The following is a 57,671-nucleotide window of genomic DNA, read 5'->3' as shown; positions in this document are numbered from 1 at the left end:
CGCAGTTTTACTGGCAGCAGAGAAGCGGAAGCAAGGAAGCTGCAGTCCTTGGTAAAGCAGTCGCATTCACTTCGCTTGAAGATGCTCAGAAATTTATTCGTCAGTATCCGGATGAAGACTTACGTGTGTGGGGACTGAATGAATTTGATCCGTCCCGATCAAGCCTGATTCTGCCTCGTCTGGAGTGGAGACGAAACGGAGAAGATGCAGCTTTACGGCTGACGCTTTTCAGCGAAAATTCTCTGCGCTCTGACAGCGAATTCGCTAAGGCTTATATCGCAGCCCTCAAGTGCGCAAAACCTTTGCCGCCGCTTCAATCTAAGATGATCCGTGAGGAGCATCGACCGGATAAAGAAGAATGGTGCCGTTTAATCAAGCTTGCCACCGACACGATCAGTAACGGCAAACTTAATAAAACCGTACTTGCAAGAGCGACCGACCTGCACTTTGAAAAGCCGATCAACCCGGCATCCATGCTGAACGAGAGCAGAAAGCAGAACCTTCACTGCTATCACTTCTACATGGCCTTTGACCCTGACAGCGCCTTTCTCGGTTCTTCCCCGGAAAGACTTTGGCGGCGCATCGGCAAATCACTGCAAACGGAAGCTTTAGCCGGCACCGTCGCAAACCATAATGATGATCAGGAAGCGCTCAGACTTGGCAGATGGCTCATGTCAGATGATAAGAATCAGCGTGAGAACATGCTGGTAGTCAAAGACATCTGTCAGCGCCTTGAAGCTGAATGCGAAAAGCTCGAGGTCCTGCCGGAGCACATTCTCCGCCTGCGCAAGGTGCAGCATTTGCGCAGACAAATTCAAACATCTCTGCATAAAGCCGATGACACGATATGTCTCTATCAGCTCCAGCCGACTGCGGCTGTGGCGGGACTGCCGCGAAATGCAGCACGAGAATTCATTGCTGAGTACGAGCCTTTTACCCGTGAATGGTATGCGGGTTCCGCAGGCTACCTTTCCTTAAAGCAAAGCGAATTCTGCGTTTCTCTGAGATCCGCAAAGATCAGCGGCAATGTCGTTCGTCTCTATGCAGGCGCGGGCATTGTTCCGGGGTCGGATCCGGAAGCTGAATGGATCGAAATCAATAACAAGGCTGCGGGTCTCAAAACCCTGCTTCAGCCTGAACACAAGTAAACAATAATCTGTCATGTCGCTAAGTTCATTTAACCGCCGCTGGGCGTCCGTTATTCTTGAAGCCGTCAGACGTCACGGCGTCAAACATGTCTGTATTGCGCCGGGTTCCCGTTCCACTCCGCTAACTTTGTCTGCGGCAGAAAATCCGGGTTTTACTCTGCACACACATTTTGATGAACGCGGACTCGGACATCTTGCGCTCGGCCTTGCCAAAGCCGGCAAAGATCCGGTCGCTGTCATTGTTACCTCCGGCACCGCGGTCGCAAACTTGTACCCGGCTCTTATTGAAGCCGGGCTCACCGGAGAAAAACTCGTCCTGTTAACCGCGGATCGCCCGCAGGAATTGATTGACTGCGGCGCAAATCAGGCTATCCGACAGATAGGAATATTTGCGTCGCACCCGGCTCGTTCTCTTTTTCTTCCGAGCCCGACTGAGCGGATTTCAGCTCGATGGCTCGTCTCTTCCATTGATGACGCGATGGGAACGCTGCATGCGGGAGCTGTACACATCAATTGCCCGTTTACGGAGCCCCTTTACGGAGAAATGGACGACACCGGTCTTAGCTGGCAGCAAAGCCTCGGAGATTGGTGGACCGATGACAAGCCTTGGCTTCAGGAAGCTACTCCGATCGAAGTTTTCAAGGAGCGTGACTGGCCGCTCATTCGTCAGCAACGCGGCGTGGTCATCGCCGGCCGCATGAACGCAAAAGACGGTGTAAAGGCGGCGCAGTGGGCACAGACTCTTGGCTGGCCCTTGATTGGCGATGTGCTCTCTCAAACGGGCCAGCCCCTGCCTTGCGCAGACCTTTGGCTCAGCAACCCAAAAGCCGTAGAAGAACTCAACCAAGCCGAAATTGTGATTCAGCTCGGAAGCGGACTCACCGGAAAACGCCTGCTGCAGTGGCAGACTAAATGCGCGCCGAAAGAATATTGGATCGTTGATCCAAACTGCGGCAGACTTGATCCTGCACAGCATCGGGGGCGCCGAATCATCGCAGATATCAGCCGCTGGCTGGATCTGCATGAGGCTGAACCCGGAGCGCCTTGGTATAAAGAATGCGTCCAATTATCCAAAGAAACCGCAAAAATTGTGGAATCAAAGTGCGTCGGTTTCGGAGAAGCTCAGCTTGCGCACCGAATCGGCAAATATCTGCCGGAAAACGGACAGTTCTTTGTTGGCAACAGCCTTATCGTGCGGCTCATTGACGCGCTTGGGCAGCTCCCCGCCGGATATCCGGTGTACAGCAATCGCGGCGCAAGCGGCATCGACGGCTTGATTTCCACGGCGGCTGGCGTTCAGCTCGACACGGGCAAGCCGACGCTTTCGATCGTCGGTGATCTCTCCGCGCTCTATGACGTAAACTCTTTGGCGCTGCTGCGGCACGCAACCGCACCGTTTGTTCAGATCATCGTGAACAACAACGGCGGACAGATATTCTCGCTTCTTCCGACGCCTCAGGCAGAAAGAACCCGCTTTTATCAAATGCCTCAGGATGCGGATTTCGCGCACGCTGCCGGCATGTTCTCTCTTAGATACTGCGCCCCTAAATGCCGGGAAGATTTAGAAACCGCGCTCGCTGAAGCTTGGAAAATTCCGGCCGCAACAGTTATAGAACTTAAAGTCAATGAAACCGAAGGCGCTCAGATGCTGAGAAGCCTTCTTAAAGAAGTCAGCCGCTTATGATTCTCAGCGCTCAGATTAAAGAGGGACAGTCGGGTCGACCCTGGCTTGTCTTTCTGCACGGTTTCTCGGGAGACCGTCGCGAATGGCAGCCGATCGGAGCGTCTTTTTGCGAACATCCGCAAATGTATATCGATCTGCCGGGCCATGGCGGTTCTTCAGGAATACACGTGAACGGGTTTGAGGACACCGCCCTGCTCATACGTCAGACTTTGGCGCACTATGGTGTGCGGGAATTTTTTCTCATCGGATATTCTCTTGGCGGGCGCATCGCGATGTTTACTGCCTGCAAAGGATTGGTTGGTCTTAAAGGACTAATTGTAGAAGGCGGCCACCCCGGCCTGCAGGACCAAGAAGCAAAAGAGCAGCGGCGCCTATCCGACCAAGCTTGGGCTAAGCGGTTCCGTTCGGAGCCCCTGCCGAAAGTTTTTACCGACTGGTACCAACAGCCGGTTTTCAGCTCTCTGACTCAAAAAGAGCGAAGCGCGCTTATCGCTTTGAGAAGCCGCAATAACGGAGAAACTTTAGCAGCGATGCTTGAATCCGCATCGTTATCAGCTCAGCCGGATCTGCGGCAGGAGCTGAAAAACAGAACTTTCGCCTTCCATTACCTTTGCGGCGAGAAAGACGCAAAGTTCCGAGCGCTTGCTAAAGAGCTCTGTTCTGATGTCAGAGTCATCGAGAACGCAGGACACAATGCTCATCGAGAAAATCCCGAAGCCGTCGCAAAAGCGCTTGCCGACATTCTTCGTTCGTAACGGACCGCTCATCATGAATTCTCCAAAAACAAATCGTACAGCGCGCGTTTATAAATGGCAGATACCTATGGATGTGGGTGTTGCACTGCGCGCCAAACGAATCAGCTGCCGAGAGGGCCTTTATATTGAGCTTCGGTCTGAAGATCGCTGCGGATGGGGAGAAATCAGTCCGCTTCCCGGATTCAGCGCCGAATCCCTTGAAGAGGCTCAGGACGCTCTGCTTTGCTGGACAAAGCTGTGGCTGAGCGGCGAAGAAGAACTGCCGAAGCTCCCATCTGCGGCTTTCGGAATCAGCTGTGCGCTCGCAGAACTCAACGGCACGCTTCCCATGAAAGCAGACTACCGTACGGTTCCGCTTGGAGGCTGCGAGACAGAAAAGCTGGTTAACAAACTTGCCGGCGCCAAAGGAGAAAAAAACGCGAAAGTCAAAGTCGGTTTCTCTGGCGCCGCCAATGACGGGATCACTGTCGATACAGTACTTCACGCTGTTTCGGACGTACGCCTGAGGCTTGACGCCAATCGATCATGGACGCTTAGTCAGGCGCTTGACTTCGCTCAGAACATACGGCCGCATTATCGGGAGCGAATCGCCTTTATAGAAGAGCCTTGTCAGAGCCGGGAAGAATCGCGCATCTTCGCGAGACAGACCGGGGTTGCGATTGCCTGGGACGAAAGCCTGCGTGAGTCGGACTTTACATTCGATTCGAGCGATATCGCCAAAGCGGTCGTCATCAAGCCGACTCTGACCGGCAGTTTAGAAAAAATTAAAAGTCAGACCGAAGCCGCCCGAAGGCTTGGCATGACGGCTGTGATCAGCTCTTCACTCGAATCAAGTCTCGGACTCACTCAACTCGCCCGCATCGCAGCGTGGCTCACGCCAAATACTATCCCCGGGCTCGACACGCTTAACCTTATGCAGTACCAGCAGATTCGTCCGTGGCCGCAAAGCACTCTTGAATTAGTTCCCGCAGAATCGCTGCAGCGGCTGCTTTAAAGACAGAAAGCAAAACCGCCGTTCTTCGCATTCAGCGGAGCAAACGGCGGCAGTCAACAGCCGGAAGAAACCCGGCTGTCAAAATTTACGGCGTTATTTACTGATCAGAATCTTTGTAATCTTGTCGTCCATTGTGTCCAGGGAGCCGGTAATCGAGTTACTGAGATCTTTATTTGCGTTCGAGATTTGATCCTGAGTGTCTTTAAAAGCGCTCAGAATCTTATTCTGGTTCTCTGTCAGACGCTGCTCTGTCTGAGCCAGTACATCTCTCTGCTCCTGAGTCCATTTCTGCCACTTAGCCTCGAAATCCGCTTTAACGTCGGAAAGACGGGAGTCTTCACTGTCGGAAGCGAGTTTGCGCTGAGATTCCAGCTCTTTTGTGAGTCTGCGCATGGTCGCAAAAGCTCCGGTCTGCTGTGCAAACAGACAATAGAGAACGATTAGGAACAAAATCGCAAACCAGAACAGCAGCATCAGCGTCAAAGGAGCCTTCGCTGTAGTGACTATTAAATCGACATCAACCGGTGCGTTCACTGCGGTCCAATTGAGAAAAGTGAATCCGGCACCGAGCAGAAATACAATGAGCAGAACGATATAACGCATGTGAAATCCTTCAGATCAGCTATCTATTTGTAACTAGTCTAATCCATTCCTCAATGGCACATGTAAACGCGATGCCTAAATGAGTGCAATAATTAAAAAAAGATTTTTTGGAGAAATATAGATGAAAACTGATCCGCGTTTTCCTAAGCTTCACATCGTCGATCATCCTTTGGTCACCCACAAACTCAGCACGATGCGTGAAAAGAAAACTCCTTCTAATTCTTTCCGCCAGCTTCTGAGAGAACTTACTTATTTAATCGGCTACGAAGTCACACGCAACCTGCCGATGGAAGTCCGTACGATTGATACACCGCTCGGAAAATGCAAGGCGAGTTTCCTTGCCGGGAAAAAGCTGGTCATTGTTCCGATTCTGCGTGCCGGTCTCGGCATGTCTGACGGTCTCCTTGATTTAATGCCTTCCGCACGCGTCGGCCACATCGGCCTCTATCGCGGTCCCGATCATATGCCGGTTGAATACTTGGTTAAGCTGCCGTCCAAACTGGACAAGCGTCAGATTATTCTTTGCGACCCGATGCTCGCGACAGGCAACTCCGCTGTCGCTGCGGTTGACACACTGCTCAAACGCGGTGTCTGCCCGGAAGACATTAAATTTGTCGCCTTAGTTGCCGCACCTGAAGGTGTTGAAACCTTCCAGAAGGCACATCCGGAAATTGAGGTTTTTGTGGCCTCTCTTGATGAAAAATTAAATAAGAACGCCTACATTGTTCCGGGCTTAGGCGATGCCGGCGATAGAATCTTTGGCACCAAATAAGTGCATAAATATTAGTTTCTAGGTAAAAACCCTTAATTTAAGAACGAATTAAGGGTTTTATTTTGTCTTTTATCAGTTTTAGGCAAAAATTTAGGCGACTTTTAACGTGCTCTGGCGCATGATACGTTCAGTCGTTGAGACAATAATTTCACCCAAATATTAAGGTTTATCATGTCCGATGAATTTAAAGACGTATCTCACCTCTACAAGGTGACACCTTCTGCTAAGACCGTGATTGACGGCGAAGACTTAGTAGAGACAAAACAGAAATCTAAGGCTTATGCCTGGTGCGACGTTCTCCAGTCTGTCACAGGCCTTATCCTTGGTCTGTTCCTGTTCTGCCACATGGCTTTCACCAGCTCCATCCTGCTGGGCAAAGACACCTTCTGGTCTCTGGTTTCTTTCACCGGCGGCTACTTCATTGACGGTGTTGACCACCTCTGGATGCACGTTGTATTCGTAGGATTCATTTTCATCCTCGTTATCATTCACGCCATTCTGGCTCTTCGTAAGTTCCCGAGCAACTACAAAGCCTTCCGCATTATGCGCGGCCACTACAAGCTGCTCCGTCACACTGACACCACAATGTGGTGGGTTCAGTTCATCACCGGTGTGATCCTTACAGCTCTTGTTTTCCCGCATCTGCTTCCGATGCTCATGAACCCGGGCGCTATCGGCCCTTATGGCAGCGGTCTTGAGGTTTATCACTCCTGGCTGTGGGTCATCTTCCTGTTCCTCATCGTTACAGAACTTCACGGCATGATCGGTCTCTATCGTCTGTGCATGAAGTGGTGCGGTCCGTCCAACGCTACACGCAGCTTCCTGCGCAAGCTTCTCTACGTTGTCATCGTTCTCATGATCGCTATGGGCTCCTGCACAATCATGGGCTTCTACAACGCCGGCGAAGAAGCTTCCAAGCTTGATCCGGAAACACACTATGTTCCGGGCTGGCTCCAGACTCCTCAGACTCAGCCGTATCCGAGCTGGTGGCCTGACCGTCTGAAGAAATAATCAGATATAGGTTCATCTCCTATAAGGGCGTCGCAAGGCGCCCTTTTCTTATGCCTGCTGTCTATCTTGTCTCACAAGCAACTAACGCACCTTCAAGCTAATGCTACGATCTACATCTCGAGACGACCTCAACCATCTCAAATCTGCTCACTAGTTTTCCTTCAAACAAAATAAAAGTGGACGGCAGTGACGGTACGAATTGAAAGGAGACGATTGCATCAAACAACGTTTTAGAACTTGTAGCTCTATCCATAACACAATCCGCTTTTCAATACTCCTTTACCACAAAAAATAATTTTCAAATGCTTATAAATGCACGCTTAAAAAACGCGTCGTACAGATGTTTGTGATTTCTTGCGATTCTAAGTAGGGCTTTGTTTTTTTAATTTATCCTGCCGTTTATTTTTTATCATTCAATAAGAAGCCAACCTCTTCTTTAGGTATTAATCCGTACTTATAACGATTACACCGGGATCGCATTTCCCCTTATATCCCTTACCCGGACAATTCACTAAAGCACATCCCGAGGGTTGTATTTATTTAAGTCCCTTCGATTCAGAATTTACCCATCGAGGAAAGAGTTAGGAGGCGTCCTATTTAATTTCAATTGCAGCAAGGAAGTTCAGCAGAAACCTTTCACATCAATGGAGTAAATAATGCTTAGAAGAAATTTATTTAAAACAGCAGCAACAGTCGCAGGATCAAGCTTGTTATCTACAGTCCCTGCAGCGCTCGCCATGGAAGCGGGGAAACGGCCTTTACAGGCAATCGCCTTGTGCGCCATCGAGCTTCCTCCGGAGGAGTTCGCTAGTCAGGCTAAAAAAGCCGGCTATGAAATGATGGGACTTAGAATTCATCCCATTGTTCCCGGAGCCCTTGCTCCCGAGTTTTACAGTTTACGATTGAATAAAATCCCTGGAAGCCCCGTATAGCAGGGCTTCTCCGATCTTACGATTTCCACGCCGTGGTAGCTACAACTTTCAGCCCCGGTAAATGAAGTTTCTTTTTTAGGCCTACGGGCTTCTCTACGCGACTTAGGACCTTCAGACCAAAGTGCTTACTCATTTCATCAAACAGCCCCGGTTCGTATAACCTTAGAAATAACGGCAGCTGTGGATTGATATCATCGTAGACGACTTGGGACTGACGTAAGGCAGAGCACATCTTCCCATGAGTGACTTGATCTCCGAGTTCCTGCTTGAGGCTGTAAAGCATATATTTTTCCAGCACCAAGCTTATGAAGCAGCTCAAGAAATGGCCATATATGTGAGAATCTGTCCATACAAAGCATGGCCGAGTCTCCAATTGAGATTTGCTGACCCGGAAACAATCTTCAATTTGCCAGAGCTTTCGATAAATCTCAGTGGCTCTCTCAGGTGATATTTCAAGATTCGTGCAAATAACGTAATACCCATCCCATTGAGATTGTTCTTCTATTTTTTCGGTATCTAATTGCGGTGCACCGTCTTTTCTTGGCATTTTAACCAATGACTTATAGCCGGTTAGACGTAGTTTGCCCGGATTCTTAATTGCATCAAGCGCCTTATCAATCGCTCTATCTCTGTCTGCCCTATCTTTTTTTGCTCTGCGCGGACTGTAAGAGACGATCCAATGCAAATTCATAGTGTCAATTACTTTTTTTGTCTTGTAGTTGAGTTTTGTCGTAGGGCTGGTTCTGGTTTCGTATAGCGGTTTATTAACCTCTATCGTCTTATAGCGGCAAAATATCTCTCCGTTTTCGTCGCATGTACTCTTCTGCCAATTGTTTTGGTCTAGGATTGCCTTTTTCTCATCGGCTGAGGCATTCTTAAACTTTTGTGCAATTACGAAATCACAGCCTATTTGTCTGAGCGCAAATAGGTTCTCACTTGAATTTAACCCTCGGTCAGCAACTACTATCAATTGATCGATCCCGTAAGTCGTTTTGATCTTCTTAATCAACGGCACCATGGTTCCGAATTCATTAGTGCTTCCGTTGAAGAGCTCATAATCAATGGGAATGCCATTCTCATCCATAACCAGTCCAAGCACCACTTGGACCTCATTGACCTTATGATCCTTGCTCAGACCAAAGTCTTTGTAATCAGAAATGTTGCGGCTTTCAAAACTGTAGGTGGTTACATCGTAGAAGGCGGCAGTGATCTTCCTTTTTGTCCTCTTTTGAATTTCTCGGTTGAGGTGTTTGACGACGCTCTCTTTGTCCTCTTTCAATAGATCAAGAACTCGATACAAATCCTGAAGATGATCAATCTCGGAGTGATCAATAATGCTTGAGTCCTTATTCTTGAAATTCTGAAGCTTGCTGGCCGGAGCCAACAACCGCTGCTCGGTGAGTAGATAGGCAGCTTTGTCATACGAATAGCCAATGTTACGATCCTTTTGAAGATACCGAAAAAACTCCGGCATCTTTAAGTCGCACCAAACTTTACGGATAATCGCGGCTCCAACGTTGTAGAGATGGAAACAACCCGGCAAATCATTGTTTGATCGAGCCAATTCAGAAAGTTTGTCCATCCTTTTACGAGCCTGCAATTCGAGCTCCCGGTCTTTAGCCAATTGTTCCAGACGGTTCTCTTCAGCAATACGAGCCTTGAGCTTGTCAAGAAACTCCGGGTCTTTTTCTAAAGCAGTTTCGAGCCTGCCGTGGTTTTCAATTACCCGAGTCCGTGGTTTGCCTTCGGCATTGCGGTAACTGGAGCACACGCGAATGTACTTGTGATTCTTAACAGACACTATGGACACATGCATTGGCATAAGGAACTCCTCATAAGGTTCTCAATTATACCATAATGTACTACATTAGTGTTACTTAGGCGTTAAAAAAATTTGGCTGTTAAGCCAATGTGGGCCGAGCTTTATTCAAAATTTAACTGTAAAACTCGGGAAAAAGCCGGCTATGAAATGATGGGACTTAGAATTCATCCCATTGTTCCCGGAGCCCTTGCTCATGAATTTAAAGCCGGTACAAAAGAAATCAAAGCATTCAAACAGTACCTTGCTAATACGGGCATCACATTGCACGGCGTCGATGGGTTTGCCATCAACTCTGATACTAACCCTGCTGAATTCCACTCTGTGATGGACGCCTGTGCGGAGCTGGGTGTTAAAAATTTGACACTCTGCGGAGATGCCCCCAATAAAGAAAAGTTCGCTCGTGTTCTGCAGGATATGGCTGATTATGCTGCACCAAGAGGATTCAATATCGACGTTGAATTCATGATCTGGAGAACTGTAGGTACTTTGGAACAGGCTTATGAACTTGTGAAATTGGCCGACCGTAAAAACTGCACCATCGCTGTTGACGCTCTGCATCTTTATAGATCAGGTGGTTCACACAACGACCTTGATAAAATTCCGCAGCAGTATTTAGGCGAAATTCATCTTTGCGACGCGGTTATCAATGGTCCGATTGACAAGAAGCTTGTTGCTGCACAGCGCGCCGGACAGCTTAAAGTCGAATCGACATCCGGAACCCCAAAAGGTTTTGAAGGAGTTGTAAGAGAAGCTCGCGAAGGCCGACTCATCCCCGGTGTTGGCGAACTTCCGCTGGTTGAATTCCTGCGCCATATGCCGGAAAGACCGATAGGTGTCGAAGTACCGTTACCTGGTTATCAGACACAAAGAGTATTCGACTTAACCTATAAATACAGTCAGGACCTGCTCCGGCAGCTTTAAAAGTTAGTCCTCATCTGGGATAGGTATTATGGAAAATAAGCCTCGCACAAAAACGGCGAGGCTTATTATTCTGCAAGCGACATAGCTGAAATTCTCTACGTAAAAGTCCTTTTTCTGCCATTGAAAAGAGCTGCCAATCAACCGACGGCAGCTCCCTTTCTTATTAGCTCAGGAAATTAAATTCCGTTCACTTTCTTAGCAATACCAACATACATGCCTAACGCAGTCTTCAAAGCGTTTTCGTCAATGTCGAATGTGCTCTGATGATGACCTGCGGCTCTGTCCGCACCACAAATGAAGAATGCGGCTTTACCGCCGTGCTGCTGGACTCTTCTGCCGAGAATCGAAATGTCTTCAGAGCCGCCAAAGTTTCCGTCGGGAATAATCTTCTCAACACCTTCAGTTTCTTTAGCAACTTCAGCAATAAGCTCGCTCAGCTCAGGATCGTTTGTAAAGTCAACAGCGGCACCCATCTGGGAAATTTCATAAGAAACGCCGAAACCCTTGGAAATGCCTTCCAAAATGTTCATAACCTGCTCGGACATATAGTCGTTGATCGAACTGGTTTCACCGCGAACTTCAAGCGCCATGTGGGCGGAGCTCGGAATCACGTTGCGGCCTTCGCCGGCACGAAGCGTACCGATGTTAATGCGAGTCATGCCGCCGCCGTGACGAGGAATACCAAGCATCTGAACAACGGCATTGCAGGCTGCAGCCAGTGCGTTATGGCCGGCATTCGGCTCTTTGCCTGCGTGAGCGGGCTGACCTTTGAATGTCACGTCATACTTGGAAGTGCAGAGCAGACCATACGGAGCGGCAACAATTTCACCGGAATCGGCCATGAACGAAATATGGCTTCCAAAGAAAAAGTCTGCATCATCAACAATACCGGAGGCGGCAACGGCTGAAGCGCCGCGAACGCCTTCTTCAGCAGGCTGGAAAACGAATTTAAATTTGCCTTTGAGCTGGTCCTTGTGGTCAGCAATCCAGTGAGCAAGCGTCAGGCCGATGGAAGCATGCGTATCGTGGCCGCAGGCATGCATATAACCGTCATGCTGGCTTCTGAAGCCTTCTTTATTCGGTTTGTGTGCGGGATCGTCCGTTTCACGAACGCATACACAGTCAATGTCAAAACGGAAGGCGGTCGTAGGACCTTCGCGGCCTGTGTCAAGCACACCGACGCAGCCGGTATAACCGCCCATTTCTTCAATCAGCTTGGGATCAGCGCCTCTTTCGAGCGCGTTCTTGATACCGAGATCAACCAGCTTCTGATTGCGGCCGAAAACCTGTTCAGGGTTAATTACCTTGGTTCCGACGAGAACTTCATAACCGTAAGCCTGGAGCTTCTTCACAATGTAGGAAGTTGTCCAAAACTCAGTCCAGCCTTCTTCGGGCCACTGGTGAAGTTCTCTGCGCTGCTCGATAAGCTGTGTGTTGTAATCGGTCATGGTGTAGGTATCTCCTCTATTCGTTGATGCGCAGCCGATATGAGTCAGATGCGCAGGTAAAATGCGCTTGCAGACGACTGATTTTTAATGGTTTTATCAAACCAATACGGGATGTCATAATAAATCATCCCTAATCACAGAAACGTCCGTAATTTGAACCCGCTGCGGCTCTTGCCGAAGCGTCGCATTGAAGGTTTATTCTATAAGCGGGATACCTATATTGCAATAAAAAATTAATACCAAAAGGCGCCGAACCACGAGGTTCGGCGCCTTTTTGTTAACTATTCAGCGGGTCCTGATTAAACCATGATCAGAGCGAGGGTGAAAACACCGACGATCATCGGAATCGCTGTACGTTTAACCAGCTGCATCGGCTGAACCATAGCAAGACCGGAGATCAGAATCACAACGCCGGCAATCGGGGACATTGTACGTCCGAGAGAACCGGAGATGAGAGCCAGAGCACCGAGGTTCGGAACCTGCATGCCGAAGTCAGCAGCGTGCGGTGTAACCGCTTCGTTGAACGCGAAAGTTGCAGCGTCGCCGGAACCGGTAATAACAGCAAGGACGAACGGGCCGATAGAACCACCCCAGCGAGCGAGTTCGTTGGAAGCCTTGAGCGCTGTAACGAAGGCGTCAATCAGGCCGGCAGTACGCAGACCGGCAGCGAAGACACCGGCGGCAATGATGATGCCCATCACAGAGCCATAACCGTCGCCCATACCGCGGAAGAATTCTTTGGAGAACTTCTGAGGATCGGTCCAGGAAACAACCAGTGTGAAGATGGCGCCAAGGACCATAGCCTGAGCAACACCCATCTTAAGAGCGGGAACCCAAGAGTTGCCGACAACAAGAATAATAAGCGGAACCAGCGGAGCCAGAGCCTTGAGCGGATTGATCTTGGTAATTTCAGAACCGCCTTCCTTGGCTTCATAAGCAGTAAGCTCTTCAGCTGTAGGTTTGTTGTCGCGGAGAACCAGGCAGACGATCGTAATACCGACAAGACCGATACCCATCATGATGAGGGAGAACGGTGTGTGCAGAGCGATAAAGTCCATAACACCCATGTTCGAAATCTTCGAAACGAAGTTGTTATGAGACATACCCGGAGAGAGAATAGATCCGTAAGTACCCATCAGAACGGCAGCGCCTGCGGCGGCTGGACGAATACCGGAACGAATCATAACCGGAATGAATGTCGCGCCTACAGCAGCGGCACAGCCGGCAGCGGAAGGAATCGCGATATTAACGAAGAAAGTAACCGCAGTACAGGCCGGGATCAAGAGAATTCCAAGCTTCTTGAGCGGAGCGGCCAGCAGAGAGACTAAATGACGGTCGCAGGAAGTGTGTGTAACCACAAAAGCAAATCCCATCGCACCGCAGATTGCCATGATCAGACTTGCATTGGTCATGCTCTTTGCGAACTGATCCAGTGCTGCCATCGGCTTCATAGAGATGCAGCAAAGAAGTAAGCCGGCTGTAAAGAGGACCAAGCGTGTTTCATAGCGCTTAATCAGGCAGTAAACCGTTGCGATAACAACGACGACTGCAATCCAGGCAGTAATTGACATTGAAAAACACCTTAAAAATATTAGATTTCCCCTTTTGTCAGCTACCTGACAAAAGGGCCTTCTCCCCGACAGAAATAGGCATTCCTGTCGGTTGCTAGTCTCACACAATACGTTTTTTTACGTAATGAGGTAAACCCTTACAAAAATGTAAATGTCGAGTTTACTCAAATATTGGCTTAATGACATACCTATAGGTCTGCAGGTAAACTTTGCCCCTATACAAAACCATTACCAACCAATCTGATTAAGGAGAATCTTTTCATGTCTACAGATTTCCAGCGTGAAGGCCTTGAATTCGCGCAGAAGTGTTTTGACGATGTTCGTGCAATGTCGCTTGACAGCCAGGGCGTATCCCGCCAGGGCTACAGCGAAGTAGAAACTCAGGTTCTTGAGTACTTCAGAAAAATCGGAGAAGAACTCAGCCTCGAAATTTCTGAAGACAAGGCCGGCAACGTCTGGATGACCGTCCCAGGTAAAAACCGTGATCTGCCCGCCTTGGTCAGCGGCTCTCATGCCGACTCCGTTCCTCAGGGCGGAAACTTCGACGGTCTCGCCGGCATCGTTGCCGCTCTCTGCGTCGCCCGCTGGATGCGCAAAACCAACTATCAGCCCGAAAGAGATTTCACCGTCCTGATGATGCGCATGGAAGAAAGCTCTTGGTTCGGCAAGTGCTATGTCGGCTCGCTCGGCATGACCGGACAGCTCACCGACAAGGACCTCGCTCTGAAACACCGCACAAGCGGCAAGACTCTTGCGGAAACCATCAAAGCCTGCGGCTTTGATCCCGATGCGCTGACAACCGGAAAACCTGTGGTGGACCTCTCCAAGATGGCCGCCTTTATTGAACTTCATATTGAACAGGGCCCAACACTGGACTCTTCCGATACCCTGCGCGCCGGTATCGTGACGGGAATCCGCGGAAACGTCCGTCACAAAAACATTCGATGCGTCGGTCAGACCGCTCACTCCGGCGCCGTTGACAAACAGTTCCGCCATGATGCTGTTCTGGCATTTGCTGAACTGGCCTACCGCATGGACTGTCTCTGGGACGAATGGCTGAAGGCAGGACACGACCTCGTATTCACGATCGGTGTCGTTCACACCGCGGCAACTTCCGCAATCGCGGTTGTTCCGGGCGAAGTCACTTTCTGTGTCGACATCCGTTCTCTCTCTCAGGAAACCCTTGACGGATTCCACGCGGTCCTGGTCAAAGAAGCCGAAGAAGTCGCCAAGAAACGCGGCGTTAAATTTGAGTTCGACGGACTGATCTCGAGTAAACCGCTCGCCATCCATCAGGCGCTCAGAGAGCATCTCTCCAAAGCCGCCGCTGAAGCCGGCCTAAAAACCAAAGAGCTTCCTTCCGGAGCCGGCCACGACACGGTCACATTCGGCGGCCTCGGCATCCCCGCCGCGATGATCTTTGTCGCCAACCAGAACGGCTCGCACAATCCTCATGAAGCCATGAAGACAGAAGACTTCATGCAGGGCTCCGAGGTCCTCTGGCACGCGGTTAAAGACTTCCCGCACGAAGGCTTTAAGTAAGATAAACACTGACAGGAGGCGGAAATCATATGAAAAAAGTGCTCCCTTTTAGAAACTCTCTTTTCACTCAGATTTCCGCCGTCTTGATCGCGATTACCGCGGTCGCTTTTATCGGCCTCTTCTCTTTCCTGCAGGTCACGCAGGACTCCACGGGAAAGGGAAGCGCCATCAATATCTCCGGCTCTCTTCGTATGCAGAGCTATGTCTTATCGCTGACAGCGGCACGCTCAGCGCGCCTGCCCGAAGCTCAGAGAGCTGAAGAAATCGGCGGCGCCCTAAAGGAATTTGAACGGCGCCTCTCGAGTCAGGGTCTCACTGATGCCATCCCGAACGACCCTAAGGACGATCTCAGAAAAACATATGACGCGATCAGCGGTTCATATTTTTCAACCATCAAGCCGCTCGCCGAAGAGGTGATCCATTCGCCTGAAACCGAACTGACCCTATTCCTCGACACCATCCCTTCCTTTGTTTCCAAAATTGATCAATTCGTTTTGGACTTGGAAAAAGATCTCGAAATTAAAACCCGACAGATCCGCATCGGTCTTTCGCTGCTGATGCTCTTCGCTTTGCTGCTCTTTATCTTTGTCCGCGTTTATTTAAGACGAATCCTTTTTGATCCGCTTGAAGAGCTCTCCAATCTTTCCTCCTCCGTACGCGCCGGGGACTTCTCCCGCCGAAGCTCTTACCGTAAAGACAATGAGATCGGCAATCTCTCCGACAGCATGAACTTCATGATCGAGGACCTCTCTCGTCTGTACACAAACTTGGAAGAGGAAGTCAAAGAAAAAACCGCGGATCTGAATCTTCAGAAAGATGCGATCCAGCTTCTCTATGATCTGAAAAACATCCTGTTTACCGCGCAGCTTGAGCGCGAACACCTCGATAAAGCCCTTCTGCTGATCACCAAGCGACTAGACGCGTGTTCAGCCGCTCTCGGCCTGCGCTCCGCGGGCTCCGACACGCTCCGCTTCATTGCAGAGGCCGATCAGACGAACTACCCGCCGGTACAGAGCTTTGATATCAAACTTAATGAAGTGCTTAAAAAAGAATATTCCATACTGCACTTCTTGCGCGACGAACAAAAATACAGCCTTGCCTGCATACCTGCGGACATCAATACCACTCAGCTCACGCTTCTCATACTTTTTAAAGAGGACGCGAACGTTCGCGTCGACCGCGAGTTCACCAAAAACCTCGGTCAGGAATTTGCTCAGGCAATCGATAATTCTCAAAAAAGTGTGGAAAGCCGCCGCCTCGCTCTTTTCGAAGAGCGCTCCACGATTGCGCGTGAACTGCATGATTCCATTGCTCAGTCGCTCGCATTCTCCCGAATTCAAATCGCTCGCCTGAGCACAGAACTTCACAAAGGAACGGTAAGTCCGGAAGTTGAAAGCATTCTTGATGAGCTCAAGCTCGGCGTCCAAACCGCCTATCAGCAGCTGCGCTCCGTGCTGACCACGTTCCGACTGAAACCGAAGTCATCCGATCTGAAACAGAACATCCTCTCCATTCTGGACGAGTTCAAGGAACGCGACGGCTTCCATTACACCACTGATGTCGAGCTTCAAAGCTTTGAGCTTGACGCAAACAAACAAATTCATCTCCTGCAGATTCTTCGTGAAGCCCTGACCAACATAGAAAAACACGCCAGAGCCGACCAAGTCTTCGTCACGCTTCGCCCGATCGCATCAGGAAAGTTCCGCCTCGTTGTTAGGGATAACGGATGCGGTATTAAAGGCGTGAAAAAGGAGGGCCATTACGGATTAGAAATCATGCATGAGCGCACTAGAATATTGGGAGGAGTCATCTCAATCGAGCCTGCCGTGCCAAACGGAACACAGGTGGTTGTAGATTTCACACCATAGTCAATAAAATAATTTCACGATAGGAACGGTATGGCAGAAACTTATCGAGTTGTCGTCGTTGACGACCATCCTCTTTTCCGACGAGGCGTTGTCCAGCTGCTGGGAATGAACCCGATATTTGAAGTGGTCGCCGAAGCCGGCGATTTTGAAAGCGCAATGGCTGCCGTTCGCCAATCCGAACCGGATCTGGTACTCCTTGACCTGAATATGAAAAACACCAGCGGCGTGGAAATCTTAACGGCTGTAAAACAGGAAGACCCGTCCATTCGAGTCATTATGCTGACGGTTTCCGACTCCTCGGCCGATTTGCTGCAGTGTTTCCAGAACGGCGCCGACGGCTACCTCCTTAAAGATCAGGAACCTGATCAAATCTTAGAAGACATCCGACGCGGCCTTAACGGTCAAACGGTCCTCTCCGGACCCATGAATCAGGTGCTGGCCGAATGCCTGAAAGAAGACGGATTCGGAAAAGAAAGAAGAATGTCCGATTTGACCGACCGGGAACTCGAAATTCTGAAACTTATCGCGCATGGTCAAACTAATAAGGAAATTGCGCGAGTCCTTTCCATATCGGACGGAACCGTAAAGGTTCACGTAAAGCACCTGCTTCGCAAACTCTCCTTCCGATCACGAGTCGAAGCGGCGGTCTGGGCCAGCGAAAACAACCTCTAAAAGAAAAATCCGAGCACTCGCCCGGATTTTTCTTTATGCGTTCATGCGATTACTTCTTCGCGGGAAGAACTTCCGCATGGCAAAGCATGCATTCATAGCGATTCGGATTAACTTTATCTCCGGTCACATGACTGGCAGGAAGCGGTGTCGGCTGGCCCTTCTTTGCCTCAACTCCGGGTTTAGCCGGCTGATGGCACATCAGGCAGGCATTTTTCGTCGGTGTAATCGGCAAGAAGTTTGCCACCGGATGAGGAATCATCGGCGGAACAAATTTATCTTCTATCGCGTTATCCGAAGGATTCTGAGCCATTGTCGGCGCGGCAGCCATCAGGAACAATGAGATGAATAAAAGTTTTTTCATAGGAACTCCTATTGAGTTTTCTTTGTATCTTTAATAAATCGAATTCCGAACTTCAAGCTATTTTCCGGACATACACTTACGCATTTTCCGCAGTTTGTGCATTCTCCCGAGCGAATCATTCCGACCTTGGCGGCGTCCTTAAAACTGATCACCTGAGGCTCCGGACACACCTTTAGGCAGTCGCCGCAGCGAGTGCAGGTATCGTTGTCAAACTTAACCTTCGTCGCGCTGAGGCGGCCCCACAACGCCCAAAACGCTCCAAGCGGACAGAGATGGCCGCACCAGCCGCGTTTCGATACCGCTAAGTCCAGAGCAAAGATACCGAATATCACACTCAGCAGACCATAGACTCCGCCAAAAACGATCTCGCGCCAAAGAACTCCCTGCGGGCTAATCGCCTCAAACGCCGCAATGCCAGTGCACAGCGAAAGAATCAATGACACCGCCAAAAGCAAATAACGCAGATTTGAACTGAGGGACAGCACATTGGTTTTGATACCGAGCTTTTCCCGACACCAAAATGCAAAGTCAGTCACGAGATTCATCGGGCATACCCAGGCGCAGAAACTTCTGCCGCCGACAACCCAGTAAAACGCAAGAACCAAACCTGCACCGATCAGCGTTTCCGGAGAAAGCCAGTACTGTGCGCACAGACGCTGAAGCGCGGCAAACGGGTCTGCAAGCGGAATCATGTCCAAGATTCTGGAACTTGATAAATCACCGGATAGGATAAATTTATCCGCGACCTTGAATCCGAATCGAGCAGAACCGAAAAAAAACGCCAGAAGACAAAACTGCACGAATCTTCTCGCGATCGTAAACCGAAGACGATAAATCCATTCGGCTGCCGTTTTCGGCTGAGAAAGGTGGCGTATCTTTTTCTGTTTTTCCGTCATGGCAGCTCCGAATTCAGAAAATCAAGACCGCCGGGCTTTCCTGCGTCCTTCATCGGAGCCTCGGGGACTGCTCGAGCATCCAGCTTCTCTTTCCAGCCAAGACGGTAGTGATCACCAATCTTGCCCAGGAATTTTTCCGGATCGACGATGTTGATAGAGGGCCGATCCGTCGGACAGCTGTGCACGCAGAGACCGCAGCCCGTGCAGCTGTCAGGCATCACAACCGGAACGAACATCGCATGCTTGCTGAGAAGCCTCGGATGGTTCTCAATAATGATGGCCTTATTCTGTTCGGGACAGTCTCGGTAGCAGATCTCGCAGCGAAGCCCCTGCCAGGAAAGACACGAATTATGGTCAATCGCCGCGACGCCCATTTTTGCTTTGGTAATGTCTTCGAAAGTATGAGGAAGCGCCCCGGATGGACACGCTTTCACACAGGGAATGTCCCTGCACATATAACAGGGAATTTCTCGCGGCTCAAAGAACGGAGTTCCCGGAGCAGCGATATCCTTAAAGCCTGCAAGTTTCAGTGTGTCATAGGGGCACGCTTCCACACAGAGCCCGCACTTAGAGCAGGCGGTTTCAAATTCATTCGGCGGCAAAGCTCCGGGAGGACGAGGAACAAAGCCTTGGGCCCGCCCCGTCTTCTGCAGAAAAAGTCCCCACAGAAGACCGGCGCCGACTCCGACTGCTCCGATCTGCACGCCCTTTCTGAGCACATCGCGTCTCGAGTGTGTAGTCATAGAAAATGAGCTTGGGAGGACGCTTTAGAAGCGCCCTCCTCCGTTAAGGAATTAACCTGCTTTGTAAACCTTGACCGCGGACTTCTTGAAATCCGGTTCTTCAGAAATCGGATCCGTCGCGTCGATCACAACCTGGTTGGTCTGAACCTTACGGTCAAAGAACGCAAGCCAGGTGGTTCCCTTCGGCATGAAGTTGCGCTGGTTAGTCTGAACAATCGCGCTGATCTTGCCGCGGCGGCTTTCAACCGTGGCGTAATCGCCGTTCTTGAGGCCGCGCTTAGCCGCATCATCGGGGTTCATATACAGGAACGCGTTCGGCTGAGCTCTTTCCAGTTCCGGTACGCGCATGGTCATTGAACCGGTATGCCAATGCTCAAGAATACGTCCGGTACAGAGCCACAGATCATAGTTCTGGTCAGGCTGCTCAACAGGTGCCGCATACGGACGATAGAAAATCTTCGCCTTATTGGGCAGTGGAACCGGTTTCGGATCGGTCACTCCGTACAGATTGCCTGTCGGAATCGCTTTAAAGAGCTTGCCGTAGAACTGATAACCGTCTTCCTTAACGTACGGATCATAGTCCTGGTTAAAGCGGTACGGTGTTTCCTTGCCGTTGACGACAGGCCACATCAGGCCGCGCGTTGTCGAATTCATGTAGGTATTGAAGTCAGCCAGGTCATGGCCGTCTCCAAGTGTGAACTGACGGTACTCGTTAAAGAGCGCTTTTTCCGGGAACCAGTTCAGTTTGGCAGGAGCAGCTGTACTGTTGATCTTGCTTTCGAGATCGGGATCAGGCCAGGCGACTTTGGTGTAGTCGTCACGAGCGTAAAGAACATCGTAGAGCGTGGCTTCCGGATCGATGCCCATTTCTTTCGCTGCGTCAAGAACGCTCGGCAGCTTGCCGTCTTCATATCCTTCGACCTTAAGGCCCGGGACAGGCTGTTCGCCCCAGCAGTCTTTGATCTTGATGCGTTTGGCAAATTCCATCATGGTCCAAAGGTCGGTTCTTGCCTCTCCCGGAGGATTAGCCATCTGCTGCCAGCCCTGAGTACGTCTTTCGGCATTGCCGTAGAGACCCCATTTTTCAAAGATCATGGCAACCGGAAGAACCAAGTCGGCATACTGGCAGGAGAATGTCGGATAGGCATCCGCTACGACAATGAAATTGTCCGGATGGCGGGCCGCTTTCAGCCAGTGGTTGGAGTTCGGAGCCGCCTGGAAGGGATTCACAACCTGAGTCCAAAGGAAGTTAATGGAATCGTCTTCCAACCCGCGAAGAATTCCCATAAAGGCCTGACCGACTTTCGGGTTAATAGTCTTTTCAGGAACACCCCAAATCTTTTCACTCTTGACGCGCGCCGGTTTTGCGGCAACGAGCAGGTCAGAAGGCAGTCTGTGGCAGAACGTTCCGACTTCGCGTGCAGAACCGCAGGCAGAGGGCTGACCGGTAAGAGAGAACGCGCCGTTGCCCGGGCGAGCATGTTTGGCAAGCAGCAGATGAACCGCATAGATCTGCTCGTTCACCCATACGCCGCGCTGATGCTGGTTGGCGCCCATGCACCAGAAGCTGAGGACATCGTTCTTCTTGTCGATCATTGTGTCGGCAAGGTTAACGAGTTTCTTCTTATATTCTTCCATCGGTTCGTCCGGATCTCCCTTGGAGAGTTCCGCAACGAAGTCAAGGGTATAAGGCTCCAGCCCTTTCTTGAATTCTTCGAAAGTGATGCTCCAGTGGGCACCGGCTTTTCCGCCCTGCTGAGTCTGTTTAACAACCTGACCCTCTTTACGGCCCTGTGCGATGGCTTCCCACTTGTCGAGTTTGATTTCGTTCTGTTTGGCCTGAACATCTTTTTCTGCTGGGAATGCGTACTTGTCGGTCGGACGCATGCCGTAGCCGATATCCATCGCGCCGGCCGCGAAAATGCAGTGCTTATTCACGAAATCGTGATCGACCGCGTCGCGCTTGACGATTTCTCTCAGGATGTAGTTCAGAATCGCAAGGTCGGTATTGGGTTTGAAAATGATGGTTTGGTCAGCGAGGTTGGAACTCATGTTCCTGTACGTCGTGACGTTGATAATCTTCGTATCTTTGTGCGTAAGCTTACGGTCGGCAACACGTGACCAAAGAACCGGATGGGCTTCGGCCATATTGTTGCCCCACAGGATCATGGTGTTGCACTTCTCAATATCGCTGTAGTTGTTTGCAGGCTCATCAATACCGAACACCTGATAGAAACCGACGACCGCGCTCGCCATACAAAGACGAGCATTCGGATCGAGGTTGTTGGAGCGCCAACCGGCCTTAACGAGCTTGCTCGCCGCGTAAGCTTCAGGGATGGTGTACTGACCGCTGCCTGTGATCGCAACACCTGTCGGTCCTTTTTTCTTGTAGACACGCAGGAACTGTTTTGCCATCTCATCGAGCGCTTCGTCCCAGGAGACTGCTTCGAACTTACCGTTCTTATCAAACTTACCGTTTGTGCGTCTCATCAGGGGCTGAGTCAGACGATCTTTGCCGTAGAGAATTTTTGCGTTGAAGTAGCCTTTAATGCAGTTAAGACCGCGGTTGACCGGCGCATCCGGATCGCCCTTTGTTGCGATTACGCGGCCGTCTCTGGTTCCGACCAAAAGACCGCAGCCGGTTCCGCAGAAGCGGCAGACGCCTTTGGTCCATACAACGGTGCCTTCAGTCGACTGTACTGCTGCCTTAGCTATTTCTGATACCGGGATACCGACGGTCATGGCTGCCGAGGCTGCAAGACCGCTCTTCAGTAACTCACGACGTTTAATTTGGGGTGTATTAATCGTCATTTTCGCTCCTGTATTTAACTCTTTGCGAGTTAGATTAAAAATGAACCCTAGTTGAGCCGGGTTAAATCTTGAATGGGAGTAATCTCCGCGCTCTCTTCAAAGTTATGTGCGACAAGGGACGCGTCGACGACCTCGTCTAGTGCGGAAATTTCCTTAAATTTGTCCATTTCAACGCCGATATCTTCGCCTTCAATAATGACAATGCAGCGGCATGTCTTCTCGTCTTTATGGTGGATCTCAACGTTGGAAAGAGACTCAATCGCCTTCAGCATCTCGGGAAATCGACCGGGAGCACTGGAAACAACGAGCGCAGAATAATTCATGAAGCTGTTCCTCTGTTATGTATTCTCCGACTGAGCCTCACGTTATCAACGGGCGGTGAGGATGTCCACGGAATACCACTATAAGATTAATAAAAACTTGGGGGAAGCCCTTACGAGCTTCCCCCAAGTTGAGATATTACCTGAATTCCCAAAATTCTAGGAGCTATTTTTACAAATAGTCTCATCTTCAATTTAACCAATTGATTTTATGCTCCTTTTGAGCAATGTAGGGATGGACTTTTTTAACTTCATAGGCGATAATTATAACCTATGAAAGCAAGCAATCACCCTACAAATATGGATAGCAAAACTCAGGAACAGAGCTTCCTAGAAACAGGTTTCATACATCCTGTGTTTGTAAAGAACAATCATGGGATTCGTTATGCGATTTTCTACAAGAACCGCTGGAGCAACAATAAATGTGAAAAGGTTTTCCAAAAGACTGTTGGAAGACTTTTAGAAGATGATTCAATTGAGTTGGGAAGGAAGTTTCTCGCTGAATATCCAGCCTTAAAAGACTGCAAGGCAAAACTTGTTGGAAGGAAGGTTCGGTTGTCTGGCGGCGCCGCATGTCCTTTGCCGCCTTTGGTTCCAAATGCAGAGCAAAGGAAGGCTTTTCTTGATGAACTTGATCAAAATACACGTTTGTCGGCCGGTGCCTCATATGTTTTATGGGAAATTGCTAAGCAAAACCATCTGCAAGCTGATTTGGAAGCGGTTTTCGGTAAAGACAGGGCTGCTTATCTTCTTTCTTTAGCTATATTTTTTGCAGCAGACCCAGGTGCAGTTGCTTCTGAGTTTGAGATTTACAGCGCCCAAACATGGCTTCCCTGTACGCCGACCGACTCTCAGCATGTTTCTGATCTCTTTGAGCAAGTCTCCAACCCGGAGATAATGTCTTTTCTGAGGAAACGGCTGCTGTACTCGCAGCTTGAGACTAAAGGAGATGTCTATTGGAGCTTTGATACGACATCAATATCGTCTTATTCCGAAACGATCCGCAAAGTCGCTTACGGCTATAGCAAAGAAAACTCGGAATTGCCTCAATTAAATTTAGGGTTGATTGTCTCGGAATATTCTGGAGAACCTCTCTACTACAAAGTGTTGGAGGGTTCTCTGAGTGACCCATTAGCCTTAAGACAAATGCTTGCGGACGCCGCCGATTTAAGAAGCTCTCAGGTGAACTTAGTGATGGATAGAGCCTTCAGTTCTCCTACCTTGCTCGACCGGCTCTACGAGCAGAATTTAGGATTTATTTGTGGCTCTAAAACTAATCTGAATTACTGCAAATCTGTTCTGAGCAGCTTCGAACCCCAGCTCCGATTCGGAAGCGTTGATACATTCTTAGAGGAATTTGGCGTCCAGGCTAAAACTTCGTCAACAACGTGGTCTTACAGAGACCCTGCAACCGGATATTTAGAAACGCGACCTCTTTACATTCATGTCTATTTGGATTCGGAGCGAGCTGCCAGTGAAAATGAGTCTCTTCTCAGACAAATTAAGAAAGTTCAAGACAAACTTGCAGAGAAAATCGCTCTCAAGGACTCAGATAAGGATTTAATCAAACGTTTCTTCATAAAGAGCTCTCAGGGATGGAGTTACAGTCCGAAGAAATGGGAAAACAAGGTACACAGCTTCGGGCTGTTCGTTCTTGTCTCGAACACTGTTGGCTCAGCAAATGAAGCTCTCAGAATATATCGACAGAGAGATATCATCGAAAAAAACTTCAACAATCTCAAAGAACGTTGCTCAGGCCGTCGGATGCGCTGCCAGGAAAGAGCTCTTGAAGGAAAAGTCTTCGTTTTATTTTTAAGCCTGATTCTTCTAATGAATCTGAAGATGAGATTTACCTTAGCAAAGAGAACCGAAGCGAAGCAGGACGCATCGTCAAAGTACTTGCCAAACGATACACCGGACTTCCTAAGAATGATGGGCGCTGTTGACGTAACCAGCAGGAAATCTGACGAAGAAAACTCTTTTTACTGGGACCTAATCCCTAAGAAACTAAGAGCGACGTTGGAAGCTCTGAAGATACCCGTGCCTCCAAGATTTATCACCTAGAAGGCACGGAATTCAGGTTCCATGGAGTCAGAGGCTTTTTTCTTTTAGGGCATCAGCGCAATCTGATCCAGCCCTGTGCTTTCAGGCAGTCCCATGAGCAGATTCATCGCCTGCACAGACTGTCCGGCAGAACCCTTAACGAGATTATCTTCGACCACAAGGATCACGAGCAGATCAGGCTCCTTGCGGTAAAGCGCGATGCGAACCATGTTGGATCCGCGTACCGACCTCGTCTCCGGTAGCGATCCAGTCGGCAGAACGTCCACAAAGGGTTCGTCACGATAGGCGTTTTCATACAGAGACTGGAAATCCACTCCCGTGCCTTTTTCCGTCAGACGCACGTAAATCGTCGAGAAGATGCCTCTGATCGTCGGCAGAAGATGCGGAATGAACGTGAGCGGAACCTTCTCGCCCGCGAATTCGCTCAGCTGCTGAACCATCTCGGGCTCGTGGCGGTGGCCGCCAACGCCATAGGCCTTAAAGTTGTCGGCAGCTTCTGCGCAAATCAAACTCACGTCGGCCTTTCTGCCGGCGCCGCTGATGCCGGACTTGCTGTCGGCAATGATCGAGACATTGAGATTCACAATGTCTTTTTCCGCGCTGTGAAGTTTTAAAAGCGGCATAAGACCGAGCTCAATCGTTGTCGGATAGCAGCCGGCCATACCGAGAATATCCGCTTTCTTCATCTGCTCGCGCATTGTCTCAGGCTGACCGTATACGGCCTTAGCAAGCAGATCAGGGCAGCTGTGCTCCATCTTGTACCATTTGCTAAACACTTCCGTGTCTTTAATACGAAAATCCGCCGCCAGATCGATAACCTTGACGCCCTTGGCGGTCAGCTCCCGCGCCATGGACATCGCTACGCCATGCGGCGTCGCAAAAAATACCACGTCACACTGATCGAGCGGAGCCTCGGAAGGATCACAGAATGTCAGATCCAAACGTCCGCGAAGATTAGGGAACATCTTCGCCACATGCGTACCGGCGTCTTTTCTTCCGGTAATGGTGACGATTTCCGCATTCGGATGCTGCGCAAGAAGACGAAGCAGCTCAATGCCTGTGTAGCCGCTTCCGCCGACAATACCGACTTTAATTTTTTTCATTTCGGACTTCCTGTTAGGTTGAGGATTTTGAAAGTTTGACATCCTTCTCGTCACCAGTGACGAGAAATCCCTGCAGCGGCCGCACAGCATCGCACGACGCTCTTTCTCCGTTCATTTCGAAGACTCACCGGAGCTGCTCGAAAAATTATACTTTGACCGTAAACAAAAAACGGATGTGAAATCCCTGCCGGAAAGCGGCTTCTGACAGATTCTGCCGCTAGACGAACTGAACTGTATGCTCAAGCAATAAAAAAGGCCGCCGAAGCGACCTTTTCTGCGGTATTTCGATCGAAGACCGAAATTTCCAAAAGCGAATTAACGCTTGGAGAACTGTTTACGGCGACGTGCCTTACGCAGACCGACTTTCTTACGTTCAACTTCACGGGCGTCACGTGTAACGAGACCAGCCTGAGACAGAACGGACTTCAGTGTTTCATCATAGTCGATGAGAGCACGAGTGATGCCGTGGCGGATAGCGCCGGCCTGACCAGACTCACCGCCGCCTTTAACGTTGACCTTGATGTCGAATGTTTCGACATTGTCAGTCAGAACGAGAGGCTGACGAACGACCATACGGCCGGTTTCACGGTGGATGTACTCGTCAAGAGTGCGACCGTTGATTTCGATTTTGCCAGTACCGCGCTTAATGAAGACACGAGCAACAGAGCTCTTGCGGCGGCCTGTGCCGTAGTTGTAATTTCCAATCATTTTTAGATCTCGAGCTGTTTAGGTTGCTGTGCGGAATGCTTGTGTTCGGAACCGGCGTAAACGAAGAGTTTCTTGAACATTGCGTAGCCAAGGGGGCCTTTCGGGAGCATACCCTTAACAGCGATTTCCAGAGCACGACCCGGATGCTTTTCCTGCATCTTGCGGAAAGTTGTTTCATAAACACCGCCGGGGTAACCGGAGTGACGGAAATACTTCTTGTCTTCCGTCTTGTTGCCTGTCATCACCAGCTTGTCAGCGTTGACAACGATAATGTAGTCGCCCGTGTCGACGTGCGGTGTGTATTCAGGCTTGTCTTTGCCACGGAGTCTGAGAGCGATTTCAGCGGCAAGGCGGCCGACAACCTTATCGGTTGCATCAACCACGTACCATTCGCGCTTTACTTCAAGCGGCTTGGCCGAGAAGGTTTTCATTACTTTTCACCTATAAATTAAGTGTCCAAAGGACACTCGACATTTTTTCTAATACCCAGAGCCGTCAGGCCCTGAGATGACATTTTTACAACGGACGAGCGATGACGAAAGGACAACGCTCCAACAGAGAGGACAGGATTATACGGAAAAAATCACAGAGATTCAACTTGATAAGATAGGGATGTAAAACTTTGTTATACCTGAGTCTCATTCCTTCCCCGACGACGGCCTTTAAAACAGCCTTTTTTGAATCAGCCGCCGACTTTTCACTCCCGTTCCCATATACCGCCTAAAAGAAGAAAAGCCGGAATTTTTGTCCGGCTCTCTAAAGTTTATTCGGCTTGCTCAAACACCGGTTTGATCTTCGGCAGAAGCTCTTCAGTGCGCTTAGTGCTCATCTGGCCGATTCTCAGGCGGCGATACAAAACATCTTCAGGATAAACCGCAAAGGCGTTGTCTCTGCAGTGACGCGCGAACGCGAGCAGTTTTTCTTCCTCAAGCTCGCCTCTAAACGCCGCCTCTTCAATCGTCTCGGCGTCAAAGGCCTCGTCTCGGTAAATCGACATGTATTTTGTAGGACACGGACGCTTATAGATCAACCCCTGATCCACCGCGACCGACATCGCGTGTTCGGCCATCGCTCGATAAGCCGTCCATTTGCCGCCGGTAACGGTAACCATATTCTTAAATTCCGGGATCACCGAGTGCTCTCGGGAAACCGCTGCGGTGGAACCGCCCGCGGAAGGATTAAAGAGCGGACGAAGTCCGGAGAAGGATGCAAGCACATCCTTGCGCTCAATCGGATAATCCAAATAGCCTCGCGCGGTTTCAAGCATGAACTCAATTTCTGCTTCGGTCGCCTCGGGATGGAAAGTAATATCCTTTTCCTCAACGTCTGTCGTGCCGATTTCCAGCACTCCGTGCCACGGAATACAGAAAAGCACACGGCCGTCCTCCGTCTTCGGAATAAACATGCCGGTCTTTCCGCCAAAACGCTCGAGACTCACAATAATATGAGAGCCGCGGGAAGCGCGAATCAGCGCTCTTGCCTCCGGATTGACCATGCGGCGGATTTCATCGGTCCAAACTCCGGCGGCGTTAAAGACCATGCGGGTCTTCACTTCATACTCATTGCCGCTCAATTTGTCCTGAACACGAACCGTCTGAATCTCACCGCTCTTGCCGCGGCCGAAACCAATCACCGGCGCATAGTTCAGCGCAAGCGCGCCTCTGGCTTCCGCGGTTTTCACGAGCGCGATATTCAGACGCGAATCATCAAACTGCGCGTCCCAGAACTGAACGCCGCCTTTGAGGCCCTGCGGCTTGACACCGGGGAGACGGCGAATCGTCTCCGCCGCCGATAAGTATTCTGTCTTGCCGATCTGATAGCCGCCGCTCGCCATTGCGCTGTACAGGCAGAGGCCTGCCATGTAGTACTCACGCTCAAAGTTCTCGTAGCACGGAAGAATGAACGGTTCCGGATGCACTAAGTGCGGCGCGTTGCCTAAAAGCAGCTTGCGCTCGATCATCGCTTCCCGAACCAGCTTCCAATCACGGGGATTCTTCATATAGCGCACGCCGCCGTGAATGAGTTTCGTCGAACGGCTTGAAGTGCCCTCGGAGAAATCATGCGCGTCCAGCAGCAGTGTCGTAAATCCGCGCGCTGCCGCATCGACCGCTATGCCCGAGCCTGTCGCTCCGCCGCCGATTACGACAACATCCCAGACCTTGTCTTCGCTCAGTCTGTTAAAGCGCGCCGCGCGCTCCGGATTTGCCTTTAATTGTCCTGCCATCACTGCTCCCATCCTCTTGTACGAGCCACTGCTCGATGCCATTGCTTGGTTAAATATTCTCGTCTGTCCTGCGACATCTTCGGTTCAAAAATTCTTTCCCGGCGCCAAAGCGATTCAATCTCAGAGAAATCCTCCCACAGACCGATGCCAAGGCCGGCTAAATAAGCCGCGCCGAGCGCGGTTGTTTCGGTCACGACCGGACGGACTACGGGCACATTGGCTAAGTCGGCCTGAAACTGCATCAGCAGATCGTTCTCCGCCGCTCCGCCGTCAACCCGCAGCTCTTCGACCGGCGCGCCGGTGTCGGCGGCCATGACTTGAAGCACTTCATTGCACTGGAACGCTATCGATTCTAATGCAGCCCGAGCGATATGAGCGCGGCTTGTGCCTCGAGTTATACCGATAATCATGCCTCGCGCAAAAGGATCCCAATACGGCGCGCCTAAACCGACAAACGCGGGCACTAAATAGACTTCCCCGTTATCCTGAACCTGGGAAGCCAGAGTCTCAATTTCTGCGCTGGTTCTGAAAAGTCCGAGCCCGTCTTTCAGCCACTGAACCACCGCGCCTGCAATAAACACACTGCCTTCAAGCGCGTATGAGCGATCGCCTCCGACCTCCCAGCCGACCGTACTCAGCAAATGATCCGACAGCGGCGCGGTTTTTCCGGTGTTCATCAGAAGAAAACCTCCGGTTCCGTATGTATTCTTGGTCATGCCGGGACGGAAACAGGCCTGTCCGATGGCCGCACTCTGCTGATCGCCCGCCGTCCCGCTAATCGGAATGCACGCGCCAAGCACCTCAGGATCGCTCTCGGCAAGCGCGCCGCAGCACGGCGTGATTTCCGGAAGCATCGAGACGGGCACGCCAAACATGCCTAAAAGTTCCTCATCCCAGCGGCCGGTGCGGATATTGGCTAAAAGCGTGCGCGAGGCGTTGGTAATATCCGTCATGTGACGCCTGCCGCCCGTGAGATTCCAAATCAGCCAGCTGTCCACCGTCCCGAAAAGCAGCTCTCCGGCCTGAGCCTTTGCACGGGCGCCGCTCACATGATCCAAAATCCAGCGAATTTTCGTAGCGGAAAAATAAGGATCCAGTTTGAGCCCTGTCCTCTCTCGGATCATGAGACTGTGCGCGCCCAGCGCCTCACACTGCTCCGTTGTTCGATGATCCTGCCAAACGATAGCCGGATAAATCGGCCGCCCCGTCGCTTTCTCCCAAACCACCGTCGTCTCACGCTGATTGGTAATGCCTATGGCGGAAATATCGGAAGGCAAAATATTTAAATCGGAAAGCGCCCCTTTAAAACAGGCAAGCTGCTGCCGAAACATCTCCATGGGGTCCTGCTCGACCCAGCCCTCTTTCGGGAAAATCTGAGTCAGCGGTCTCTGACAGGCAGCCTGCGGACTGCCGTACTCGTCAAAAATAATGACACGCGCGCTAGTCGTGCCTAAGTCAAACGCGGCAACGTACTTAGAGCTTCCCAAAGGCATCTAAAGAGTCCCTCCTAAAGATATAAGCTGATCGGAGCACATTTTTTTGATTGTGACTCAAATTCTCTTTTTTTTCGAGACCCCCTGACATAAATTAAAAAGTATGAAACAATCACCAATAGAAGTTTTAAAAAGAAAGTGAGGTATATATGAAGCTTCCCCTCCAAGTTAGTTTCCACGGTATCGATCGTTCCGAAGCTCTTGAAAACCTGATTGCCAAAGAAGTCGAAGGTCTGCATAAATTTGATGCTGATCTGATCAGCTGCCGCGTCGCGATTGAAAGCGAAGGCCGCCATCAGAATCAGGGCAGAGAATGCAGCGTCAGAGTTGCACTCAACGCCCCCGGTCATGAATTCATCATGAACACAAAGAACGAAGATGCGCACGCAGCAGTCCGTGCCGCTTTTGATTCCCTTGCCCGTCAGGTCAAGGACAATGCAGCAAAACGCAGAGGCAATTAATTTGCTTTCTTCTCTGTAAGAAAAGGGCCCTTCGGGGCCTTTTCTGTTTACCAAACAAAACGATACACATTTACTCTTTTTTCTTTTCCTTCCATAGAGTTATAGTTACGATCACCAAAGTGTCGGTTTTAAAAACGACGTAATTTTTCTCTATAGGACCTCGTGTCCGTTTAGTACGAAACAGATGCAAGCTGAAAAGAAAAACAACGACTCAATCCGCATCCGCGGTGCGCGTCAGAACAACTTAAAAAATGTCAATGTCGACTTCGAACACGGAAAACTCACCGTGGTCACCGGCGTCTCCGGCTCCGGTAAATCGTCTCTGGTTTTCGACACCCTTTACGCCGAAGGCCAACGCCGCTATGTAGAGACGTTCAGCCCCTACGTGCGCCAGTTCATGGACCGCATGGACCGCCCGAAAATCGACAGCATCGAAGGCGTGCCGCCCGCGATCGCTATCGACCAGACCAATCCCGTTCGTACCTCAAGATCAACCGTGGGCACGATGACCGAACTCAACGATCATCTGAAAATGCTCTTTGCACAGGCCGCGAAACTCTACTGCCGAGGCTGCGGAAAAGAAGTGCGCGAGCAAAGCGCTCAGGATATCTGGGAAGAACTTTCGCAGCGCTTGGAAAGCGTCTCGCCCGATGCGCGCCTGTACGTATGCTTTCATATGCCGGTGCCCCCGTCCCTTCCGGTTGAAACCGCTCTTTCCGGTTTAGAGGCTCAGGGTTTCACTCGCTGTACTGTCGTCCGAGAGGACAGGGACGGCGCGCTGATCGAAGTCGTCGCCGACCGTTTTAAGCCCAACGTGACCAAAAGCCGAGCCGTGGAAGCGATTGAAACAGCCATGAGACTCGGGAAAAACGCCCTTGAAATCAAAGTGCAGGTTCTCGGCGCCGAAGAACAAATCTGGAAATTCACCGCTTCTCTCTCCTGCCCTGACTGCGGTATCACATACGCGCGGCCGCATGACTCAACCTTCAGCTTCAATTCTCCGCTCGGCGCCTGCGAAACCTGCCGCGGATTCGGCCGCGTGATCGGTGTCGACTACGGCCTTGTCATACCGGACGAAAGCAAATCACTCGCTGAAGGCGCGGTTAAGCCCTGGAATACCGAGTCTTACGACGAATGCAAACAGGACCTGCTTCGCTATGCGCGCGAACGCAGCCTCGACGTCGAAAAACCCTTCCGAGAACTCACAAAAGAAGAAAAGGATTGGGTTCTTTACGGCGATCCTAAATGGACAAGCTTCCGCTCCAAACGCTGGTACGGAGTTAAACATTTCTTCGAGTGGCTCGAAACCAAAGCCTACAAAATGCACGTCCGAGTTCTGCTTTCTCGCTACAGAAGCTATTCGGACTGCCCGGACTGCCACGGCGCGCGCCTCAAGCCGGAGGCGCTTCTGTGGCGCTTGGGCACGCTTGAAAACGCCAAGCATGCGAGGCAGTCCGAGAACGGCAGCTACAAGCGCTTCCGACCGAACGGAACACTCTTTTCCGAAGAGGTGCTGGAAAACCTGCCGGGTTTACATATCCGCGATCTGATGCTGCTGCCGATTGAAAGACTTCAGACTTTCTTTGATGAGCTTGTGCTGCCGCGCGCTCTGCAGGAAGGCTGCGAGCACCTGCTTGAAGAAATCAAAACGCGTCTTCGCTTTTTGAATGAAGTCGGTCTCGGATACTTAAACCTCGATCGACAGAGCCGCACGCTTTCGGGAGGCGAGGTTCAGCGCATTAATCTGACAACCGCGCTCGGCACGTCGCTCGTCAACACGCTCTTCGTACTCGACGAGCCCTCTATCGGTCTGCATCCGAAGGATATGGACCGCGTGAATTCAGTCATGCGCAGACTGAGAAAAGCGGGCAACACACTTGTCGTTGTGGAACATGACCCGCAGGTCATGCTCGCGGCCGACCGCGTCATTGACATGGGACCTGGACCCGGCGCCAAGGGCGGAAAAATCGTCTTTGACGGAACCACGCAGGAGCTGAAAAAATCCCGAACGCTGACCGGTTCATATCTTCGCGGCGAACGACCCTTCCCGCGCTCCAAACACAAACGGATCAATCCGGCTAACCCTGCGCTCGTTCTGCTCGGAGCACGCGAACACAATCTGAAGAATCTGGACATTCGTATTCCGCTGCACTCGATCGTCTGCGTTGCGGGTGTCTCCGGATCCGGCAAGTCCACACTCGTTCAGGACGTGCTCGTCCCTGCACTGATGAAAGCCAAGGGCAAACCTACAGAAGCGCCCGGCGCCTTCGAGAAACTCATCGGGGCGGATCTCATCACTGACATCTCCTTTGTGGATCAGTCGCCTATCGGAAAAACGACGCGAAGCACACCTGCGGTGTTCATGGGCGCATTCGACACCATCCGCAAACTCTTTGCGGCCGCTCCGACCTCGCGTCTGCGTCGTTACGAACCGAGCATGTTCTCTTTCAATTCCGGCACGGGACGCTGTCCGTCCTGCAGCGGAAGCGGTTTCGAACACATCGAGATGCAGTTCCTCTCCGACGTGTACCTGAGCTGCGCAGAGTGCGGCGGCACTCGTTACCGCCGCGAGATCCTTGAAGTCAAACTCAAGCGCAAAGACAAGGAAGCTTCTATTGCGGACGTCCTCGACATGACTGTGGATCAGGCGCTCGACTTCTTCAGCGAAAACAAAGAAATCGTCCGCACCCTGACCCCGTTGGTTAAAGTGGGCTTGAACTATCTCAAACTCGGTCAGCCGATTCCGACGCTCTCCGGCGGAGAAGCCCAGCGGTTAAAGCTCGCCAAGCATCTTGCCGACGCGCTGAAAGGCGAAAGCAAAAATATGCTCTTCGTCTTTGACGAACCGACAACCGGCCTGCATTTTGACGACATTTTCAAACTGATGACCTCTCTGCAGGAGCTGGTGCAGGCAGGACACTCCGTGCTGCTGATCGAACACAACCTTGACGTGATCAACGCCTCGGACTGGATCATTGAACTCGGTCCCGAGGGCGGAGAAAAGGGAGGAGAAGAACTCTTTGCCGGCACTCCGAGAGACTTTGAACTAAAAGACACGCCGACCGGCTTGGCCTTGGCCGCGTACAACCGAGCGATCCGCGATAAGCAGCCGTCGCTTTTCTTCACCGATTTCAAACCGGAACCCGTCGCAGAAACCACACCGCCCTCTTCAGACGCGATCACTATCGTAAACGCGAGAGAACACAACCTGAAGAATTTGTCGCTGAGCATTCCGCGGGATAAATTCACCGTGGTCACCGGTGTCTCCGGTTCCGGCAAGTCAACGCTCGCTTTTGATCTGGTCTTCAACGAAGGTCAGCGCCGCTATCTGGAGTCGCTCAACGCCTTTGCCCGTTCTATGGTGCAGCCTGCGGGCGCACCTGACGTGGACGCTATCTACGGCATTCCTCCGACTGTCGCGATCGAACAAAGAACCTCTCGAGGCGGACAAAAATCTACGGTCGCCACAATGACGGAGCTCTACCACTTCCTGCGCCTTCTCTACGTCAAACTCGGCGTTCAGTATTGCCCGGACTGTCATGTCCCGGTGCTGCCTCAGTCCTCGGGAGAAATCTTCTCGTCGCTGATGAGCGATTTCCGCGGAAAAAAAGTTGAGTTCATTGTCCCGCTCATTAAAAACCGCAAGGGTCTTTATAAGGATTTGGCTCAGTGGGCCAGAAACAAAGGCTTTAATGAACTGATTGTCGACGGACAGCGTGTCAGAAGCTCGCCCTTCCCCAAGCTCGATCGCTTTAAAGACCACACCATCGAACTTCCGGTGGGCAAGATCGAAGTGACCGCGGAAAATGAGGCGGACGTTAAACAGCTGATGGACCGCTCACTCGAACTCGGTGACGGAGTTTTTGAGACTTCCGACGGCAGCGCTGTCCGCACCTTCTCTACAAAACTCAGCTGCCCGAGCTGCCGCAAGAGCTTCCCTGCGCTTGATCCGCGCCTCTTCTCCTACAACTCCAAGCTCGGCTGGTGCCCGACATGTATGGGCAACGGATTCAAACCGTTCCAGAACGCGATGTCTGTGGACGAGAACACGGGGGAACTGACCGCCGATTCGATGCAGGAACTCGTCGAATGTCCCGACTGCCGCGGAACACGTCTGAACGCGATCGCAAGGAATGTTTTCTTCGCCGGAAAATCCATCGCGGACGTCAATAAGATGACCATCGAAGAGGCTGAAGAGTACCTCAAGGGAATTAAGCTTCAGGGAAGAGAAGCGAGCATCGCCCGCGACGCCCTTAAAGAAATTCTCTCGCGTCTTTCTTTCCTCAAGGAGGTCGGTCTTTCCTACCTCACCTTGGATCGAGCCGCGCCCACACTCTCAGGCGGTGAAGCGCAGCGAATCCGTCTGGCTTCGCAGCTCGGAACCAACCTTCAGGGCGTGTGCTATGTGCTGGATGAACCAACGATCGGTCTGCATCCGAGAGACAACCAAATTCTTTTGTCCGCGCTGAGCAAACTCACTTCCAAGGGCAACTCGCTTTTGGTGGTCGAGCATGACGTCGACACCATCCGCGCGGCGGATCACGTGATTGATATCGGCCCGGGCGCGGGCGTAAGAGGCGGAAAACTGATCGCTCAGGGTACTGTTGAAGATATCGAAAACGCTCCGGATTCTTTGACCGGCCGCTACCTGAAGAACCCGCTACAGCACAATGGGAAATCAAGACGCAAAACAACAAAAGCATCGCCGGCAATCCTCCTTAAAGGTGTCAGCGCGCACAACCTCACTGACGTGGAGGCGTCTTTCCCTCTTAATCGTCTGACGGTTCTGACGGGCGTTTCAGGTTCCGGCAAATCCACCCTTGCGCGCGAAGTCCTGCAGACAAACCTGATCAACGCAGTGCATCACAAGAAAGAAGGAGGTGCTCCGCTTGAAGGCTGCACGGAACTTTCCGGCTGGGAATCCGTGGACCGTGTGCTTGAAGTCGATCAGACGCCGATTGGCAAGACCCCGCGTTCGTGTCCGGCGACCTACATTGGTTTCTGGGACGATATCCGCAAGCTTTTTGCAGGAACCGAAGAAGCGAAAGCACGCGGCTATACCGCCTCGCGCTTCTCCTTCAATGTAAAGGGCGGCCGATGCGAAGCCTGTGAAGGACAAGGCGTCATCACACTCGAGATGAACTTCCTGCCGAACGTTAAGGTCCATTGCGATGTCTGCGACTCGATGCGCTTTAACGACGAAACCTTGGAAGTCAAGTGGAAAGGCAAAAGCATCGGGGAAGTTCTGAAGATGGAGGTCGACGAAGCAGTCGAGTTCTTTGCTTCGATTCCCTCGATCCACCATCCGCTCAAGCTGATGCAGGAAGTCGGACTCGGCTATCTGACGCTCGGGCAGCAGTCCTCCACCCTTTCCGGCGGAGAAGCGCAGCGCATTAAGCTTGTCACTGAACTTACCAAGGTCAAGGATGACGTCCGCAAATCCGGTCGCAAACTGCCTGAGACGGTCTACATTCTGGACGAGCCGACTGTCGGTCTGCATATGGCCGACGTTGACAAATTGATCAAAGTGCTTCATCGTCTGGTCGACGCCGGCAATACCGTCATCGTGATTGAACACAATCTTGATGTGATCGCGGAAGCCGACTGGATTATCGATATGGGACCTGAGGGCGGCTCCGGCGGCGGTACCGTGGTTTACAGCGGAACGCCGGGCCGCATGTGCAGAGCCAAGACCCATACCGCGGAGGCGTTAAGGAAATTTCTTGAGGAAACCCGCCCAAAAAGCGCACGTTAAAGCCTGAAATTTTTCCTCCACCTCCCACTATAGGCGCTTGAAAGGGAGCATCAAAATCCCTCTTTCTATAATCACACCCATCAGCGGCGAGTTGATTCGCCGCAGGGAGTGTGGAGGTAGCAGTGAGCGAAAAGTATGAAAAGGGGACACTGCGCATTTTGCGCTATGTCTACAATCAGATGGAAAGATGCAGAAATGCAGACTTTGACGCGCTGGGCATTACCTCCTCTCAGGCAAGCGTGATGATGTACCTGTTTAAGAATCGGAAGCTTGAGGTGACCCAGCAGAACGTGCAGGCAGCCCTCAAGCTGTCCCACCCGACCATCACAGGACTCATGCAGCGTCTGGAGGCAAAAGGATTTATCAGCCGCTCAACCAATCCCAACGACTGCCGACGCAAATGCGTCACGCTGACGGATAAGGGATGCGAGATTGAACGGAGCCTAAAGACCAACACAAAAGGTATGGAAGACAGAGCGCTTGTCGGCCTTTCCGGCGATGAAATAAAGACATTCGAAAGATGCCTTTGTACGATCGCCGAAAACTTGAAAAAAGAAGAGGAAAACATTTCTACCCAGCGGCTCATTAGGGAAATGAAGCATCGAACACAAAGAACCCGATAACAAAAAACTCGAACCCATATAAAAAAGGTTCGAGTTTTTTATTGGCGGCTCCGCCGCTCTTTTTTATCTACGTCCTGCGCTCTACAAACCACATCGCGGCCCCCGCGCAGCTCAGCATCAGTATTGAAGGCATCATCGCTGAAAGCACCGACGGGACACTGTCAAGCACACTCATAAACGCAAACAGGTTATTAAGCGCATAGTAGAAAATACCAATCATAATGCCGCCGAAAATCTTAATCGCCATGCCTCCCGAACGCGCGTTCTGATAGGCAAACGGCATCGATAAGGCCAGCATGACCAGAATTGCCAGCGGATAAAAAGCTTTCGACCAAAAAGCGGTATCAAAGCGTTTATAGGTCTGTCCGTTATCTTTCAGGTACTCAATGTAGTGATGAAGCTCCTGAAGCGACATGTCCTCGGGCTTGATCATAAGAAGACCAAAAATATTGCCGTCAAGGCTCTTGCCCCAGACCATCTCCTTCATGGCCTTCATTGTGACCGCCGCGTCGGTCTGTGCTCTCGAATCCTTCGGAATGGTCGGAACCGCTTCCTGCGTCACATCGTGCAGTATCCAGCCCTTTTCTTCGGAATAAGTTCCACTCTTTGCCGTAATGATAGAACCGAGGTGATTCGGTTTATCAAAAACGTATATGACCCAATCGTAAGCGGCTTCTCCGGGTTTAAGTCTCTTAACATTCACGAAGCTGACCTGAGAGGCGCGCCCCTGCTCATTTCTCTGAACGTCACGCACCCAAATGCCGGAATCCAATTCCTTTCCTGTAAAATCCGAACCGCTGACATCCAGTTTCAGCTCCTTGGCAAGGCGCTGCGCCGGCGGAGCGACCATATTTCCAAGTAGATAAGCAAAGATGACCAGCACAATTCCGGGCGCGAGCAGCATCCCGAAAAACTTCCACGGACCGATGCCGGAAACTCGAAGCACCGTGAACTGACTTGTTTGCGCAAATCGAGCCAGCGTAAAGATCGCACCGAGCATGACCGCGATCGGCAGAACTTCATAGCAGCGCGACGGAAGAATAAGCCCGGTCATGATGAAGGCCTGAAGCAGCGAGTATGTCGTCCCGATGTCGCCTGACTGTCCGATCAGATCAAAGAAGGCAAAGAGCGCGACCAGCGTCAGAAGAACAAAAAGCGAGTTCTTCATGATCTGCTTAAATACCATTCGAGAGATGATGGTCATTTTTTATCCTTCTTTTCAGCCCGTTTCGCCGCCGCGACACGAAAAGGCTTCGTTAAAAAGCCCCAAATCCTTGCATCAAAATGACCGACATTCAGCGTCATCAGACGATAGAAAAGATAAGCCGACAATAACGCCACCGGAACATTCATATAGAGCATCGCCGAGTAAATACCGACCTTGCCCTGAGTGATCCATGTCTGGAAAATAGACAGTCCGTTCAGATAAAGAATAAAGATTAAAACCGCCGCCGTCTGACCGTAGTACTTTAGCGACCGCGGATTGTTGTATGAGAGCGGAATACCAAGAATCGCCAAATTCAAAGCGATGAGCGGCCAGGACAGACGCCAGAAAATTTCGGCAGGCGCCTTTCTGTTTTTGCTTTCCAAAAGCTCCTTAAACGGCATCGCGTTCACGCGGGCGCTGCTGACCTGAGACGTGGGAGAGCTGTCGAGCCGAACTTCATATTCGCCAAAATCGGATACCGACGCACCCAGCCCGCTCGGATCCGTTTCATACTTTCGGCCGTCCTGCAGAATAACGTAGCGATCGCCGTTCGGTTTAGTCTCCAGATGGCCTTTCTTGGAAGTCAGCACCGAACGTGAACCGTCTTTTTTTAACTCTACCAAAAGAAGCGTTTCGACGTTCCCGCGCTCCTGATCCACCTGCTCCAGAAAGAATACCTGACGCCCGCTCTTAGCTTCAATAAAGCGGCCGGAAGAGAGTTTCGTCACGTCTTCTTTCTGAGCAAAACGGTCACGGTAGGACTGAATCTGACTGCGCGACCACGGCGAAATCACAATCGAGCAGGCCGCGACAAGAAATACAATCGGAATCGTGAATTTCAGCACAGGCCGAATCCATGAGGCAAGACTTAAGCCGCCCGCTGAGAACCAGACAAACATTTCACTGTCGCGCCAATAACGATTCAGCGTCATCAGCACTGCCAGGAAAAGCGCCAGGGAAATCAGCGCCGGAAGGTTGACCAGGGACGTGTAGGCAACAACCTCCAAAATAGATCCGGTGTCATAGCGGCCGCCCGCCGTTTGGTTTAGGATTCGCACCAAACCAATGGTCACGACGATGGAGAACAGCACTGTAAACGCGCCGCCCGCCGTATTGGATAACTCTGAGGTAAGTGCCTTTCTATAAATCATCGCCAGCTTCGGTAATCTAAGCGCACCTTAAAGGTCCGCAAGATCGCTAGTTTATCAATTATTGATTTGTTCAGTAAATCCTCAGCATCAATCAAAGCAAATTAAATTCTTCGCTCCTCAACTGCGTGACAGGCAACTTCGGCCGTCGAGCCGTGCGAATCGATGAACTTCATCTGCGGAACTTCCCTTTTACAGCGCTCCGTCGCATAAGGACAGCGCGGGTGGAAGGCGCATCCGCTCGGCGGTTTGAGCGGATTGGGAACCTCTCCCGCCACAGGCGTGCGCTTCTTATGCATCTGTGTCATGTCGGGAATCGCTTCCAGCAGCATCCGCGTATACGGATGTCTCGGTTTCGTAAACAATGTCCGCTTATCAGTAAGTTCAACCAGGCGCCCGAGATACATGACGCCCACGCGATCGCTGATGTGATGCACAACGGAAAGGTTATGCGAAATAAAGAGATACGTCAGGCCGACCTCCCGCTGCAGATTCTGCATCAGATTTAATACCTGAGCCTGTACCGAAACATCCAGTGCCGAGGTCGGCTCATCACAAACCAAAAACTCCGGATGAATTGCAATCGCTCGAGCGATTGATATTCTCTGCCGCTGACCTCCGGAAAACTGGTGCGGATACTTCGCCTTATCTTCCTTCGACAGATTCACAAGATGCAGCACCGAGTTCACACGATCGTCAATTTCCTTTGCATTTCGCATCAGTTTTTGCGCGCGGATCGGTTCGGCCACAATTTTCCCGACGTTCCATCTCGGGTTGAGACTTGCATAAGGATCTTGGAAAATCATCTGAATTTTCCCTTTTGCAAGTTTTTCATCCTCTCCCTTCGAGTTAAAGAGATCTTTGCCGTCAATAACCACAGAGCCCTCCGTCGGCTTATAAAGTCCGACCAGCATTCGGGCGGTGGTTGATTTTCCGCATCCGGACTCACCCACAAGCGCCAGAGTCTCTCCGCGGCGAATATCAAACGAAACTCCGTCCACTGCCTTCAGAGTCGCTTTAGGCTTGCGCTCAATAAGCCGAGCCAGCAAAGACGGCGAAGCGTCAAAATATTTTTTTAAATTTCGAACGCTTACCAGAACAGACTGGGAAGCTTTGACATGCTCATTCATCATCTCGGCATATCCTCAGGCGCACGAATCGTAAAGGGCTCCGGCGGGAATACAGGAACATCCGCCTTTACTTCACCGGCTTTCCAGCATGCGCACAAATGGTTGGTTTCTCCGACAAGATTGGGTCGTTCACGAACACATTTCTCGTCTGCGATCGGGCATCTCGGATGGAACGGACATCCCTTCGGAACTTTCGAAAGTCTCGGCATGGAGCCGGGAATCTGCTGGAGGGTGTCTCTTTGGTCGCTGATGCGCGGAATCGCATTCATCAAGCCGATGGTGTAAGGATGGCGCGCTTGCCGAACCATTTCTTCGACCGGCCCGATTTCGACGAGCGTTCCGGCGTACATAACCGCAACACGGTCTGCAGTCTCCGCTATCACGCCCATATCATGCGTGACCAGCATCACGGCCGTTCCGTTCCCGACGCACAGTTTTTTCAGAAGCTCGATGATCTGAGCCTGCACCGAGACGTCGAGCGCGGTCGTCGGTTCGTCCGCGATAATCAGCTTCGGATCCGCCGAAAGCGCCAAAGCAATCACGACTCGCTGACGCATACCGCCCGAGAACTGATGCGGATAATTGTCAATTCTTCTTTCAGGTGCCGGAACACCGGTCTGTGCAAGCAGCGAGATCGCTTTTTCCCGTGCCTGCTGTTCGGAAAGATTGGAATGAACCCGAATCGTCTCAATCATTTGATCTCCGATCGTAAAAAGAGGATTCAGGCTCGTCAGCGGATCTTGGAAGATCGCACCGATTGAAGCGCCGCGAATTTTTTCTTTCTCGGACTCCTTCAGATTATCGATTCGGCGTCCGTTTAAAAGAATCTCTCCGCCGGCCACATGAGCCGGAGCCCCCAGCAGACCGATAACCGAGTTGCCGACCATCGACTTTCCGGCACCCGATTCGCCCACAACGCCCAGCACTTCTCCCGGATAGATCTCAAAACTGACCTTATCCAGGGCTATGAGTTTCTCACGCCTCGTCGGGATCTCTACGACAAGATTTTTAACTTCTAAAAGCGGTTCTTGTTTTGTCATATTACGCTCCTACTGCAGTTTCGGGTTCAGTGCATCACGCAGCCAATCGCCAAGCAGATTGATCGTGAGCACAAAAAGGATCAGAGCCACGCCGGGAAAGATCGCGAGCCACCACTCTCCTGAAAAGAGAAATTCATTTCCGACTCGGATCAGCGTTCCTAAAGACGGCGTTGTCGGCGGAACGCCAACGCCGAGAAACGAAAGTGTCGCCTCGGTAATGATCGCGGTCGCAACCTGAACAGTCGCCAAAACCAAAACCGGTCCCATCACATTGGGCAGAATATGCGTAAACATGATTCTCATGGAACTTACGCCAAAAAGCTGAGCGGCCTGAACATAATCCCGCTTCTTTTCCGTCAGTGTCGCGCCTCGAACCGTTCTTGCATAACGCACCCATCCGGAAAGAGAAATCGCAAAAATCAGAACCCCATAAGCGGCCTGATCATGAACGCTTTCAGGAAGAATCGCTCGGATGACGCCGTCAATGAGAAGCGCAAGCAGAATCGCGGGAAAACTCAGCATCACGTCGCAGAAGCGCATGATGAACGTATCGGTCATACCGCCCGCATATCCGGAAATGAGCCCCAGCGACACGCCGATCACAATGGAAATCAATACCGAAGAAAGGCCGATTTCAAGAGATACGCGCAATCCGTACAGGATGGCTGAAAACATATCTCGGCCCTGATCATCCGTGCCCAAAACAAATTTCCAGTTTCCTCCTTCCATCCATGCCGGCGGCAAAAAGGCATCAGAAAGATCAAAAGAGGCCAGATCAAAAGGGTTGTACGGAGCGATCGCTCCGGCAAACATTGCGGACAGAACCATCCCGAGCGTCACCATAAAACAGATGATCGCTACGGGCGCGTGTCTGAATTTCCAGATGAGATCGCTGTCCCAAAATCGGCTGAAGGCAGTGTTTTTCTGACTAGACGTGCTCATCGGCGGCCCCGTTCAGCGCATGCAGGCGCTGCTCTGCCGCGGCGGCAAGAAGTGTTGCCGCAAGCGGTGTGACATCGTCGTTGTAATCAAAATAAGGGTTATGCGCCGGAGCCCCGCCCTGACCGATGCGAATGTAGGCGCCCGGAACCTTCTCGAGCATGAATGCAAAATCTTCTCCGCCGGCCATCCGAGGATAGCTGCGGTCGACATTTTCTTCGCCCACTAAATCAGCAGCGATATCAGCCAGAATCTTGGCCTGAGCAGGCGTATTAATGACCGGAGGATAGAAGCGTTCATACTTTGTCTGAGCTTCACAGCCGAGACCCGCGGCGATGCAGGCGCTGATTTCACCGATTCTCTTTTCTACCAAGTCTCTTACTTCAGGTGAGAAGGTTCTGGCGGTTCCGACAATCTGGCAGGTTTCCGGACAAACGCTCTGCGCTCTCGGGTCTCCCGCCTGGAGCGAGCAGCATGAAACCACAGCGGTTTCCAGCGGATCAACCTCTCTGGAAACAATACTCTGCAGAGCCACAATCACATGAGCGGAAGCAAGCACCGGATCATGATTCATCTGAGGACGCGAAGCATGACCGCCTTTGCCCTTAACCGTAATCGTAAAGGCGTCTGCGGCGGCCTGCATCGCTCCGTAGTTCAGTGCGATCTTTCCGGGCTCCAGCGCTGATGAGTTGTGCAGCGCATAGACTTCAGCAACAGGGAAGCGATCAAACAATCCGTCATCGATCATATGTTTTGCACCAGACCAGCCTTCCTCCCCCGGCTGGAAAATCAGGACGACTTCTCCCGGAAAATCACGGGTTTCCGCGAGATATTTCGCGGCGCCCAGCAGTACCGCAGCGTGACCGTCATGTCCGCAGGCGTGCATACAGCCGCCGATCTGTGAGACATGATCGTGAGAAGAAAGTTCCGCCAAGGGGAGCGCGTCAATATCTGCTCTGAGACCTACTCTCAGGGAGCCGGGACGAGCGCCTCTGACAACACCGACAACACCGCAGCCGCCGATACCCTCATGAACTTCATCGACACCAAAACTGCGAAGCAGCGATGCAATTTTGCCGCTGGTCTGAGGCGTCACCAATCCGATTTCCGGATTCTTATGGAAGTCACGACGAATGTCTCTAAGCGTTTGCGCATATTCCTTAATCTGAGGAAAAGCGTTTTTATTGAAATCAAAAGATCGGGCTGACATAAAGATTCCTTAATCGGCCTTCAGTCTCGGATCTACCAAGAAATAAAGAAGGTCGACAATTAAATTGATCACAACAAATATGAGCGAGATGAGGCACAGATAAGCTGCCATCACCGGAATATCCGCAAACTGAACCGCCTGAATAAAAAGCAGTCCCATTCCCGGCCACTGAAAAACCGTTTCAGTCACAATCGAGAATGCGATGATCCCGCCCAGCTGAAGTCCGGTAATAGTGATGACCGGAAGGAGCGTATTCTTCAGCGCATGTTTATAAAAGATTTTAGATTTTGGTATTCCTCGGGCGTGCGCAAATCGGATGAAGTCTGATCGAAGCGTTTCGAGCATTTCACTTCTCACCAGACGCATAACCAGAGCGATTTGAAATATCGCAAGCGTCGCCGCGGGCAGAATGATGTGTTTTAATCCGTCTGCCGTCAACAGACCGGTCGTCCATTTGCCAAATGCGACAATCTCACCTCTTCCGTAAGAAGGGAGCCAGCCCAGCCAAACGGAAAAAACCAATATCAGCAGAATACCGATAAAGAAGGTCGGTAAAGAAATCCCCAGAAGCGACAATCCCATCAGCCATTTGGCGATCATGGAGTCTTTATGGAGCGCGACAAACACGCCCAAAGGAATACCGATCAGCGTCGCAACAAAGGCGGAGAAAAATGCCAATTCAAGCGTTGCCGGCATTTTCTCTGCGAGAAGCTGAGCCACCGGTGCGCCTTGCCGCAGCGAAGTACCGAACTCGCCGTGAAGCGCATTTACAACAAACGTCCCGTACTGTTTCCACAGCGGTTCATCCAAGCCGAGACTCTGCCTCAGAGCAATCCTATCCGCCTCAGTCGCTTCCTGACCGAGCATTTGGGTAACCGGATCTCCGATAAATTGAAAAAGCAGGAATGCGATCAGCGTTACGACAAGCATAACGATGACGGCTTGGAGCAGACGTTTCAATACGAAAGTTAACATCTACTTTTTTCCAAGGTTGACGCCGGAGACAGTGCTCCGGCAAAAGCGGCAATTTTACTTGACAGTGACCTTATCAAGCTCTAGGCGATTATCCGCACGCATCGGTGTATCAATGTTCTTTTTCATTGCCCAGTTAATGATCTGGGTATGCAGCGGAAGCTGGTAAACATTATGGTTCACCATCAGCAGAGCCTGCTCGATTAAAGCGTTTCGCCTTGTCGGCTCTGTTTCTGCCTTGATCTGTTCAATCAAAGCGTCCAGCTTGGGATCAGAGACTCGGCCGATATTGGAAAGCCCGTTGCCTTTCTGCACGTCGACTGTTTCGACCAGGGACTGGAGCGGGAAAAGCGCATCCTGAGTTGTTGCACCCCAGCCAACCATACCGGCTGAACTGTCAAACTTCAGCACTTTCGGGAAATAGTTCGCCCGAGGCATCGTATTAACGTTAACCTTGACACCGATTTTTGCCCACATGGCAGCAAGCGCCTTTGCGATTGCTTCGTCATTGACCCAGCGGTTATTCGGTGCATCCAGCGTGAATTCAAATCCGTTGGGATAGCCTGCTTCTGCGAGGAGTTTTTTTGCGGCAGCGGGATCATACGGCAGTCTTTCCGCCGCTTTTTCCGTCCATCCGTTTGTCTCGGACGAAATAATTGTGCCGTTGGGAATCGACATACCCCTCATGACAGTTCTCTTGAGGGTGTTCACATCAATTGCCTGATAAAGGGCTTTTCTAACGCGAATGTCTTTAAAGGGATTCTTAGTTGATTTTTTCCCGTCAATGAGAATATACGGCGACTCATCGCGCATCTGATCTAGAGAAATCATCAGAACGCGAAGCTCAGGACCTTCTTCAACCTTCAAGTCCTGATTTCTTTTCAGGCGGACAACGTCCTGCGTCGCAGGATCAAGCACGAGGTCAATTTCGCCCGATAAAAGTGCGGCCATACGCGTTGCAGCTGATTTAATCGGCGTGTAGACAGCCTCTGTCACATTGCCAACTTTATTTGCCTTATTCCACCAGTCCGGATTTTCAATAAAAACAGTCTTGATATCGACTTCTCGAGTCTGCAGTTTGAACGGTCCTGTTCCGTTTTCGTGTTTTGCCGCATAAGATTCTTCTTTACCGACAAAGTTCTGCGGTGCTGTGGCACCGTGTTTTTCAGCCCAGGCTTTATTCAAAATTCGAAGATTGGTCAGCTGAGTCATCAGCACCGGAGAATGAGTGTTCGTTTTTACGAGAACCTCTCCGTTAGGCAATTCTTCAGCGCCCAAAATACCGGCGGTATAAGTTCTAAATTGAGAGATAGGGTGAAGCGCTCTGTTAATAGAAAAGACGACATCGGCAGGAGTCAGCGTCTCGCCTTCATGGAATTTGACGCCCTGACGGATCTTAAACACATAGCCTTCAGGAACGGATCTCCAGCTTTCGGCAAGACAGGGAACGATTTTCCCCTTGGAGAGTTCCACAAGCGGCTCGTACACGTACGAGTTGGCTGAATTATTAAGATTTTCGTTCTGAGCGTGCGGATCAAAAGTTAATATGTCCCCTTGACTTGCCCATTTGAAAGAGGCTGCATAAGCGCCAGAAGAAATACCGATACCCAAGGCCGCGCAGGCCATTGCAACTGCAACTAAACGACGCATATCTATCTCCTATAAAAATTAACGGTATGCCATAACTTTTATATCATGCAAAAACCGAAATTTATCGAAGGAGAGAGAAAAAATTACTACCCGAAAAAACACTCATTGGATCGGTACAGCCTCGAAACTGTGCACGGAAGTAAAAAAATAACAATTTGATCTGTATAAATTTATTACCCCTTCACGCGGACAAAATAAAACCTCTCACCGCATTCGCAGCAAGAGGTTTTAAGAATGGAGAGCCCGGAGACTACCTACTTTCGCAAGAAATACAACTCACTATCATCGGCGTGGAGGCGTTTCACTGTCCTGTTCGGGATGGGAAGGAGTGGTTCCGCCCTGCTATGGCCTCCGGGCTTAAAACTGTCCGCTCCGGTTAAGGAGCCAATTCGGATCGATTTACTTCATCTTGGCAGCGCCTTGGATTTCTCTCAAGCTCAGCCTTCACTTTGTTCTTTCTCGCACGGACCTCACAGCCGGTCACAAGCAACACGGTTATAGGATCAAGCCTCACGAGCAATTAGTATCAGTTAGCTCAACGCCTCACAGCGCTTACACACCTGACCTATCGACGTCCTGGTCTCGGACGACTCTTCAGGGAGGTTTTACCTCCGGGAAGACTTATCTTCAGGAAAGTTTCCCGCTTAGATGCTTTCAGCGGTTATCTCGTCCGCACTTAGCTACCCGGCAATGCCACTGGCGTGACAACCGGTACACCAGAGGTGCGTCCACTCCGGTCCTCTCGTACTAGGAGCAGCCCCCGTCAATCTTCCAACGCCCACGGCAGATAGGGACCAAACTGTCTCACGACGTTTTAAACCCAGCTCACGTACCTCTTTAAATGGCGAACAGCCATACCCTTGGGACCGACTACAGCCCCAGGATGAGATGAGCCGACATCGAGGTGCCAAACACCGCCGTCGATATGAACTCTTGGGCGGTATCAGCCTGTTATCCCCAGAGTACCTTTTATCCGTTGAGCGATGGCCCTTCCATTCAGAGCCACCGGATCACTATGACCTGCTTTCGCATCTGCTCGAGTTGTTGCTCTCGCAGTCAAGCACGCTTTTGCCATTGCACTATCAGCACGATTTCCGACCGTACCTAGCGTACCTTCGTACTCCTCCGTTACCCTTTAGGAGGAGACCGCCCCAGTCAAACTGCCTACCATGCACGGTCCCCGAACAGGGTCACTGTCCCGGGTTAGAACCGCAAACAAATCAGGGTGGTATTTCAAGGTTGGCTCCGCGCGTACTGGCGTACACGTTTCTCTGCCTCCCACCTATCCTACACAAATCGGTTCACAGTTCAATGCAAAGCTGCAGTAAAGGTTCATGGGGTCTTTCCGTCTAGCCGCGGGTAGATTGCATCATCACAAACATTTCAACTTCACTGAGTCTCGGGAGGAGACAGTGTGGCCATCGTTATGCCATTCGTGCAGGTCGGAACTTACCCGACAAGGAATTTCGCTACCTTAGGACCGTTATAGTTACGGCCGCCGTTTACTGGGACTTCGATCAAGGCCTCTCAGCCCATCAATTAATCTTCCAGCACCGGGCAGGCATCACACCCTATACGTCGTCTTTCGACTTGGCAGAGTGCTGTGTTTTTAATAAACAGTCGCAGCCACCTATTCTCTGAGACCTTTTCACGCGAACGCAGTCTCTGCGCCTACGTTACTCAGGCACACCTTCTTCCGAAGTTACGGTGTCAATTTGCCGAGTTCCTTCTCCCGAGTTCTCTCAAGCGCCTGAGCATATTCAGCTCGCCCACCAGTGTCGGTTTGCGGTACGGTCCCGCCGAACTGACGCTTAGAGGGTTTTCTTGGAAGTTCGTCCAATCACTTCTCTGCCTTAGCAGATCGCGGCTTTGCCTCGGAGATGCGTCTGCGGATTTGCCTGCAGACCTCCTACACTCACCCACCGGGACATCCAACACCCGGCTGACCTTCTAAACTCCGTCACCCCATCGCATTCGGCGGCGGTTCGGGAATATTAACCCGATTCCCATCGACTACGCCTTTCGGCCTCGCCTTAGGGGCCGACTCACCCTGCTCCGATGAACGTAGAGCAGGAAACCTTGGGCTTACGGCGAGCGGGCTTTTCACCCGCTTTAACGTTACTCATGTCAGCATTCGCACTTCTGATATCTCCAGAATCCTTCTCAAGACTCCTTCGCAGACTTACAGAACGCTCCCCTACCACGCAGAGAATAATCTCCGCATCCGCGGCTTCGGTTAATGGCTTAGCCCCGTTACATCTTCCGCGCAGAAAGACTCGACCAGTGAGCTATTACGCTTTCTTTGAAGGATGGCTGCTTCTAAGCCAACTTCCTGGTTGTCACGGCCTTTCCACTTCGTTTTCCACTTAGCCATTATTGGGGACCTTAGCCGGCGGTCTGGGTTGTTTCCCTTTTGAGTCCGGACGTTAGCACCCGGTGCTCTGTCTCCCGTGCTCACACTTCCAGGTATTCGGAGTTTGCCTTGGTTTGGTAAGACTCCATGTCCCCCTAGCCAAAACAGTGCTCTACCCCCTGGAGCGATACACGAGGCACTACCTCAATAGTTTTCGGGGAGAACCAGCTATCTCCAGATTTGTTTGGCCTTTCACCCCTATCCACAGCTCATCCGCTAATTTTGCAACACTAGTCGGTTCGGTCCTCCAGTGTGTGTTACCACACCTTCAACCTGGCCATGGATAGCTCATCTGGTTTCGGGTCTACACCCTGCGACTGTTCGCTCTATTCGAACTCGCTTTCGCTGCGCCTCCCCTAGTCGGTTAAGCTCGCCACAGAATGTAAGTCGCTGACCCATTATGCAAAAGGTACGCAGTCACTCCTGACGGAGCTCCTACTGTTTGTATGCATGCGGTTTCAGGTTCTATTTCACTCCCCTCCCGGGGTTCTTTTCGCCTTTCCCTCACGGTACTGGTTCACTATCGGTCGATCACGAGTATTTAGCCTTGGAGGATGGTCCCCCCGTCTTCGAACAGGATTCCACGTGTCCCGCTCTACTTCTCACTGCCTTAGTACCATCCAAAGCGTTTCGCCTACGGGGCTATCACCCGCTATGGCCGGACTTTCCATTCCGTTCGACTACGCTTCAAACTATCAGCTGTTAGGCTCTTCCGGGTTCGCTCGCCGCTACTGCCGGAATCTCGGTTGATTTCTTTTCCTGAGGATACTTAGATGTTTCAGTTCTCCTCGTTCGCCTCTGCACCCTATGTATTCAGATGCAGATACACCTTGCGGTGTGGGTTCCCCCATTCAGATATCTGCGGATCAATGCTTGTTTGCCAGCTCCCCGCAGCTTTTCGCAGGCTGCCGCGTCTTTCTTCGCCTGTGATCGCCAAGGCATCCGCCACATGCACTTAGTCACTTGATCCTATAACCCTGCCGCCTATTGCCCGGCCGGGTCACAAGTAACTTGGTTCTTTGTGCCCATATGCTGTCAATGTCTCATGCTTGAGAAATCTCAAAGTTTTAACTTTGCTTGATTTCCAATCACTACCCGTCTTGACTGACTCTCATCAAATCAGTCTTAACGTTAGATTTTTCAATCTTTCCGAATTGTTAAAGAACGTATTGTCAAAAGACAATATCAAAGCGCGTCAAACGCGTTTTCATCTTGTCTCTTGTTGGTGGAGGTAAACGGGATCGAACCGTTGACCCCCTGCTTGCAAAGCAGGTGCTCTCCCAGCTGAGCTATACCCCCGTCTCAGAACTATGGTGGGTCTTGATGGACTTGAACCATCGACCCCCGCCTTATCAAGACGGTGCTCTAACCAGCTGAGCTAAAGACCCATCGTCTTTTCATTTATCGACTGCCGATAAGAGTGAGCGCTGAATGAATTCACGCGTCTTCTAAAAGCTTTCATTCGCTTTCTCTTGAAAGGAGGTGATCCAGCCGCACCTTCCGGTACGGCTACCTTGTTACGACTTAACATTAGTCACGGTGCTCACCGTGGTCGCCGCCCTCCTTGCGGTTAGGCTAACGACTTCTGGTAAACACCACTCCCATTGTTTGACGGGCGGTGTGTACAAGACCCGGGAACGTATTCACCGCGGCATGCTGATCCGCGATTACTAGCGATTCCGACTTCATGCAGTCGAGTTGCAGACTGCAATCCGGACTACGATCGGTTTTCTGGGATTTGCTCCCCCTCACGGGTTGGCTGCCCTCTGTTCCGACCATTGTATGACGTGTGAAGCCCTACCCATAAGGGCCATGAGGACTTGACGTCATCCCCACCTTCCTCCGGTTTGTCACCGGCAGTCTCACTAGAGTGCCCTTTCGTAGCAACTAGTGACAAGGGTTGCGCTCGTTGCGGGACTTAACCCAACATCTCACGACACGAGCTGACGACAGCCATGCAGCACCTGTGTTCAGACGCCCTTGCGGGCACACTCTCATTACAAAAGCTTCTCTGACATGTCAAGGGTAGGTAAGGTTTTTCGCGTTGCATCGAATTAATCCACATCATCCACCGCTTGTGCGGGTCCCCGTCAATTCCTTTGAGTTTTAGTCTTGCGACCGTACTTCCCAGGCGGTCAACTTCACGCGTTGGCTGCGTTACTGAGAATTTTAATCCCCAACAACTAGTTGACATCGTTTAGGGCGTGGACTACCAGGGTATCTAATCCTGTTTGCTCCCCACGCTTTCGTGTATGAGCGTCAGTTGCGTCCCAGGAGGCTGCCTTCGCCATCGGTGTTCTTCCACATATCTACGCATTTCACTGCTACACGTGGAATTCCACCTCCCTCTGACGCACTCTAGCCAAGCAGTCACATATGCGGTTCCCAGGTTAAGCCCGGGGATTTCACATCTGTCTTACTCAGCCGCCTGCACACCCTTTACGCCCAGTAATTCCGATTAACGCTCGCACCCTACGTATTACCGCGGCTGCTGGCACGTAGTTAGCCGGTGCTTATTCTTAGAGTACCGTCAGCAGAGCTATTTATTCGATAGCTCCTTTTCGTTCTCTACTAAAGTGGTTTACAACCCGAGGGCCGTCATCCCACACGCGGAATAGCTGGATCAGGCTTGCGCCCATTGTCCAAAATTCCCCACTGCTGCCTCCCGTAGGAGTCTGGGCCGTGTCTCAGTCCCAGTGTGGCTGGTCGTCCTCTCAGACCAGCTACTGATCGTTGCTTTGGTGAGCCGTTACCTCACCAACCGGCTAATCAGTCATCGGCCGCTCCGCTCGCGAGAGGCCTGCAAGCAGGTCCCCCTCTTTCTTCCGTAGAACTCATGCGGTATTAGCCATCCTTTCGGATGGTTGTCCCCCACGAGCGGACACGTTCCGATGTATTACTCACCCGTTCGCCACTCGTCAGCCGAAAAAAGCAAGCTTTCCTCGCTGTTACCGTTCGACTTGCATGTGTAAAGCGTTCCGCCAGCGTTCAATCTGAGCCAGGATCAAACTCTTTTGTTTAATCTCTGTTGTCGCTCGAATCACTCTCTTGGTGTTTGACGGAGTATTTCTACTCCTTCATCCAATAAGTGCGAGCTAAAAATTTCTTCGCGAATTCAATCTTCTAAATCCGCTTAAATCTTCAGCGCCCGCTCTTATCGGTCGTCGATAAATTTTTAAAGAACTTTGTTTTCGCTGTCGTGTTGATCAGCGAGGATGCGAATTATGAAGATGATTTTTATAGCTGTCAACCAAAACTCTATATTTTTACAATTAGAAACATTTGTCGGTTAACTTTTATTGCTTAATCAACGGGTTATAAATGTTTCTTTTTAGGCATCGGTATTCAGCCAGTCAATCGTCGGCTGATTATGCTGCTTCAGCCATTCGTTCGCTTTTTGGAAATGACCGTTCCCTATAAACGGCTCAGGCGCCTTTGTCGCTGACAATGGCGAGGGATGGTTGCTTTCGAGAATCAGAGCACTTCCGCCGCAGCTTTCTATGAGTGCGCGCTTTTTCTTCGCATGGTTGCCCCAAAGCATGTACACGATCGGCCTGCCCTGCCGGCTTGTCTCACGAATAATTTCGTCGGAGAGAAGTTCCCAGCCCTTCTTCGCATGTGAGCCCGGCTCCTTCATTCTCACTGTAAAAACAGAATTCAAAAGCAGAACACCTTGCTTTGCCCAGCCGGTCAAATCTCCGCTGACAAAATCATGCGGACCGTATTCTCTCTGAATTTCCTTGAAGATATTCCTGAGGCTCGGAGCCGGACGATTCTCGGGGCCAACAGAAAATGCCAGCCCATCCGCCACTCCGGGCGTATGGTACGGATCCTGGCCGAGAATAACAACACGTACGGATTCCGGTGAAACCAGCTGCAGCGCGCGGAAGGGATTCGGCGGGTAGACTTCCGCACCGCGTTCACTTTCCTGACGCAGAAATGCCTCCAGCATTCGGCCTTTCGGTGAGTTGGCGAATTTTTTGACGGTCTCTTTCCATCGATTTTGTATTTCTATTCCAAGCATAGTTATCCGATGAATTTAGAAACTTCGGATAAGGTCGAAATAATCGCCTCTGCCCCGTCCCGTTTTGCGATTTCTGACAGCGGTATTCCTTCGCTCCAGCCCGTGGACACTAGCAGACACGCAACACCGGCAGCCTTGGCAGACTGACTGTCATTACCGGAATCTCCAACCATTATTGCCTGCCCCGGCTCGACACCCAGTTTTTCACACGCAAGAAGAACCGGTGCCCCCGAGGGCTTGGGAGAAGAAGCGGAATCTCCTCCGATAATGACGTCAAACAAATCTTTTATGCCCGCCTGTTCTAAAACTTCAAGCGTCATGTTGTAGGGTTTGTTTGTCACCACTGCAATCTTCAGTCCCTTTTTCTTAAGAGACTGAATCACCTCTTTTGTTCCCGGGTAGATGGTTCCTTTGTCATACTCCCCCTTCTCGGTATGCAAAAAAAGACTCTTCACTGCGAGTTGGTAAATTTGATCGTCCAGCGGAGCATCCATCGATTCCGTCATTGCCCGGCGCACTAAAACAAGCATGCCTTTTCCGATATAGCGTCCCACGATTTCTTCGGACAACGGCGGTTTTCCAAAGTCTTTGCGCATAAGGTTGACCAGCTGTGTCAGACCTTTAACCGTGTCAATCAATGTCCCGTCAAGATCGAATAAGACGGCTCTTACGTCTTTCACGTTCATTCGGAAATATTCTCCAGCTCTTTACGCATTGAATCGATAACGGACTTGTAATCCGGCTGATTAAAAATCGCGCTTCCGGCCACAAATGTATCGGCTCCTGCTTGTGCGATTTCTCTAATGTTCGAAACCTTAACACCGCCGTCTACTTCCAAGAGGACTTTCCTGCCGGTCGCCTCTTCATAGGTATCCAATAAAGCACGGCACTCTCTGAGCTTGCCAATCGTCGTAGGAATGAAAGACTGACCGCCGAAACCGGGATTCACACTCATCAGAAGCACCATATCGACATTGTCGAGCTCATAGTGCAGATACTCCAGACTTGTTGCAGGATTCAGCGCCAAACCTGATTTGCATCCGTGCTCGCGAATCAGGTTCAGAGTCCGATCAACATGTCGGCTCGCTTCCGGATGGAAAGTAATGATATTAGCTCCGGCTTTTGCAAACATCGGGATCAGATCATCAACCGGTTCAACCATCAAATGAACATCAATCGGCGCCTCTGTATGAGGACGCAAAGCCTTACAGACCATCGGGCCGACCGTCAGGTTCGGAACATAATGATTGTCCATCACATCAAAGTGAATCCAATCAGCTCCGGCCGCCACAACGTCTCGAACTTCCTGACCGAGACAGGCAAAATCCGCTGAAAGAATTGAAGGTGCAATACGAAATTTCGACTTGTCCATATAAAACTCCTTTTTCGCAATTTTATCGCTAAGACAGAACGCCTTTACTCGCTGTACGGCATAGGTTTTGTTGTTGAATTTTTCTGATAGCCGCAGTGAACGAACCTGAATCTTTGGCCTCAAATCGCTTTTTGGTCTCGCGTTTTAAACGAAATGTTCATACAATCCCTACAAATCACTGCGTTTACCATGCAACCATGACATTCGAAAGAAAAACTCTTCTGCCCGTCTCTATCCTGGCGGCACTTCTGCTTTGCTCCTGTTCAAGCACGACGAAGAAAGAAGATATTACGGAACCGACTGAAGAAGCGGTTCGTTATGAGATCAGCTCTTTTGACGAGTTGCCTTCGTCAGACTCGCAAGATTGGGCCACCGCGCTCTCTGCATTCAAGGTTTCATGCCGATCTGTCGGGAAGAAGGCCGACTGGAAAGATGTCTGCTTCAAGGCTCAAAGCACGGACAGCTCGGAGGCTGAATCCTTTTTCAAGAATAATTTCACTCCCTGGCAAATCTCCACACAGGTTATCGGCAAACAAACCGGAACGGTTTACTCTAAATCCGACAAAGGTCTGATGACGGGATACTACGAGCCGATGCTCAAAGTTTCATCTGTACGCACCGCCAAACATACTATTCCGATCCTTTCAACGCCGGATGATCTGATTATTGTGGATCTCGCCTCTCTGTATCCGAAATTAAAAGGGATGCGTCTGCGCGGAAAGATAGAAGGCAGAAAACTCGTTCCTTATGATTCACGCGCTCAAATCATCAAGCGCCACGATCTGGATAAAAACGCGATAGCCTGGAGCTCAGACCCTGTCGCCGTCTTTTTCCTGCAAATTCAGGGTTCGGGAAGACTGCAGACTGAAGACGGAAAAATGATCCGCGTCGGTTTCGACGATCAGAACGGCCATCCCTACAAGGCCGTAGGTTCATGGCTGGTTGAAAAAGGCTATCTGAAGCGGCACGAACTCTCTATGCAGAATATTCGAGCGTGGGCGTTCCAAAACCCGGATAAGGTCGACACACTCTTAAATCAAAATCCGAGTTTTGTCTTCTTTAAACCGCGTGAGGCAGATAACGCAGATGAAGGACCAATCGGCGCTCAAGGACTGCCGTTAACTCCCAAAGCCTCCGTCGCGGTTGACAGGAAATATATCCCTCTGGGTACGCCGCTTCTCGTGTCTGTTTCCCAAAGCTCTCCCGCTCTTGAATTCGTCCGACCGGTTGTCGCACAGGACACGGGCGGCGCTATCAAGGGCCCTATTCGGTTTGATTACTTCTGGGGCTTTGGAGATGAAGCAGGCAGCCAAGCAGGGCGGCAAAAGAGCTCCGTCAGCGCTTGGCTTCTTCTTCCTAAAGGTGTGAGACCAAATTAGAGTTTTTTACAGAGATGCTCAATCTTGGAGACAAGCTCTAAAGCAGTCATAAAACCAAACGGGCCGTCCCCGTTGCCAAGATAAACGGCCGGGACGGTTTCGTTTTTCAGCTCATCAAAAAGTTTGGTGTTGCGGTCAACGATCTCGCGCAGCGCCTCTCCGGCTGCGGCCTTAGGCTTTTCTTCATTCATGATCCAGTTTTTCCAGGCTTCATGCGGATTCTTCGAGGCGTAAATCGCTGCTGAAAGCTCTTCCGATTCTTCTCCCAACACGGATGTTAAGAAAACATAGAAATCGATGTCCGTCAGCTTGTCGATGTCCTCTTCAAAAAAACGCTTGCACCATGGGCAGTTAGGATCAACAAAAACCGCTACCTTGTACTGACCGGCACCGAGTTTGATCTTAATTGAGTCATCTGTCGGCCAAGCATCAAAATCAAATTTTTCCATATAAAAAACCTCCCTTTGCGTTTCGTTCAAATATAAAACGCTTGGGAGGTTTAGCTGTTCAAATCAGCCCATACCGAGAGTTAATTTTTCTTAGGCTCGACTGCCAGCATCTTTTCTAAGTATTCCAGGCTTACCGCCCCCGGCGCTCTCTGCCCGTTCGGAACAAAGACCGTCGGAGTTCCGGTGACCTGAAGTCTTCCGCCTAAATCAATGTTTCTGTCCAGAGCCGATGTGTCGCACTTCGGATCTTTAGGTGCGGCAGACTTGCCTTCAATCATTTGCGCGCGCCAAGCGGCTCCTCTGTCCTTCGCGCACCAAATCGCTTCGCTCTGCTCACGGGAATTGGCGCGAATCACAGGATAAAGGAACGTATAGATGGTCACATCGTTCATATCCTTCAGAGTCGCTTCAAGCTTTTTGCAGTATGTGCAGTAAGGATCGGAGAAAACCGCGATCTTCCTTGACCCGTTCCCCTGTACGACTTTGATCGCGTCATCCAAGGGCAGCGCTGAGAAATCGATCTTGTTAAGACGGTCTTTCGTCTCTGCAGTTAAGTTTCTCTGCGTCTTGGTATCAAAAAGCTGCCCCATGATAAGAAAATCTGCATTCTTATCCGTGTAGAGAATATCGGGACCTACAATGGCCTCATACAGCCCGGGAAACGCAGTCTCCGACACTTCGCTGACATTCGTTCCGAGCCTGCCGATCAGTTTTTTTCTTAAACCTTCCAGTGTGAAGGGCTCCTCGGATGACTGCTGCTGCGAAGCGGCATCAGTCTGGACCGCGGGAGTCGGTGCCGCGGACTGCGCAAGGGCCGCTCCGCAGGCAAGAGAACCGCTGAAAAAAAGAGCGGCAGAGATTTTCCTAAGTGTAGTCATGTGTTCTCCGATAAATTTTCCGAATTTGTATCCCAACAAGCTGAAAGCTCCATTAATGGAACCGCTTTGAAATCAGTTGATACACTATACAAATCTTTTGCTTCTCTTTCTCAACACAAAAGATAGATTTCGTGTATAGTTTGCGGCTCTGAAACGAAAAACGGCTAGATAGCTCAGTTGGTAGAGCAGCGGATTGAAAATCCGCGTGTCGGTGGTTCGATTCCGCCTCTAGCCACCAACTCTTCTCTTTGTTGCACAAAAAAGAAAAGTCATGTATATTTCGTTTCTCTCGATTACGAGACGGCTAGATAGCTCAGTTGGTAGAGCAGCGGATTGAAAATCCGCGTGTCGGTGGTTCGATTCCGCCTCTAGCCACCAGATTTCTGAAGGCTTCGCACTGATTGCGAGGCCTTCTTCATTTCCGCACAAATTCCTCCCCCGGCTTGCCGAAACTCATCGGCCGCTTCATTCTCAAAATAGAGCTGAAAACGGCACTAATCACTTCGGAAGCGGCACTATAGAGGCATATTAAAGATGGAATCTGCTATGAATCTG

At 50.9% G+C, this 57,671-nt stretch carries 44 protein-coding genes, 4 tRNA genes and 3 rRNA genes (2 of these 51 running past the window's edge); 19 read left to right on the top strand and 32 right to left on the bottom strand.

Going from position 1 to position 57,671, the window contains the following annotated elements; all coding sequences use genetic code 11:
- The 4 genes in view from menF to menC are tightly spaced (at most 13 nt apart) and all read left to right on the top strand, a layout consistent with a single transcriptional unit that may run on beyond the window.
- Positions 1–1,148, top strand: partial view of an isochorismate synthase MenF gene (gene menF / locus AC6I1F_RS01335; protein WP_289168895.1) — the 3' portion only. The gene continues 151 nt to the left of window position 1, outside the view; only the last 1,148 of its 1,299 coding nucleotides appear in the window; its start codon lies off the left edge, out of view; its stop codon occupies positions 1,146–1,148.
- Positions 1,149–1,161: 13 nt separating this feature from the next.
- A complete protein-coding gene (menD, locus tag AC6I1F_RS01330; RefSeq protein ID WP_251569348.1) occupies positions 1,162–2,832 on the top strand; it encodes a 2-succinyl-5-enolpyruvyl-6-hydroxy-3-cyclohexene-1-carboxylic-acid synthase in 1,671 nt (556 codons plus the stop codon).
- Positions 2,829–3,587: a 2-succinyl-6-hydroxy-2,4-cyclohexadiene-1-carboxylate synthase gene (menH, locus tag AC6I1F_RS01325; RefSeq protein ID WP_251569347.1), complete on the top strand. Its 759-nt coding sequence runs from the start codon at positions 2,829–2,831 to the stop codon at positions 3,585–3,587. Before menD ends, menH begins: the two co-directional genes overlap by 4 nt.
- Entirely contained in the window at positions 3,526–4,581 is a 1,056-nt protein-coding gene (gene menC, locus AC6I1F_RS01320; RefSeq protein ID WP_290148946.1) for an o-succinylbenzoate synthase, read from the top strand. Before menH ends, menC begins: the two co-directional genes overlap by 62 nt.
- A gap of 93 nt (positions 4,582–4,674) precedes the next feature.
- Here the strand turns inward: menC and AC6I1F_RS01315 are convergent, their stop codons facing one another.
- Positions 4,675–5,184, bottom strand: coding sequence for a LapA family protein (locus AC6I1F_RS01315; RefSeq protein ID WP_251569345.1), 510 nt, complete (start codon positions 5,182–5,184; stop codon positions 4,675–4,677).
- A gap of 121 nt (positions 5,185–5,305) precedes the next feature.
- Between AC6I1F_RS01315 and upp the strand changes: the two genes are divergently transcribed.
- From upp to AC6I1F_RS01300, 3 genes are all read left to right on the top strand, one after another.
- Positions 5,306–5,956, top strand: a complete 651-nt coding sequence (gene upp, locus AC6I1F_RS01310) for a uracil phosphoribosyltransferase (RefSeq protein ID WP_251451958.1) — start codon at positions 5,306–5,308, stop codon at positions 5,954–5,956.
- A gap of 171 nt (positions 5,957–6,127) precedes the next feature.
- Positions 6,128–6,967: a fumarate reductase cytochrome b subunit gene (locus tag AC6I1F_RS01305; protein ID WP_160335429.1), complete on the top strand. Its 840-nt coding sequence runs from the start codon at positions 6,128–6,130 to the stop codon at positions 6,965–6,967.
- 656 nt (positions 6,968–7,623) lie between these two features.
- A complete protein-coding gene (locus tag AC6I1F_RS01300) occupies positions 7,624–7,899 on the top strand; it encodes a hypothetical protein (protein WP_497801582.1) in 276 nt (91 codons plus the stop codon).
- 16 nt (positions 7,900–7,915) lie between these two features.
- Here the strand turns inward: AC6I1F_RS01300 and AC6I1F_RS01295 are convergent, their stop codons facing one another.
- Positions 7,916–9,721 (bottom strand): IS1634 family transposase, encoded by a 1,806-nt coding sequence (locus AC6I1F_RS01295; protein ID WP_497801581.1) that lies wholly within the window; start codon positions 9,719–9,721, stop codon positions 7,916–7,918.
- Between the two features lie 72 nt (positions 9,722–9,793).
- Between AC6I1F_RS01295 and AC6I1F_RS01290 the strand changes: the two genes are divergently transcribed.
- Entirely contained in the window at positions 9,794–10,642 is an 849-nt protein-coding gene (locus AC6I1F_RS01290) for a sugar phosphate isomerase/epimerase family protein (RefSeq protein ID WP_497801580.1), read from the top strand.
- A 176-nt stretch (positions 10,643–10,818) separates the two neighbouring features.
- On the opposite strand, the gene AC6I1F_RS01285 is transcribed toward AC6I1F_RS01290, so the two are convergent.
- Together AC6I1F_RS01285 and dcuC are read right to left on the bottom strand one after the other, a co-directional pair.
- A complete protein-coding gene (locus tag AC6I1F_RS01285; protein ID WP_160335431.1) occupies positions 10,819–12,090 on the bottom strand; it encodes an amidohydrolase in 1,272 nt (423 codons plus the stop codon).
- Positions 12,091–12,389: 299 nt separating this feature from the next.
- The gene (dcuC, locus tag AC6I1F_RS01280) at positions 12,390–13,661 is read right to left on the bottom strand and encodes a C4-dicarboxylate transporter DcuC (RefSeq protein ID WP_160336365.1); all 1,272 of its coding nucleotides are present in this window, start codon (positions 13,659–13,661) and stop codon (positions 12,390–12,392) included.
- A 261-nt stretch (positions 13,662–13,922) separates the two neighbouring features.
- Between dcuC and AC6I1F_RS01275 the strand changes: the two genes are divergently transcribed.
- From AC6I1F_RS01275 to narL, 3 genes are read left to right on the top strand one after another with little or no spacing between them, the layout of a single operon-like run.
- The gene (locus AC6I1F_RS01275; RefSeq protein ID WP_160336366.1) at positions 13,923–15,203 is read left to right on the top strand and encodes a Zn-dependent hydrolase; all 1,281 of its coding nucleotides are present in this window, start codon (positions 13,923–13,925) and stop codon (positions 15,201–15,203) included.
- A gap of 29 nt (positions 15,204–15,232) precedes the next feature.
- Positions 15,233–17,071 (top strand): histidine kinase, encoded by a 1,839-nt coding sequence (locus AC6I1F_RS01270; protein WP_251569343.1) that lies wholly within the window; start codon positions 15,233–15,235, stop codon positions 17,069–17,071.
- Between the two features lie 30 nt (positions 17,072–17,101).
- Complete coding sequence (gene narL, locus AC6I1F_RS01265; protein WP_251450953.1) at positions 17,102–17,743, top strand: two-component system response regulator NarL; 642 nt, start codon at positions 17,102–17,104, stop codon at positions 17,741–17,743.
- A gap of 49 nt (positions 17,744–17,792) precedes the next feature.
- Here narL and AC6I1F_RS01260 read toward each other — a convergent pair whose 3' ends face one another.
- The 5 genes from AC6I1F_RS01260 to AC6I1F_RS01240 are packed head-to-tail and all read right to left on the bottom strand — an operon-like array spanning position 17,793 to position 22,877.
- Entirely contained in the window at positions 17,793–18,104 is a 312-nt protein-coding gene (locus tag AC6I1F_RS01260) for a nitrate reductase cytochrome c-type subunit (protein ID WP_160335385.1), read from the bottom strand.
- An 8-nt stretch (positions 18,105–18,112) separates the two neighbouring features.
- The gene (gene napH, locus AC6I1F_RS01255) at positions 18,113–19,000 is read right to left on the bottom strand and encodes a quinol dehydrogenase ferredoxin subunit NapH (protein ID WP_160335384.1); all 888 of its coding nucleotides are present in this window, start codon (positions 18,998–19,000) and stop codon (positions 18,113–18,115) included.
- Complete coding sequence (gene napG, locus AC6I1F_RS01250; RefSeq protein ID WP_160335383.1) at positions 18,997–19,743, bottom strand: ferredoxin-type protein NapG; 747 nt, start codon at positions 19,741–19,743, stop codon at positions 18,997–18,999. The genes napH and napG overlap by 4 nt, the downstream gene beginning before the upstream one ends.
- 51 nt (positions 19,744–19,794) lie before the next feature.
- The gene (gene napA, locus AC6I1F_RS01245) at positions 19,795–22,554 is read right to left on the bottom strand and encodes a nitrate reductase catalytic subunit NapA (RefSeq protein WP_160335382.1); all 2,760 of its coding nucleotides are present in this window, start codon (positions 22,552–22,554) and stop codon (positions 19,795–19,797) included.
- Positions 22,555–22,601: 47 nt separating this feature from the next.
- On the bottom strand, positions 22,602–22,877 hold the full coding sequence (locus AC6I1F_RS01240; protein ID WP_160335381.1) for a chaperone NapD: 276 nt from the start codon (positions 22,875–22,877) through the stop codon (positions 22,602–22,604).
- Positions 22,878–23,147: 270 nt separating this feature from the next.
- Here AC6I1F_RS01240 and AC6I1F_RS01235 point away from each other — a divergent pair, with 270 nt between their 5' ends.
- Positions 23,148–24,938: an IS1634 family transposase gene (locus AC6I1F_RS01235; protein ID WP_497801579.1), complete on the top strand. Its 1,791-nt coding sequence runs from the start codon at positions 23,148–23,150 to the stop codon at positions 24,936–24,938.
- 44 nt (positions 24,939–24,982) lie between these two features.
- On the opposite strand, the gene argC is transcribed toward AC6I1F_RS01235, so the two are convergent.
- From argC to glpK, 5 genes are all read right to left on the bottom strand, one after another.
- Complete coding sequence (argC, locus tag AC6I1F_RS01230) at positions 24,983–26,041, bottom strand: N-acetyl-gamma-glutamyl-phosphate reductase (RefSeq protein WP_251569864.1); 1,059 nt, start codon at positions 26,039–26,041, stop codon at positions 24,983–24,985.
- A 315-nt stretch (positions 26,042–26,356) separates the two neighbouring features.
- Positions 26,357–26,749 (bottom strand): 30S ribosomal protein S9, encoded by a 393-nt coding sequence (gene rpsI / locus AC6I1F_RS01225; RefSeq protein WP_160334567.1) that lies wholly within the window; start codon positions 26,747–26,749, stop codon positions 26,357–26,359.
- 2 nt (positions 26,750–26,751) lie between these two features.
- Complete coding sequence (rplM, locus tag AC6I1F_RS01220) at positions 26,752–27,180, bottom strand: 50S ribosomal protein L13 (RefSeq protein ID WP_160334566.1); 429 nt, start codon at positions 27,178–27,180, stop codon at positions 26,752–26,754.
- Positions 27,181–27,512: 332 nt separating this feature from the next.
- Complete coding sequence (locus AC6I1F_RS01215; RefSeq protein ID WP_251569865.1) at positions 27,513–28,973, bottom strand: glycerol-3-phosphate dehydrogenase/oxidase; 1,461 nt, start codon at positions 28,971–28,973, stop codon at positions 27,513–27,515.
- Positions 28,973–30,466, bottom strand: a complete 1,494-nt coding sequence (glpK, locus tag AC6I1F_RS01210) for a glycerol kinase GlpK (RefSeq protein WP_251569866.1) — start codon at positions 30,464–30,466, stop codon at positions 28,973–28,975. The genes AC6I1F_RS01215 and glpK overlap by 1 nt, the downstream gene beginning before the upstream one ends.
- A gap of 149 nt (positions 30,467–30,615) precedes the next feature.
- Here glpK and AC6I1F_RS01205 point away from each other — a divergent pair, with 149 nt between their 5' ends.
- From AC6I1F_RS01205 to AC6I1F_RS01195, 3 genes are all read left to right on the top strand, one after another.
- Positions 30,616–30,927 carry an HPF/RaiA family ribosome-associated protein gene (locus AC6I1F_RS01205; RefSeq protein WP_160334564.1) on the top strand — a complete coding sequence of 104 codons (312 nt, stop codon included), beginning with the start codon at positions 30,616–30,618 and terminating at the stop codon, positions 30,925–30,927.
- Positions 30,928–31,111: 184 nt separating this feature from the next.
- Positions 31,112–36,682 (top strand): excinuclease ABC subunit UvrA, encoded by a 5,571-nt coding sequence (uvrA, locus tag AC6I1F_RS01200; protein WP_290432903.1) that lies wholly within the window; start codon positions 31,112–31,114, stop codon positions 36,680–36,682.
- 122 nt (positions 36,683–36,804) lie between these two features.
- Positions 36,805–37,305 carry a MarR family winged helix-turn-helix transcriptional regulator gene (locus AC6I1F_RS01195; protein ID WP_251452956.1) on the top strand — a complete coding sequence of 167 codons (501 nt, stop codon included), beginning with the start codon at positions 36,805–36,807 and terminating at the stop codon, positions 37,303–37,305.
- Positions 37,306–37,372: 67 nt separating this feature from the next.
- Here AC6I1F_RS01195 and lptG read toward each other — a convergent pair whose 3' ends face one another.
- From lptG to rpe, 16 genes are all read right to left on the bottom strand, one after another.
- Positions 37,373–38,509 carry an LPS export ABC transporter permease LptG gene (lptG, locus tag AC6I1F_RS01190; protein WP_160334562.1) on the bottom strand — a complete coding sequence of 379 codons (1,137 nt, stop codon included), beginning with the start codon at positions 38,507–38,509 and terminating at the stop codon, positions 37,373–37,375.
- The gene (gene lptF / locus AC6I1F_RS01185) at positions 38,506–39,663 is read right to left on the bottom strand and encodes an LPS export ABC transporter permease LptF (protein ID WP_160334561.1); all 1,158 of its coding nucleotides are present in this window, start codon (positions 39,661–39,663) and stop codon (positions 38,506–38,508) included. Before lptF ends, lptG begins: the two co-directional genes overlap by 4 nt.
- 101 nt (positions 39,664–39,764) lie before the next feature.
- Entirely contained in the window at positions 39,765–40,793 is a 1,029-nt protein-coding gene (locus AC6I1F_RS01180) for an ABC transporter ATP-binding protein (protein ID WP_290432904.1), read from the bottom strand.
- On the bottom strand, positions 40,790–41,830 hold the full coding sequence (locus AC6I1F_RS01175; RefSeq protein WP_288320093.1) for an ABC transporter ATP-binding protein: 1,041 nt from the start codon (positions 41,828–41,830) through the stop codon (positions 40,790–40,792). Before AC6I1F_RS01175 ends, AC6I1F_RS01180 begins: the two co-directional genes overlap by 4 nt.
- A 9-nt stretch (positions 41,831–41,839) precedes the next feature.
- Complete coding sequence (locus tag AC6I1F_RS01170; RefSeq protein WP_251452941.1) at positions 41,840–42,772, bottom strand: ABC transporter permease; 933 nt, start codon at positions 42,770–42,772, stop codon at positions 41,840–41,842.
- The gene (locus AC6I1F_RS01165; RefSeq protein ID WP_288320095.1) at positions 42,759–43,979 is read right to left on the bottom strand and encodes an amidohydrolase; all 1,221 of its coding nucleotides are present in this window, start codon (positions 43,977–43,979) and stop codon (positions 42,759–42,761) included. The genes AC6I1F_RS01170 and AC6I1F_RS01165 overlap by 14 nt, the downstream gene beginning before the upstream one ends.
- A gap of 9 nt (positions 43,980–43,988) precedes the next feature.
- Positions 43,989–44,954, bottom strand: coding sequence for an ABC transporter permease (locus tag AC6I1F_RS01160; protein WP_160334556.1), 966 nt, complete (start codon positions 44,952–44,954; stop codon positions 43,989–43,991).
- Positions 44,955–45,008: 54 nt separating this feature from the next.
- Positions 45,009–46,601, bottom strand: coding sequence for an ABC transporter substrate-binding protein (locus tag AC6I1F_RS01155; protein ID WP_160334555.1), 1,593 nt, complete (start codon positions 46,599–46,601; stop codon positions 45,009–45,011).
- A gap of 241 nt (positions 46,602–46,842) precedes the next feature.
- A 5S ribosomal RNA gene (gene rrf, locus AC6I1F_RS01150) occupies positions 46,843–46,957 on the bottom strand.
- A 143-nt stretch (positions 46,958–47,100) separates the two neighbouring features.
- Positions 47,101–49,983: ribosomal RNA gene (locus AC6I1F_RS01145) — 23S ribosomal RNA — on the bottom strand.
- Positions 49,984–50,237: 254 nt separating this feature from the next.
- Positions 50,238–50,313, bottom strand: a tRNA-Ala gene (locus AC6I1F_RS01140).
- Between the two features lie 12 nt (positions 50,314–50,325).
- Positions 50,326–50,402, bottom strand: a tRNA-Ile gene (locus tag AC6I1F_RS01135).
- Positions 50,403–50,489: 87 nt separating this feature from the next.
- A 16S ribosomal RNA gene (locus tag AC6I1F_RS01130) occupies positions 50,490–52,034 on the bottom strand.
- The 16S, 23S and 5S rRNA genes sit together here with 2 tRNA genes alongside, the layout of an rRNA operon.
- 311 nt (positions 52,035–52,345) lie before the next feature.
- The gene (locus tag AC6I1F_RS01125; protein ID WP_160336285.1) at positions 52,346–53,038 is read right to left on the bottom strand and encodes a uracil-DNA glycosylase; all 693 of its coding nucleotides are present in this window, start codon (positions 53,036–53,038) and stop codon (positions 52,346–52,348) included.
- Positions 53,039–53,040: 2 nt separating this feature from the next.
- A complete protein-coding gene (locus AC6I1F_RS01120; RefSeq protein WP_251570892.1) occupies positions 53,041–53,724 on the bottom strand; it encodes an HAD-IIIA family hydrolase in 684 nt (227 codons plus the stop codon).
- Positions 53,721–54,410 carry a ribulose-phosphate 3-epimerase gene (rpe, locus tag AC6I1F_RS01115; RefSeq protein WP_160336287.1) on the bottom strand — a complete coding sequence of 230 codons (690 nt, stop codon included), beginning with the start codon at positions 54,408–54,410 and terminating at the stop codon, positions 53,721–53,723. The genes AC6I1F_RS01120 and rpe overlap by 4 nt, the downstream gene beginning before the upstream one ends.
- A gap of 197 nt (positions 54,411–54,607) precedes the next feature.
- On the opposite strand from rpe, the gene mltA reads away from it, so the two are divergent.
- Complete coding sequence (gene mltA / locus AC6I1F_RS01110; protein ID WP_160336288.1) at positions 54,608–55,789, top strand: murein transglycosylase A; 1,182 nt, start codon at positions 54,608–54,610, stop codon at positions 55,787–55,789.
- Here mltA and AC6I1F_RS01105 read toward each other — a convergent pair.
- Positions 55,786–56,238: a thioredoxin fold domain-containing protein gene (locus AC6I1F_RS01105; RefSeq protein ID WP_160336289.1), complete on the bottom strand. Its 453-nt coding sequence runs from the start codon at positions 56,236–56,238 to the stop codon at positions 55,786–55,788. The two genes, mltA and AC6I1F_RS01105, sit on opposite strands and share 4 nt — an antisense overlap.
- A gap of 80 nt (positions 56,239–56,318) precedes the next feature.
- Positions 56,319–57,116 (bottom strand): DsbC family protein, encoded by a 798-nt coding sequence (locus AC6I1F_RS01100; protein ID WP_160336290.1) that lies wholly within the window; start codon positions 57,114–57,116, stop codon positions 56,319–56,321.
- A 162-nt stretch (positions 57,117–57,278) separates the two neighbouring features.
- On the opposite strand from AC6I1F_RS01100, the gene AC6I1F_RS01095 reads away from it, so the two are divergent.
- The 3 genes from AC6I1F_RS01095 to AC6I1F_RS01085 all read left to right on the top strand — a co-directional run.
- Positions 57,279–57,354 (top strand) — tRNA-Phe (locus tag AC6I1F_RS01095).
- Between the two features lie 64 nt (positions 57,355–57,418).
- A tRNA-Phe gene (locus AC6I1F_RS01090) sits at positions 57,419–57,494 on the top strand.
- Between the two features lie 168 nt (positions 57,495–57,662).
- On the top strand, positions 57,663–57,671 hold the 5' end (the start) of the coding sequence (locus AC6I1F_RS01085) for a hypothetical protein (RefSeq protein WP_237178835.1). The gene runs 783 nt beyond the window's last position; only the first 9 of its 792 coding nucleotides appear in the window; it begins with the start codon at positions 57,663–57,665; the stop codon falls past the right edge of the window.

Source organism: Parasutterella sp. St.1A3 (assembly GCF_059728705.1).
This window is presented reverse-complemented; position numbering and strand designations above follow the sequence as displayed.

What these genes read in the sequence shown, in the direction of transcription:
- menD (WP_251569348.1), top strand. Translation starts at nt 1,162, where the DNA reads ATGTCGCTAAGTTCATTTAACCGCCGCTGGGCGTCCGTTATTCTTGAA.
- menH (WP_251569347.1), top strand. Translation starts at nt 2,829, where the DNA reads ATGATTCTCAGCGCTCAGATTAAAGAGGGACAGTCGGGTCGACCCTGG.
- menC (WP_290148946.1), top strand. Translation starts at nt 3,526, where the DNA reads ATGCTCATCGAGAAAATCCCGAAGCCGTCGCAAAAGCGCTTGCCGACA.
- AC6I1F_RS01315 (WP_251569345.1), bottom strand. Translation starts at nt 5,184, where the DNA reads ATGCGTTATATCGTTCTGCTCATTGTATTTCTGCTCGGTGCCGGATTC.
- upp (WP_251451958.1), top strand. Translation starts at nt 5,306, where the DNA reads ATGAAAACTGATCCGCGTTTTCCTAAGCTTCACATCGTCGATCATCCT.
- AC6I1F_RS01305 (WP_160335429.1), top strand. Translation starts at nt 6,128, where the DNA reads ATGTCCGATGAATTTAAAGACGTATCTCACCTCTACAAGGTGACACCT.
- AC6I1F_RS01300 (WP_497801582.1), top strand. Translation starts at nt 7,624, where the DNA reads ATGCTTAGAAGAAATTTATTTAAAACAGCAGCAACAGTCGCAGGATCA.
- AC6I1F_RS01295 (WP_497801581.1), bottom strand. Translation starts at nt 9,721, where the DNA reads ATGCCAATGCATGTGTCCATAGTGTCTGTTAAGAATCACAAGTACATT.
- AC6I1F_RS01285 (WP_160335431.1), bottom strand. Translation starts at nt 12,090, where the DNA reads ATGACCGATTACAACACACAGCTTATCGAGCAGCGCAGAGAACTTCAC.
- dcuC (WP_160336365.1), bottom strand. Translation starts at nt 13,661, where the DNA reads ATGTCAATTACTGCCTGGATTGCAGTCGTCGTTGTTATCGCAACGGTT.
- AC6I1F_RS01275 (WP_160336366.1), top strand. Translation starts at nt 13,923, where the DNA reads ATGTCTACAGATTTCCAGCGTGAAGGCCTTGAATTCGCGCAGAAGTGT.
- AC6I1F_RS01270 (WP_251569343.1), top strand. Translation starts at nt 15,233, where the DNA reads ATGAAAAAAGTGCTCCCTTTTAGAAACTCTCTTTTCACTCAGATTTCC.
- narL (WP_251450953.1), top strand. Translation starts at nt 17,102, where the DNA reads ATGGCAGAAACTTATCGAGTTGTCGTCGTTGACGACCATCCTCTTTTC.
- AC6I1F_RS01260 (WP_160335385.1), bottom strand. Translation starts at nt 18,104, where the DNA reads ATGAAAAAACTTTTATTCATCTCATTGTTCCTGATGGCTGCCGCGCCG.
- napH (WP_160335384.1), bottom strand. Translation starts at nt 19,000, where the DNA reads ATGACGGAAAAACAGAAAAAGATACGCCACCTTTCTCAGCCGAAAACG.
- napG (WP_160335383.1), bottom strand. Translation starts at nt 19,743, where the DNA reads ATGACTACACACTCGAGACGCGATGTGCTCAGAAAGGGCGTGCAGATC.
- napA (WP_160335382.1), bottom strand. Translation starts at nt 22,554, where the DNA reads ATGACGATTAATACACCCCAAATTAAACGTCGTGAGTTACTGAAGAGC.
- AC6I1F_RS01240 (WP_160335381.1), bottom strand. Translation starts at nt 22,877, where the DNA reads ATGAATTATTCTGCGCTCGTTGTTTCCAGTGCTCCCGGTCGATTTCCC.
- AC6I1F_RS01235 (WP_497801579.1), top strand. Translation starts at nt 23,148, where the DNA reads ATGAAAGCAAGCAATCACCCTACAAATATGGATAGCAAAACTCAGGAA.
- argC (WP_251569864.1), bottom strand. Translation starts at nt 26,041, where the DNA reads ATGAAAAAAATTAAAGTCGGTATTGTCGGCGGAAGCGGCTACACAGGC.
- rpsI (WP_160334567.1), bottom strand. Translation starts at nt 26,749, where the DNA reads ATGATTGGAAATTACAACTACGGCACAGGCCGCCGCAAGAGCTCTGTT.
- rplM (WP_160334566.1), bottom strand. Translation starts at nt 27,180, where the DNA reads ATGAAAACCTTCTCGGCCAAGCCGCTTGAAGTAAAGCGCGAATGGTAC.
- AC6I1F_RS01215 (WP_251569865.1), bottom strand. Translation starts at nt 28,973, where the DNA reads ATGGCAGGACAATTAAAGGCAAATCCGGAGCGCGCGGCGCGCTTTAAC.
- glpK (WP_251569866.1), bottom strand. Translation starts at nt 30,466, where the DNA reads ATGCCTTTGGGAAGCTCTAAGTACGTTGCCGCGTTTGACTTAGGCACG.
- AC6I1F_RS01205 (WP_160334564.1), top strand. Translation starts at nt 30,616, where the DNA reads ATGAAGCTTCCCCTCCAAGTTAGTTTCCACGGTATCGATCGTTCCGAA.
- uvrA (WP_290432903.1), top strand. Translation starts at nt 31,112, where the DNA reads ATGCAAGCTGAAAAGAAAAACAACGACTCAATCCGCATCCGCGGTGCG.
- lptG (WP_160334562.1), bottom strand. Translation starts at nt 38,509, where the DNA reads ATGACCATCATCTCTCGAATGGTATTTAAGCAGATCATGAAGAACTCG.
- lptF (WP_160334561.1), bottom strand. Translation starts at nt 39,663, where the DNA reads ATGATTTATAGAAAGGCACTTACCTCAGAGTTATCCAATACGGCGGGC.
- AC6I1F_RS01180 (WP_290432904.1), bottom strand. Translation starts at nt 40,793, where the DNA reads ATGATGAATGAGCATGTCAAAGCTTCCCAGTCTGTTCTGGTAAGCGTT.
- AC6I1F_RS01175 (WP_288320093.1), bottom strand. Translation starts at nt 41,830, where the DNA reads ATGACAAAACAAGAACCGCTTTTAGAAGTTAAAAATCTTGTCGTAGAG.
- AC6I1F_RS01170 (WP_251452941.1), bottom strand. Translation starts at nt 42,772, where the DNA reads ATGAGCACGTCTAGTCAGAAAAACACTGCCTTCAGCCGATTTTGGGAC.
- AC6I1F_RS01165 (WP_288320095.1), bottom strand. Translation starts at nt 43,979, where the DNA reads ATGTCAGCCCGATCTTTTGATTTCAATAAAAACGCTTTTCCTCAGATT.
- AC6I1F_RS01160 (WP_160334556.1), bottom strand. Translation starts at nt 44,954, where the DNA reads ATGTTAACTTTCGTATTGAAACGTCTGCTCCAAGCCGTCATCGTTATG.
- AC6I1F_RS01155 (WP_160334555.1), bottom strand. Translation starts at nt 46,601, where the DNA reads ATGCGTCGTTTAGTTGCAGTTGCAATGGCCTGCGCGGCCTTGGGTATC.
- AC6I1F_RS01125 (WP_160336285.1), bottom strand. Translation starts at nt 53,038, where the DNA reads ATGCTTGGAATAGAAATACAAAATCGATGGAAAGAGACCGTCAAAAAA.
- AC6I1F_RS01120 (WP_251570892.1), bottom strand. Translation starts at nt 53,724, where the DNA reads ATGAACGTGAAAGACGTAAGAGCCGTCTTATTCGATCTTGACGGGACA.
- rpe (WP_160336287.1), bottom strand. Translation starts at nt 54,410, where the DNA reads ATGGACAAGTCGAAATTTCGTATTGCACCTTCAATTCTTTCAGCGGAT.
- mltA (WP_160336288.1), top strand. Translation starts at nt 54,608, where the DNA reads ATGACATTCGAAAGAAAAACTCTTCTGCCCGTCTCTATCCTGGCGGCA.
- AC6I1F_RS01105 (WP_160336289.1), bottom strand. Translation starts at nt 56,238, where the DNA reads ATGGAAAAATTTGATTTTGATGCTTGGCCGACAGATGACTCAATTAAG.
- AC6I1F_RS01100 (WP_160336290.1), bottom strand. Translation starts at nt 57,116, where the DNA reads ATGACTACACTTAGGAAAATCTCTGCCGCTCTTTTTTTCAGCGGTTCT.